Genomic DNA, 46,446 nt, shown 5'->3' on the forward strand with positions numbered 1-46,446 from the left:
ATGTTGATCCCGTTGACATGCCTGCCCGGTTTTTGCCGGGGAAATACCGGGAAATATCCGGCGTATGCGGGATATCGTCATGCTATCTCTCTATATAGTGAAAATTTCATTAATTTGAGGTTCAATAGGGTCGTTTTCACGTTTTCATTGCGTTTGTAGCGAAAAAAGAGAAAAATAATCGAATTTGTATTCTGCGCTGCCCATCCTCAGGCTGCGGTCCCCGCAAGGGTGCCGTTCCCCTTCATCTGGAGCCAGTAGCCCCGGCCTGGGAAGAGGGCGTGATCGGCCGCGACAGCGGGCTCGTACGCCTGCCGCAGGGCGTCGTAGCCGGCGCACGTCTCCCACTGCCCTGAGGCCGAGACGAGGGCGAGGCCCGCGGGCGTCGCCTCCGTGTCCGCGAACCCGACGATGTTCCAGCCCTTCGAGAGCACCTTCGCCGGCGGGGCATGGAGGGGATTGGTGTCGAAGGCGAGGGGCACGGCCGTCGCCTCCGCCGCATAGACGAGCACGCCGGTGAGGGGATCGATACGGTCGGCCGCACTCATGGGCCGCCAGAGCTGCGTCGTCCCGTCGAAGATGTAGAGGGAGTGACCGGCCGAGTTCACGCCCGCGAAGATCAGGGCCGTGTCATTCCCCGGCGCAAGCCTCTTCGGGACAGAGACAAAGTTCCAGCCGGGTGCGAGTTCGATCACGCCCTCCCTGAAGGCCGGGCCCTCGCCTGCCGAGAGGACGTAGAGCTGCTTCTTCATCACGTTGTTCTCGCGTTCCCTCTCACCGGACGGGCCCTCGACCACGGCCTCGAAAGTGTGCATCCCGGCCGTCGCCGCCTTCCAGGTGAAGGCGAAGGTCGCCGTCTCTGCGGCAGGAAGACCCGCGGCCGCCTGCTTCCCGATCGCGGCGCCGTCCGCGGTGAGGTTCACCGCAAAGGCCCCGGCATCAGTCCCGCCTATGTTTGCGACCGTCACCATCACCGTGGCGTTATCTCCCGCCACCGCCGGGCTTTCAAACCTGATCGTCCGGGGCACAAGGTCGGGCCCGCCCGCCCCGCCGATCACCACGGGGTCGAAGACCTCGCCGGGCTGGTAGACCTTTACGACCTCCCTGTTGTTCTTGGAGACATCGGCCACAGGCACGAACTCCAGCGTCACCGTCGCGTTCGCCGGGTCCACATGCACCCTCTCGTAGCCAAGGACATACTCCCTGCCCACCTGGTAGCAGGGGTCCTTCTCCTCCTCCAGGGGGTACTGCAGGCCGCCGCCTGTCGCCGCGATGATGTACTGCGTGCCGTTGGCCATGTGACGCTGGTACGAGTGGACGTGGCCGCTGAAGATCACGTCCGTCCCCTTCGCCTCAAAGGCCTCGCGCCAGCCTGCGTCGGCCCAGGCGCCCGTGTGGTGGCCGCCCGAGTTGTACGGCGGGTGGTGGAAGGCCGCGACCGTCCAGCGTGCGTCGTCTGCCGCCAGGTCGTCCCTGAGCCAGGCCGTCTGCCCGGCCATCTCGCTGCCCTTCATGCTCGTGGAGTCCAGCACCACCACATGGAGGTCGCCGCAGTCGAAGGAGTACCACGGTGGCAGGGCGAAGACCTCGCGGGCGAGGTCCTTGTACTTCTCCTCGTGGTTGCCGAGAGCCGTGTACAGCGTGGTGTTCGCAAGCATCGTCCGCGCCGAGGCGAAGAACCTGTCCCACTCGGTGGCGTCCTGCGCCTGACTGACCGTGTCGCCTGTGTGGAGGATGAAGACGGCGTCGCCCTCCTCCTCCGCGATCCGGTCGGCAACAAGTTTGTGCCTCTCCAGCTGCGTGTAATACGGGACCTGCTCCTGCGAGTCGCCGTACACGATGAAGGTGAAGGGCTCTCCCGCCGCGGGGAAGGTCTGGAAGGTGAAGTCCTGCGTCATGTTCCGCCCGGCCGTCACCCTGTAGTGGTAGGTCGTCCCCGGTTCGAGGCCGGTGAGGGCGACATGGTGGAGAGAGGTCTCCCGGTCGTCGTCGGCGCTCAGGGTGTAGGTCCCCTCCGCGTACGCCGTCTCCGGGGCATACTCCACCCTGCCTGTCGTCGGCACGTCCGTCTTCCAGCTGATCGTCGTCCCTGTCCCGGTGGTGCCGGTGATGTACGGCCCGTGGACGATCTCCTGCATCGGCGGGAGGACTTCGTAGTTTTCGAGCGGTGCGATCAGGGGATAGAAGTCGTGGTCATCGGCCGAGGCGTCGTAGGGGGTGTCGCCGACGCCGTCGCCGTCCGCATCGACGCCCGTGTAGTCGAAGTAGTAGTTGCCGAGGTAGCCGGTGTGGGTGGTGCCGTTGTAGATGTAGTCGACCTCCTCAGGCGTGCGGACGGTGTTCTTCGCCGACTCCGTGCTCTCCCAGCTTTTATACTTCACTCCAGGCTTTCCGCTCTTCTCCAGCAGGTCGTTGAGGTAGAAGGCGTTCCCGCCGGAACCTGTCTTTATGCCCCAGGAGTCGGTGCGCACGCAGGTGTTGTTGGTGATGGTGCTGTTCGTCGTGGTGATCGCCATCCCGAGGTAGGCGTCCGATACAATGTTGTCGCGGAGCAGGTTGTGCTCGCCGGAAAGAGATATGGCAGCGTACCCTCCGGAGACCGTGTTCCCGGAGACGGTCGAGTTCCGGATCCCGACACTGATCCCGGTGCCTGAGTAGGACGAGACTGTGTTCTTCTCGATGGTGACGTTCTGGGACGAGGAGATGGTGAGGCCCTGGTAGGCTCTCTTCACGTTCTTCAGGGTGTTCTGCACGATTCTCGCATTGTCCGCGCCGCTCAGGACGATGCCGTAGGCGCCATCTGTCGTGATGGTACAGTCCCGGATCACCGGGCCCTCTGAGGCGGAGAGAACAATCTCCTGCCATGCATTCCTCTCTACCGTGCACCCCTTGATGACAGTCCCGGCCGACGCCGTGCCCGTGATCCCCGTCCTGTGGTTTGCGTCCACCGTGACTCCGGCGAGAGAGGTGCCGGCCGAGGCGTTCAGGAAGACGCCGTTGTAGTTCTCCGTCGCCCTGACCCCCTGGAAGGTGCAGCCGTCGGCATGGTCCACCACAATCCCTGCCGTGCCCTCGATGATCCCTCCCTTCACCGTCAGTCCTTCGACAGTCACGTTCTCCGCGGTCACCGTCACCGGCGCTCTCTTGCTATCGGGCGTGGCAACGACCGTCGTCGCGGCCCCGTTCTCGGACCTGAGCACGATCCTCCGGTCCACCAGCACGTTCTCGGTGTACGTCCCGTCCCTCACCACGACCGTGTCGCCCGGGTTGCAGGCATAGACGGCCGCCTGGACGGAGGTGAAGTCCGCGGTGCCGTCGTCGTCCACGTACCACGTCTTCGGCTCGGGCGGGAGCGGGACCACGCTCGCCGTGGCCGTCCCGCGGACCCCGCCGGCAGAGGCGGTGATGGTCGTCGTCCCCTCGGCCAGGGGCGTGAAGACGCCGTCGGCGATCGTCCCGACAGTGGTGTTGGAACTCGACCAGGAGACCGCGAGATCCTTCATCTCACGCCCATTCTGGTCGCGGACAAGGGCCGTGAAGACCTGCGTCCCGTCGAGGGTCACCGTCGCCACGGGCGGGAGGACCTCCAGGATCGTCGCCACAGGGCGCTCCTGCGTCATGATGAACATATGCCGCGTCGCCGTCGCCGTGCCGTCCGCGGCGGTCACGGTCAGGCTCACGTCGAAGAACCCGGCCTTCGTGTAGGTGTGGGTCGGGTTCTGCACGTCCGCGGTCGCGTTGTCGCCGAAGTCCCAGTGCCAGGCCGTCGGCGAGGAGGCCGTCGTCGCCCCGGTGAACTGCACTGTCAGGGGAAGATAGCCGGAGGTCTGGTTCGCCGCGATGGTGACCGGGAAGAGGGGTGCGGGCTCATGGCTCCTGATCTCGATTTTCTTCACGTACTTCTGGCACTGTGACTTCGAGCACGGAAATTCCTCATAAAAGGTCCAGTACTCCTCGTCTATGAAGCGGCGCATATCGTCGTTCCCGAAGACGTACTGCCCATCTGCGTTCGGGGTGGTTGCAAAGAAGAAAGTGCGCATCCCTGTGTCGTAGTCGGGGACATAACCTTTGTCCGGCCGCCACCAGGTCAGGACCAGAGGCCCCTGTTCAGGGTTGCCGCCGTGAGCGGTGTCGGTGTAATAGACATTCTTGTACGTGTAGTTCGCCTCTCCGTAGTTGTCGTTCGGGTAGACGCAGATGATATCATCAGGCCCCATCCCGCCGACAAGGTCGCAGAGGTCGCGGACGTCGGTGCCACGCATGGCATGGTAGTCCACGATGTTCTCCTTTTCTTCAGGGTCCCAGAGATTGTTCAGGTCAGACGTTATTCCCTGCATATAATAATGCGTCACGCCGTCCCCGACCACCGGGAGGTTCGCCTCCATCCAGCGGTAGTCCACCGTCCTCTCGTCAAGGACCGTCATCCCGTCCGCGGCCAGTTTGACAACCGTCACTTCGGTCGTCTGTTTCCCGGCCGAGACCGGCGCCACCAGGAGGCCGAGGAGGAGCAGCGCGATGCATGCGACCGCCGCCCATTTCATCCGTGTTTCCGGAATAAAAGGGAAAAATGATTCGTAATGCTGATTGTTTGGTATTTTCATCCGCTCTCATCCTTTTTTTCTGCAAATATTCCCTCTCTGGCCGCTTTATAAATCTCTTTTGATTGATCGATTAATTATGTTAAACTGTCTGTATTAATGGTCGGTCGTTCCTGGGGGTGATGATATGGGGTAAAAAAGGGTTTCAGGCGCTTATGCGGGATTATTCTCCAGGAAAGTCACACCCGCGACGGAAGATCCGGGAAACATCCTGCTATCAATAAGATATACGGGCGAAAATCGACATGTCCTGCGTAATGGAGGGGTATTGTGGATGCGCAGGCAAAACGGCGGCCCTTACCATGCCCCCCGGCGTGAACCGGGGAGAAAAGTCCGCCACAGCCCCCATCCGTACCCTTATCTTTCCCCCCTGCCACCTCTCCCCATGGACCCCGTCATCGCCTCCATCCGCACAGAGTTGCAGGCCCATGCAGACCCTGATATCCAGAAGACCTCCCGGCGGTTCTTCAAGGAAGAGATCGTCTGCTACGGCATGAAGACCGCGGCCGTCATCGCCCTCGCAAAAAAGTACTGGCGAGAGGTCAAAGGCCGGGACAAACAGGAAATCTTCGCCCTCTGCGAGGAACTCTATCGCTCCGGGTATATGGAGGAGGCATTCATCGTCTCGGCGTGGACGCCCCTCCTGAAAGACCGGTACGAGCGCGAGGACATCGCCGTCTTCAGGCACTGGATCGAGACCTACATCTCCAGCTGGGCGGCGTGCGACGGCTTCTGCAACCACACGGTGGGCACGTTCATCGACCTCTATCCAGAGCACGTCAGGGAACTCAAACTCTGGACGCAGTCAGGGAACAGGTGGATGCGGAGGGCCGCGGCCGTCTCCCTGATCATCCCCGCGAAACGCGGCAGGTTCCTCGACGACGCCCTCGAGATCGCCGACCTCCTCCTCACGGACCAGGACGACCTGGTGCAGAAAGGGTACGGCTGGCTCCTCAAGGAGGCGAGCAGGCAGCACACCGACGAGGTCTTCGCGTACGTCATGCGCAATAAGAAGGCAATGCCCCGGACGGCGCTGCGGTACGCGATCGAACTGATGCCAAAGGGCCTGAAGACCGGGGCGATGAAGAAGAACTGGTGAGTCTGTGGCGATAGACGCGGGTGGACGGTCGAGGGCCATGCCTCCCCCTCCCCTCGAAGACTTCGTCTTCTCGAACTCCCTTCGGTCGTCCCTCGACAAACTGCGTGTGGCCTGTGGCACGTCATAGAGGTGCACGATCAAAGGGACTCAGGCATACCCCATGAGTTATGGTCTCCCATCCCAGGGCCTATCCTGATTTTGGGGTCCGGGGGGCCCTGCCCCCCGGGTTCAGATCAGGGGATGGCGGTCATGAGAGTGGTGCAGGATTCGATTGCCTTTACACCGGAAAAATCCTGAATCCTGTTCTGATGTCCTGCTGCATGCCTCCCTCGAAACTGAAGATTTCGCTGTGCGAGCGATAGGAGTTCGAGACACAGGAGATTTCCTGAGAAGCACATCTTTGATCTGCCATGAAACGAAGCCTTCGCTGCCGGGACAAAGAGTGATAGCACCAGTCCCGCACCGCAGAAAAAAAAGAGAAAAAGATTATTCGATCACAATCGCCGGCTTGAAGGGGAGGGCGGCGTCGGCCTTCGCCTCGCCGCTACCCTCTGCGGCGAGGATCTGCACCGGCACGCCGAACTCCCTCTCCAGGAACTCCTTCGCCGACGTGAAGACCGTCATCTCGTCGATACCGGTCTGTGCAATGCTCCGGACCAGTTCGGGCGGGACGCGGTGGATGAACTTCGTCACCTGCTTCGCCGTGTTCACCGCCTCCTTGCCGTGGGCCCGGAGGCCCGCGTCGGCCATCACGATCTTCACCGCGTCCGTCCTGTCATCGGCCGCGGCGACCATTGAAAAGATCTTCTCCTTCCAGGCCGGGGCGACATAGAGGTTGATCGCCTTCGGCTGGATCTGGATCAACTTCGTGATCGACTCCACGTCCTCGACAGTCCGTGCGAGGAGTTCCTCGGCAAGTTCGGCCTTCTCATCGACCTTCGCCGGGTCCGCCACCGGCCAGGGTGCGAAGGCCACCGCGCCCTCGTTGCCCATGACGTGCCAGAGTTCCTCGCAGGTGTACGGCACGATCGGGGCGAGCAACCGCACCCAGACCGAGCAGAGTTCCTTCATTGCCGCGGAACCCGGTGCGATCGTCGGCAGGCGCCTGCGGTACCACTTCAGGTCTGCCTCGATCCCGAAGAACGCCTCCTGGAGGGCCTGCCGCGTCTGGAAGTTCAGCATTGCCGTGGTGGTGTTCTCGATCCTGTGCTGCAGCCTGGACATGAGCCAGCCGTCGATCTCGCGGCCGTCATTCTCCTCGACCGCGATACCCTCGGAGACCGTGTTCCAGAACCGCTCGATCTGCTTCTTTGCGCCGATCACCAGTTCGTTCCGCCAGTCGAAGTCCTGCCACGGCTCGGCCGAACCGATCAGGAACATCCGCACCGTGTCAGGCCCGAACTCGTTCAGGGCGTCCTCCAGCAGGACGACGTTCCCCTTTGACGAGGACATCTTCGCCCCGTTCAGCAGGCCCATGCCGAAGATGACCATGCCCTGCGGCTGTTTGTCCGCCGGCATCACCGCACGGTGGTGGAAGAGCTGGAAGGTGAGGTGGTTCGATATGAGGTCCTTTGCCGAGAACCGGTAGTCATACGGGTACCAGTACAGGAACTCTGCCCTGATCGCGTCGAGCGTCTCCTTCGGCACCGTCGTCGGGTTGCCCGTGCCGTAGACGATATACTCGAAGACCTCGGGCGTGAGCTTCTCCGGCTCGATCTTCTTCACGTGGTGGGCAATGGTGTAGAAAGCCATGTAGATCGTCGAGTCGGAAAGAGGCTCGATGATCCAGTTCCTGTCCCACGGGAGTTTCGTGCCGAGACCGACCCGCCGCGTGCAGGCCCAGTCCTTCAGCCAGTCCACCGTCCGGTGGAACTCGGCGCGGACCTCGTCGGGCACGATCTTCATCTCGTCAAGCTGCTCGTGCACCTCGGCCTTCCAGGCCGGGTCGGAGTACTGGAGGAACCACTGGTCGTGGAGGATCTTCACGTACACCCGGCCGCCGCACCGGCAGATCACCTGGCGGGTATCGAAGTCGAACATCTCCTTCGAGCCGAACTGATCGACCATGATCGCGGCCACATCGTCGCGGGCCTGCTTCACCGGCTTGCCCGCCTGGTCACCGCAGTTTGCGAGGAGAGTACCGCGGAGCACCTCGGCGGAGTAGACCTCGCGGGTCACCTCGTCCATCCGCGGGTCGAGCTGGTGCCTGATCCCGGCCTTCTCGATGGCGTCCTTTGCCGGAAGTTTGCCGTACCCCTCGGTCCTGATGATCGCCACCGGCGTGATCTCGGTAAAGCGCCCCTCCTCCTGGAGGTCGCGCAGCGCGATATAGTCGAAAGGAGCGTGGGCCGGCACAGACATCACGAGACCAGAACCCATGTCCGGGTCCACGAAGTCCGCCGGAAGCACCGGCACCGCCCCGCAGAGCGGGTGCGACGCCTTCGTCCCGACGATCTCTGTCCCCTTCACCTCGCCGGTGATCTCGACAGTGTGGTCCTGGAGTTCGAGTTTGTAGGCCGCCTCGCGGGAGAGCACCCACGCCTCGCCGTCCACCGTCGCCCGCACATAGGTGACCCCCGGGTTTGCCCAGAGGTTCGTCACGCCATAGACCGTCTCAGGCCGCAGGGTTGCGCACGGGATCTTCGCGCCCTGCCACTCGAAGACGACAAGGGTGAACTTCATGATCTCGGCCTTGTCGCCCTCCAGGAGGTCGTGGTCGCCGACCGGGTTGTCGCACGACGGGCAGTACTTCACCGGGTGGACACCCTTCACCACATGCTCCCCCTCACGGAGGTGCTTGTACTGCCACTCGATGTACTTCGAGTACTGCGGGTCCACCGTGATGAACCGGCGGCGCCAGTCAATGGACAGACCGCACCGGCGCATCAGCCTCTCGTATTCCCCGGCGAAATACCGGACGATCGTCATGGGGTCGTCGAAGTGGTCGAGGACGTCCTGCGGCACCCGGTAGAGGTCGCGGTAGATCCTGACAGTCGAGGGGTCGCCTTTCGCGATCCGGCGCGAGATCCCGATCACCGGCGTGCCCGTGACATGGAAGCCCATCGGGAAGAGGACATTTTTGCCCTGCATCCTCCAGAAGCGTGCGACCACGTCGGGCACGATATACGTCCGCCCGTGCCCCACGTGCATGGCGCCGCTCGGGTACGGGAAGGCGACGTTCAGGTAGAACTTTTCCTTGTCATCCGGGTTGGCCTCGAATGTTGCCGGCCACACGTCCCGGTACTTCTCTTCCAGTTTCTGAATATCCCATTCAGCCACGTATGTCACTCCCACGTTACTCTGTCTTATACAGGTCTCAGTCTGATGGCCTCACGGTCGTTGTACCTGCGGATCAGTTCCTGTGCAATGCTGCTGCTCTTTGCGAGATCGATCTCGCCCTTCTCGTTCACAGTTGCAGTAAAGAGGTACTCTTTCCCGGCAAAAACATCAACGATGGCCTCCCTGAACTCCGGGGCGATCAGGGTCAGGTGCTTCTTCTCGACGCGGAGGCGCAGGCCCTCGCTTGCGGGCATCTCCTCGACCGTCTCCTTCACCTCGGTAGGCGGGAGTTCAGAACGCGGTCTGATATCGATCCCGATCCCGATCTTGTTCACGATCCCGGCGATGTTCTTGCCGCCCCTCCCGATTGCGGCGGGGACGTCCTTGTCCTCGATATAGGCGACCGCCTTCGTGTCGCTCTTCATGAAGACGTCGACCGGTCCTGCGGTGAAACGGCCGAGTTCACGCTGGACCTCCTTTTCGGTGACCTCCCAGGCCGTCTCTTTCTCCTCGACCTCGGGGACCGTCTCTTCGACAACAGGCTCCGGAGCCTTTTTCTCCTCGACCTCCTTCACCGGCGCCCTCTCTTCGGCGACGGCCTCGATCGGCATCACGATCGTCTCGCCCTCGTACTTGAAGATCTCGAAGGCGGTCCTGCCGGTCACCGCGTCGCGCACCGTCGTCACCGGCCTGATGTGCAGACCGGGGTCCATGCCTTCAGGGACCTTGATCGAGAAATCGACGTCGTAAACTTTTTTGATCTCGCCTTTGTCCACGTAGATGATCGTCTTTATGATCTGGGGCAGGATACTCGATTCGATCCTCTCGAAGAAACGCTGGACCGCGTCTTTCACTTCCATTGCATGGATCACGCCGACCATCCCGACGCCGGCGAGACGCATGTCCGCAAAGACACGGAAGTCCTCGTTCTTCCGCAGTTCGTCAAAGATCACGTAGTCAGGCCGCACGAGCAGGAGCACTTCGGCAGTGTTCTCCATGCTCCCTTCGAGAGCGGTGTACTGGGTGATGTTGTCCGGCACCTGGAGATCGCGCGGTGCCTCCATTGTTTTGACGATGAAATCGTTCTCCGCGAGGAACGTAGCGATGCTCTGGGCGAGTGTGCTCTTCCCGGCACCGGGCGGACCGGCAATGAGAACACCCTGGCGGACGTCTGTGATCCGCTCCTTAATCAGGTCGGCCATGGCGTACCTCTCGAGAGCCACGTCCCTGATCGGCCTGACCGCCGTGATCTCCATCCCGTCGGCGAAAGGCCTGCGGGCGATCGCGATCCTGATCGACCCGATCTGCACGACGGTGATACCGCGCCTCTCGATCTCGATGAAGCCGTCCGGGTCGCGCTTCGCCCGTTCCAGAACCTCCTGCGCCATCGTACGGAGTTCATACTCCGTCATGGGGTTCTCGCGGAGCTGCACCAGCCGCATCTTCTGCATCGTCCCCTTCTTCGCCACCGGCGGGACGCGTTCTTTGAGGTGGACGGCGATCGTCTCCTCGTCGAAGTACTGGTCGAGCATGAGAGGGGTACACTCCCCGACCTGAGGCTTCATGTACTGGACGTCGATCCCCTTTGCCTTTGCGACCTCTGACTGGACAACGTCGCTCGTGACAAACCTGGCGTCATATTCAATGGCGACGTTCCTGATCAGGGCATCGATCTCACCGCCGCTTGCGAGTTTGACCTGGTTGAGGCTCGGGCGTTCGCCAACATATCGGAGTTCTATAGTCCCCTCGCCTGCCATCCTGGAGAGGTTCTGCAGTTCAGTCAGTCCGGAGAAACCGATCTCGCGGCCCTGGTTTGCCTGGGCCTCGAGTTCTGCTACGACCGCTTCCGGAACGATTATTGTCGATCCCCTATATTCACCAGTTTTTATCATCTGGGTGATGCGTCCGTCTATGACGACACTCGTATCAGGTACTATTTTCATAAAAAATTCACCATATTCTACGTGTCTTTATCCTTTATTAGCATATACATCTGCAGGATCGAAGAGCGGTGCGGTGATCTCCCTCCCCTCGATCGTGCGGTAAAAGCAGGAATAGTGCCCGGTATGGCAGGCGGCACCCTTCTGCCGCACGAGGTACAGGAGAGTATCGGCGTCGCAGTCGACCCGCACCTCCACGACCTCCTGCACGTTCCCGCTCTCCTCCCCCTTCTTCCAGATCTTCTGCCTGCTGCGCGACCAGTAGTGGGCAAACCCCGTCTCTCCTGTCAGCCTCACCGCCTCCTCATTTGCCCAGGCGAGCATCAGCACCTCGTGCGTCTCGACGTCCTGCACGACGACCGGGACAAGGCCGTTTGTGTAGCTCAGTTCCATCATCAGACTCCTGCAAGTACCCGTATGATCATAAAGAGCAGGTCGCCGATAAAAAGTGCCGTGACGAAACCGGCGGTGATCGGGATAATGAAGGGGACCGCATAACTGATCCAGACCTTCCCCGCCTTCCTGTACAGGGCGAGTTCCCGCGCGTATCTCTCAGGGTGTTCGCGGAGGTCTTTTGTGTACATCCGCCTCTCGCCGCCCCGCACAGTCCTTTTCAGGGACTCGCGGAGTTTGAGGAAGCGGCGTGTGACCGTCCCGTCCTCCTCTTCCGTGATCTCCTCCATCACGAATCCGAAGTGTTTCCTGATCTCCGCACCCTCCACCGGATACCCGAAGAACATGTACGGGAAGGGCGCCCTGTTCCCCCGGACAATATTGTACACGCAGAGGGCGAGGGGCGCCACGAGGTTGAGGAGGAGTGCGTCCGTGATCACCGAGAAGGGGAAGAAACCCATGGGCGGGACGCCGAGGATGGGTTCGACAGGGAAGGCCGGGATGCAGAGGCAGAGAAAGATCAGGGCCCAGGCGTCGGCGCCGCCGAAGAGGTGGAGCATGCCGAAGGTGTAGAAGACGGCGGCGAAGACCAGGGAGAGCGCGAAGAAGTACAGCGCCGTGCCGGCAAGACCGCCGGTGACGAGACCGGCATAAAATATGGCGGCACAGGGCCCTGCCACCACAAGCATCGGGTACCATGTGCGGAAGGGTACCCGCCGCTCACGGTGGTCGAGAACAGACGCATAGAAGAGCGTTGCACCCACTGCAAGAGATGCGATGACCAGAGGAAGAATCATGACACCTATTTCTTATATTTTCATCCCTTTTTAAGGATAACTATTTTCAATACATTTTAATACTGTGAGATAGGAGAATTGTATCATTCTCCGTTTGAATCCGGTGGTGTGTGTGATAGAGATAACTGTCGATTCAACGGCCTGCAAAGGATGCGGTCTTTGTGTGAAGGACTGCCCGATGCGGGTCTACGAACTCAAGGACGGAAAAAGTGTACCTATCCGTCCTGAAAACTGTATGGGCTGTCTCTCCTGCCATGAGATCTGCCCTGCCCAGGCGCTGGAACACCGGGGTGTCTACCCCTCGAAACGCCACTACGTCGATATCCGTGTCTGCGAGATGCTCAACCGGGTGATCTGATGGTCGATACCACTGCGAATGAGATGAACAAACAGTTCCAGGCAGGTGCGGTCTTCAGGGCCGAGGACGTCCCTCTCCCCTGCTCGCCGAACCCGAAGGAACTCGAGCCGACCCTCCACGGCGTCATGCACATGAACGGCATGATCATCAAGTCCCTCGAAGAGATCGCGGGCCGCGGTGCGAATGCCGTCACCTACCGCGCCGGCAAGAAGTTCGGCCACGAGACAGCGAAGTACTTCAGGAAGATCGATGACGTCGAGGAGGCCCTGCGCGAACTCTCGTACATCCTCCACGGACAGTATACCTTCGAACTCTGGAAACCCGAGGACAAGGAGGACTACGTTGTCACCGAGAACGGCGAGACCTTCATCTTCCTGGTCTTCCACGACTGCATCGTCAGGCAGACCCTCCGCCGCAACGGCATGGACCAGGGCGGCCCCCTCTGCCAGACCCTGTACGGCTATGTCGTCGGTGCGATCGAGGAGATCACCGGGAAGCGGGCGAAACTTGAGATCGTCCACACCGGTCCGAACGCCTGCCTGAAGAAACTGATCCTGAAGTGATGATGGTTATGAAGATAGCAATCGAAGAACTGGCCGGGTGCTCGGGCTGCACCATCTCCGTCCTCGACCTCCACGAGGCCCTCCTCGACCTCGTCGCTCAGGCCGACATCGTCTATTCCCCCGTGATCATGGACGCAAAGGAGCCCCCTGAAGGCATCGACATCGCCTTCGTCACCGGGGCGGTGAGAAACGAGGAGAACGAGGCGCGCCTGAGACTCCTCAGAAAGCGGGCAAAGACCCTCGTCGCCTTCGGCACCTGCGCCTGCTACGGCGGGGTCTCAGGCCTCTCCATGCTTGGCAAACAGGAAGACCTTTTTGAGTGCGTCTACCACGGCGTCGAGACCGCGGCCGCGGGGAACGTCGTCCCCACCGATGTCCCGCCCTTCCTGTACCGGGCCTTCGCCGTCGGCGACCTTGTGAAGGTGGACTACTATATCACCGGGTGTCCGCCGAAGGAGGCGTTCCTGAGAGAGATCCTGCCGGCCCTCGTGACCGGGAACAAGATCGCCCTCTCCAAGAAATCGGTCTGCTCCGAGTGCGACCGGAAGATGGGCGACGTCAAGGACTGGCACCTGAAGAGGCGCTATGAAGGTACTCCCGACCGCGAGCACTGCCTCCTCACCCAGGGTTACCTCTGCCTCGGATCGGTCACCTTCGGCCGGTGCCACGCCTCCTGCCCGCACAACAACGTCCCCTGTCACGGCTGCAACGGCCCCTCCCTCGACATACTCAGGGAACCATGCCGTGACATCTACAATATGATGGTGAAGAGGATCGTCGACCTCACCGACCTCCCGGAGAAGGAGGTGGAGAAGGAGATCTACGACGTGGCCCACACCATGTACCCCTTCACCATCGGGAGCCTGATCATGGAAGACAAAGAGATCTCAAAGATTCGCGACCTCGTGAAGGGGGCAGGGAATTGACGCGCCTGACAATATCCCCGGTGACCAGGGTCGAAGGACACGCTGAGGTGCGGATCGAACTCGACGAGAAGGGCGAGGTCCAGAACGCCCACTTCAACGTCGTCGAACTCCGCGGCTTCGAGAAGTTCCTGATCGGTGCGGCCGTCGAGGAGGCCCCTCGTATCACCCCGCGGATCTGCGGCATCTGCCCCACCTCCCACCACTTGGCGGCGGCGATGGCAACCGACCAGATCTTCGGCGCCGAACTGCCTGCCACCGCGAAAAAACTCAGGGAACTCCTGATGGCCGGGCAGTACATCCACTCGCATGCCCTCCACTTCTTCATGCTCGCCGCCCCCGACTTCCTCCTCGGCGACGCCCCGGCAGAGGAGAGGAACGTCATCGGGCTTGCGAAGAAGGCGCCGGAGATCGCAAAGAAGGCGATCGAGGTGAGAAAACTCGGCCAGAGGATCACGGAAGCCGTCGGCGGCAAACCGATCCACCCGAGCAATGCGATCCCCGGCGGCATGTCCCGCCCCCTCTCCGAAGACCAGCGCCAGACACTCCTTACCTCTGCGAAGGCTGGCCTTGCCGTCGCCGAAGAGGGGTGGGAGACAGCCCGGGGGATCATGGACGGCGTCGACCTCTCCCTCGGTGCAGTCGAGACGGCTTTCATGGGCCTCTCTGATAACGGCGTCCACAGCGTTATCGGGGGCGAGGTCAGGGTCATCGGGAGAGATGGTTCCCCCGCGGGATCGTTCACCGGTGCGGACTACGCCCGGCAGATCCAGGAGTACTCGGAGGACTGGTCGTACCTGAAGTTCTGCCGCCTTGCGAACGGCGACCCCTACCGGGTCGGCCCCCTTGCGAGGCTGAACATCGTGCAGTCCATGGGCACGCCGAAGGCCGACGCCGCCCTGGCCCAGTTCCGTGAGACCTTCGGCGCCTGCACCCAGACGACCCTTGCCTACAACATCGCGCGCTACGTCGAGTTCCTCGGCGCCTGCGAGAAGGCCGTCGCCCTCCTCGAAGACCGCGCCATCACCGGCACCGACGTCAGGACGCCGGTCACCGGCGTTGCGGCGAAGCGGGGCGTCGGGATCGTCGAGGCCCCGCGCGGCACCCTCATCCACGACTACACCGTGGACGACCAGGGCATGATCGAGAAGTGTAACCTCATCGTCGCCACCTGCCAGAACAACTACGCGATGGACCGGGGCATCGAGGACGCTGCACGCAAGGTGATCGTCAACGGTGAACTGACCGAAGCGGCATCGAACAGGATCGAAACCGTCATCCGTGCCTATGATCCATGCATCTCCTGTGCAACTCATGCTATAGGCCGGATGCCGATGCGTATCAGGGTGGTGCGGAGGTCGGGCAGTGGCCAGGAGATCATTCAGGAGAAGGAAGTGAATTGAAATGGAGATGCTCAAACAGATCTTGACGGAGTTTCTCAGGCTTGACGGTGTGACTGCGGCTGTCGTCGTCGGCAGGGACGGGTTTGTGATCGAAGACGCGATCTCGGGGGATATCGACACCGATGCCCTCGGTGCCATGGCATCGACGGGCATGGGTACCTCTGAGGCGATGGGTTCCGAACTCGGGAAGGGAAACCTCAACCAGATGCTTGTCGAACTGGAGAACGGCCCCATCCTCCTCTCGCCTCTCTCCGATGACGAACTCATCGCCATCGTCGCCGGTGGCGGTGCCAACATCGGCAGGATCCGCTACGAACTGAAGAAGAATAAGGAACGGATCGTCGCAGCACTGTAGAGTACGTATCATGATGTTGCCTGATGGGAAGACCTTCGGGAGCATGTCGGCCCCCCTCACCGAGGTGCTGCCATTCACCGAAGCGTTCTACGCCATTGTGCGGGTACGCACAGACAACGGCGAGGGCTTCGTCCTCTCGGATAAGGGAAGAGCGGTCGCTGCCTGGTGGCGGGATGGGACGAAGGAATTGAGGGGCGAGTTTGCTCTCGCCCGCCTCCTTGCCGAAGCGTCTCTCCCGTGCAATCTCAGCAGGTACGGGGATGAAGAGTATGCCCTCGCTCTGGAAAGGTGCCGGGATGCGGGATACCTTACCGGATGGGAGAGCCCTGACAGGGAGGAGGCGGCCCCCGCGAGTACGTACTCCGAACCCGCGGCCCCTGCTCCTGCAGAGCCTGCGGTGCCAGAACTGACAGAGGAGTCCCTCCAGCTTATCCATTCCCAGCCGGGGGTCGTCGCCGTATCGGCGTTCTACGAGGGTTTTGCCGTCCAGTCTGTCGGTGCGACCGACTTCGAACGTATCGCCGCCATCTCCGAGGACCTCCTCAGGGCCGGCCTGAAGATCGCAAGTGATATGGATATGGGTGGCCTTGAAGAGATCATCCTGGAGACGCCGGGCGGAAAACTGATCATCGCCCCCTTCGGTGACCTCTCCCTCTGCGTCCTCACCGCCGCCAATGCCAACCTGGGCCTTGTGCGGGTCGCCCTGCGGAGCATCAGGTGGAGGGGATAAGACCATGCGTCTGCCGCGCTCGGGGTCTCCCTCTGTCACCCGTGCCCTGCCCCTCGGGGCCCTCATCACCGGGTGCCGGACGGAGAACTTCACCGGTGCCGTCACCTGTATGCTGCGCGGCTCGCCGGCTTCTCTCCTCTTCAGGGACGGTGTGCCTGTCTGTGCAGAGTATGGCAGGGTCACGGGCGTCCGGGCGCTGGAGGAGATGGAGAAGGTGGGGGACGTCGTCACCGCGGAGATCTCTCTCTACTCCGGGGGGGAGGTCGAGGTCGCTCTCCTGTTCAACGACGCATCGAAGGTGACGACCGGGCCGTGCGAAGGCCGGCCGGCGACCACCACGATCCATGCGGTCAGGGTCGGCCAGAGGAGCCGGCCGGCTGTGGTAAAGGTGGTCAGGACTGTGGAGACCGGTGGCGATGCCCCGGTTTCGCCCCCCGTACCGACCGCCGGGGAGAAGAAGAATGTCCTCAACCCTGAGTCGGTGAAGGCTTTGAAAAAGATGCAGAAGAGTTTCATGACAGACGCATCCGATCTTCTCAAAGAGATGCATATGGAGCACCTCATTGTCAGGCCTGAAAAACGCTCGGAACGGTGACGGATCCGAGTTATCCTGAATGTATCCTTATTTGACAATTTAAACGTCGCTATGACCACGCGACAAATTCGGTATATTTAATTACCATCTTTCACAATCTTTGGAGTAGAAGGTGTCGGATTGATCAGGGCATTTACGATTGCATCAGGGAAAGGAGGGACGGGGAAGACAACGGTAACCGTCAACCTCGGCACCTCTCTTGCCCAGCTCGGGAAAGAGACCTACATTCTTGATGCTGATATCGGTATGGCAAACCTGGGCCTTGTGCTCGGGCTTGAAGACGCCCCTGTCACCCTCCACGAGGTGCTGGCCGGGAAGGCGAAGGTCGATGACGCGATCTATGAAGGACCGAACGGTGTCAAGGTTGTGCCGAGCGGGATATCCCTCCAGGGCTTCCAGAACGCCGACCCCGACCGCCTGCGTGACGTGATGAGGGACCTTGTCGACCGTTGTGACTATCTCCTTGTCGATGCCGCCGCTGGCATCAGCAAGGACGGCGTTGTCGCCCTCGCCATCTCTGACGAGGTCATCCTTGTGGTGAACCCCGAACTCTCCTCCATGGCCGACGCCCTCAAGACGAAGATCCTCACCGAGATGGTGGGCGGCGAGGTCTACGGGGCGATCATCAACCGGTCGGGAATGGAGAATACAGAGATCAGGAGGCACTCGGTCGAGGACGTGCTCGGTGTCCGGGTCATCGACATGATCCCCGAAGACCCGAATGTCCGCAGGTCGGCGGCGTACAAGACGCCGGTCGTGATCAAGTACCCGGCCTCCGAGGCTTCCCGCGCTTTCAGGAGGATCGCCGCCGATATCGCCGGCGTCCACTATGAGGAGGAGACCGAGGAGAGCAAACAGCACTTCATCGACCGCCTGGCCCACACTCTCTTCGGGGGGGCACAGTAACATCTCATCACTTTGTGTGAGAGGTTCAGGTCCGGACACTGACATGCCGCTGGCGAGAAGAAAAACACAGGACCCGGCACCACTGCGGGGGGACGACCGATGAAGATCATGGACATCATCAACGAGATCCTCGGTCACTCACGCTATCTGGGATCATTTCCGTACTGTGAGATGGTCCAGACGGCCAAATCGGAGGAAGGGGCCATGGGTGTCTTTGTAGATGGTTCCCTGAACTCTGTTGTCTTTTTTTCCTGCGGCGAACCCACAGGGGCGATCTATGAGGACGAGGCTGGGGCGCTCTACGGAGACGCCGCCGCGCTGAAGATCCAGGACATGGGTGAATATGACCTGTATGCCACGGAGAAAAATGTTGTCGATATGATCGTGGCACGGTGCCGGGTATTTAACAGGAGTTACTTCCCGTGCCAGCTCACGGCCGACCTCCCCGAGATTGGGGGCGTGCGCAGGACTCCCGGCATCCTCTCGATCGTGGTCGAGAGAGAGAGTTGCCCCCAGTCGGGGATGCGTGTCTCGATCCGGAAAGGCCGGCACGTGTTGCTGACCGACACGACAACCGGTGACGGCAGGGCCTCATTCCGCCTCCTCAACGGGCGATATGATATTGTTGTCATCGATAGGGCACAGGAGGCCTACACCTTCATGGTGGACTTTCACGGGTCCCGCAGCGAACTGGTCATAGAACTGGAGGGGATGATGGATGGATAAAGGCAAAAACGCACAGCACCGCCTGCATGATATTATGGAACGTATCCGGGGAATGAAAACCGATACCGACGCCGTTCATCCTGCAGGGGAAGAGGAAAAGAATGTCGAAGACGAGACTCTCACCTCTCTCAGGTCGATGGTGGAGGGGAAGAAAGACCTGGACATCCATTCCATGATCCGCGATGTCAGGAGTATGCGGGAGGTGTCGGGTGAAATCCCGGAAGAAACCCACGTCCAGACACCACCTGCGGCGAAGTACGCTCCTGCGGAAGACATCCCCGCTGCCCCTCCTGTTCCTGCGGAGGAGATCGCACCGGCACCCGAGGACAACAGTCCGGCGCCTGCGGCCGATGATACTGCTGTCGACCTCGATAAACTCCAGGACATGCTCGATTCCATCTTCGATAAGGAGGTCGCTGCGGCGTCACCCGCGGCAACCCCGGTCGCCGGTTCCGTCCCGTCCCCTGATCCCGCCCCCCAACCCGTCCCGTCCGCCGGTCCCGCCGCCCCGAAGAAGACAAGGTGGTCGGAAGGTGCCATTCCCGAGGTAGGGGGGGACGACACCGCCGTCGCTGCCGGGATCACCGATGCCGAGGATATCGATGCCCTTTCAGAACTGATCCTCCCGAAGGCCGCGACTTTCGATGTCGAAGAACTCACGCTCGATCAGGCCTCCCACGATGCCCCCCTTGGCATGGGGTCTCTCCCCCCCGAGATCGACACCCTCTGGAAGGAGGCGTTCCCGACGATCACGGAAGAGGCGCGGAGTGTGGTGATCGGGAAGGACACGGAGAAAAAAGGTGGTATCTTCGGGAAGATCAACCTCTTTACCAACAAACTGACCCGGAAAGTGGAGGAGTACAACCCCCGCGTCCACGGTCCTCTCGTCGACCTCGCCTTCACTCCCGAACCTGGCGTCGAGGAGATCGAACTCTACCCGGTCAACGAACCCTACGCCTACATCAGGATCATCTACGACAACACCTCGCATGAATACACCTACGAGGTCCTCGAACCTGTCCTCTCCAGCGCCGAGCAGGAACTCCTCCGCGAGATCAAGGGCCGTCTCTTCGAACAACTCGACGTCAACACGAAGGACATCTCCCGGGAAGGTGCGAGGAAGGTCCTCCGCGACCTCTCCGACACGATCATTCTGGACTACGGCATCAACCTGACGCCTGTCACCCGCGAGAAGATCTTCTACCACATCGAACGCGACTTCCTGGGCGACGGCCTGATCGACGCCATCATGCACGACAAGTTCATCGAGGATATCTCGTGCGACGGCCTGGACAACCCGATCTTCGTCTTCCACGGCGGCTACGAGTCGATCAAGACGAACATGATGTACACCGACGCCGTCGAACTCGACTCCTTCGTCACCAAACTTGCCCAGAGGGCCGGGAAATACATCTCCATCGCCGAACCCATGCTTGATGCGACGATGACCGATGGTTCCCGTATCCAGATGACCCTCGGCAAGGAGGTCACGGCCCACGGGTCGACCTTCACCATCAGGAAGTTCAAGGACGAACCCATCACCCCGACCGACCTCATCGAGTGGGGCACATTCTCGCCCCTCTCCGTCGCCTTCCTCTGGCTTGCGGTCGAGGCCGGGAACTCGGCGATCTTTGCAGGCGGCACGGCGTCGGGGAAGACCACCGCCCTCAACGCCATCTCCCTCTTCATCCCACCCCTGGCGAAGATCGTCTCCCTGGAAGATACGCGTGAACTGAAACTCCCGCACCCCAACTGGATCCCGTCTGTGACCCGCGATTCCTTCGACACCGGCGGCAAGGGTGCGATCGACATGTACGAACTCCTGCGTGCGGCGCTGCGGCAGCGGCCCGAGTACATCTGTGTCGGCGAGGTCCGTGGCAAGGAAGCCCAGACGCTCTTCCAGGCAATGTCCACCGGCCACGTCACCTATGCGACCATGCACGCCGACTCGGTGGCAAGCGTCGTCCACCGTCTTGAAAACCCGCCCCTGGACGTCCCGCGGAACATGCTCAACGCCCTGAACCTCGTCTGCATCCAGGTGCAGGCCAGGGTCGGCGGGCAGCGTATCCGCCGGAACAAACAGATCATCGAGATCCTGGACATCGACCCGAGGACAAACGAACTGATCACGAACGAAGTCTTCTCCTGGCACCAGGCGACTGACGAGATCAGGTACTCGGGCAAGTCGTACGTCCTTGAGACGATCATGGAAACCCGGGGGTGGAGCGAGGCGCGGATGCGCGAGGAACTCAAGAGACGTCAGGAGATCCTGGAATGGATGCGGAGACAGAAGATCCGGCACTTCAGGGACGTCTCGAAGATGCTTATCTCGTATTTCCGTGACCCTGACGCGGTCATGGAGATCGTCAGGCACGACCTCTACGGAGAAGGTGCATCGCAATGAATGGTTTTGAACGCTTTAGTTTCAACCTGCTCGGACAGCGGATGAAGGAGAAACGGGGAGAGTATGTAGAGTTGAGGAGCGACCTGATGCAGGCGCGCCTCATGACGCCGTTCGAGGCCTACCTCTCGACGGCTTATGTGGCGTCGATTGCGGCGGGTCTCGGGATGGCGGTGCTCCTTGGTGCGATCACCTTCTTCCTGAACATCCCTTCGATGATCACCTACAAGGGGGCGTTGCCCTCCTTCTTCTACGAATTTTCAGACTACCGTCTCTTCATCGGGACGATGGTCGTCGTCGTCCTCTCCCTCCTCATCTTCGGCGGGTTCACCTACTTCGCCTTCATGCTCTACCCGAAGGTCGTGGCCGGGAACAGGCGGCGGAACATCGACGCCACTCTCCCCTATGCGATCAACTACGTGACGGCAATGTCCACGGCCGGCATCACACCGGCCGAGGTCTTCCGTCTCCTGGGCCAGAGCCCGATCTACGGGGAGACCGCCGTCGAGGCGCGGTATATCTCCCGTGAGATCGACATGTTCGGCAAAGACCTCATCGAGGCGATGCGGATTGCCTCGACCTTCACGCCGAGTCTGAGGATGAAGGAATTTTTCCAGGGTGCGATGGCGACGATCGCCTCGGGTGCGAACCTCACCGAGTACTTCAGGAACAAGGCCGTCCAGTACAGCAACGAGAACCACCTGCAACAGAAGACATTCCTTGAGACCCTCGGCCTCATCGCCGAGAGTTACGTGACGGCCATGGTCGCCGGCACCCTCTTCCTGATCATCCTCCAGTCGATCATGTCGATCATCGGCGGCGACTCGAACCCGATCTTCCTGATGATCATCATCTATCTCATGGTGCCGTTCGGGAGTATCATGTTCATCATCCTGATCAGTTCCATGACCCCGGAGGTGTGAAAATGGGATTCAAAACACTCTTTGACGATATCTTCAACCGCGGGGGCGCCAGCAATCCCGGAGCGAAGGCGTCGGACCTGGAGACGTACGAGGGCCAGAGTATGGAGATCGTCGAGAAGATCGAGTACCAGAGGAAGATGCGGGTGGGCTTCGGGCGGTTCATGAAGCACCCTGTGCAGGTGCTCACCGAGACACCGCTCAACAGTCTCATCGCGACGGTACCCCTCTCTTTCCTCTTCTTTATCGTCGGGTTCTCCCTGATCATCGTCAACTACGGGTGGTCGGCCCTCTTCAACACCACTCTCATCGACGACGTCATCGTCTTTTCCGTCCTGATCCCGGTGGTCCCGCTTGCCGTCCTGGACTTCAGGGACGGGAAGCGGGTGAAGAACCTTGAAGAGGCGCTCCCGAACTTTTTCCGGGACGTTGCCGGCATGAACGACGCAGGTATGACCCTGCCGAACGCCATCCACATCGTCTCCGCAGGCGAGTATGGTGCCCTCACGCCGTACATCAGGAAACTTGACGTGGACATGTCCTGGAACATCCCCTTCGTCGAGGCAATCTATAACTTCGGCCAGCGGCTCGGCACGCCCCTTGCCGAGCGTTCCGTCGACCTGATCGCAAAGGCGAGCAAGGCAGGCGGCGACATCTCCGAGGTGTTGCGGGCGGCGGCACGGGACAGTTACGAGTTCATCAACCTGAAGACGGAGCGGGCGAGCAACATGATCATCTACGAGGTGATCATCCTTATCGCCTTCTTTGTCTTCCTCTTCGTCATCGTGGTCCTGGAGTCCACCTTCCTCTCGACAATGGCCGAGGCCGGCGCCGCTGCGTCGGCGTCCGGTGCCGGGAGCCAGTTCATGGGCAATGTCGATATGGACCTCTACAAGAGGATCTTCTCCCACTCGGCGATGGTCATGGGGTTCTTCTCCGGCCTCGTCGCCGGGCAGATGGGTGAGGGACGGGCGACGGCGGGTCTCAAGTTCTCCGCCATCATGCTCATCATCGCCTGGGCCCTCTTCAGGTTCGCGGTCTGAAGACCGCTTCATTTTTTTCGCGCGACCTTGCCTGCCACTCGCCGGGCGGACTCCATTGGCCTCACACTGTGCGGTTCTTCAGAAGCGTGAATGGACGGGGGACGTCGTTTGTCTGCTCCCCCAAGGGTGGGACGGGAAGACCGGGGAATTGTAAGTACACCGAAAAAAAGTATATAAAAGGCCAGGGGTTAATTGATCTGTTCCAATTTATACCCCTTCTTGGCCAGCAATTCCTTGACCCTTTCCTTGTGGTTACCCTGAAGCTCGATGGACGTGTCCTTGACAGTCCCGCCGCAGGCAAGTTTAGCTTTGAGGAATTTGGTGAGGTCTGCAAGGTCGATGTCGTAGGGATCGAGCCCCTCAATGATGGTGACTTCTTTCCCGTATCGACGTTTATTGATCTTGACCTGAATCCTCTGCTGTTCCTTTGCGACCTCCTCACAGATACACAGTTCCTTTGGTAGTCCGCATTTGGGACATATCCCACCATTCATTAGTTATACCTTCAAGTTCTCGTTATATATTCCTTGGCATGAATATCCTTTCCATCCACCGAATATGTATTTTGAGGGTGACTATTCCCTCTCTCCGCCACCTCCTGATCGCACCCGTTATCCACTCCGACAGCAAACCAGAGATCAATGTCCTTGATGGTCCTCGGGACCGCCTCCCATGTCGGCAAGAGCACGATCGTCTCCGGGCTCTGCCGGGCTTTCAGGAACCGCCAGATCACGAACGCTCCCTTCAAGTCCCAGAACATGAGCCTCAACTCCTGGGTGACGGCCGACGGCGCCGAGATCGGGATCGCCCAGGCCGAGCAGGCGCGGGCGGCGGGTGTCGAACCCACGGCGGATATGAACCCCGTCCTCCTCAAGCCGAAGGGGGACATGGTCTCGCAGGTCGTCCTCTTCGGGCAACCGTATAAGGACGTGCGGATCGGGGAGTACTACCAGGAGACCGACGACCTGCTGGAGAGAGCGGTCGGTGCGTTCAGGAGGCTGGAAGAGCGTTACGGCACCGTCGTCGTCGAGGGTGCGGGTGGTGCGGCCGAGGTGAACCTCTACGACCGCGACATCGCCAATATACGCCTCGCCCGGGCCCTCCGCCTCCCTATCCTCCTCGTCGCCGACATCGAGAGGGGCGGGGTCTTTGCCCAGGCCTTCGGCACCATCTCACTCCTCCCCGAGGACGTCAGGCCCCTCGTCGCCGGGGTCATCGTCAACAAGTTCAGGGGAGACCTCTCGCTCTTCGACAGCGGGGTGAAGGCGCTGGAAGACCTCTGCGGTGTCCCGGTCCTCGGCGTCGTTCCGTACGCCGAGACGGGCATTGCCTCCGAGGACTCCCTCTCCATCGGGGACAAGCAGGCACGGGAGAGTCCCATCAGGATCGCCGTCATCAGGCTCCCCCACATCTCGAACTTCACCGACTTTGAACTCCTCGAACGCCATGCTGCGGTCACCTACGTAAAGCCCGGCGACCCCCTTGCGGGCTACGACTGCATCATCCTCCCCGGCACCAAGAACACCATCGACGACCTTGCCGCCCTCCGTGTATCGGGGACGGCCGACGAGATCTGCCGCATGCGGGAGGCGGGCGTGCCTGTCATCGGGATCTGCGGCGGCTACCAGATGCTCGGGACAGACCTCGTCGATGCCGGTTATGAGTCGGGCAAACCTGTCGAGGCCGAGGGCCTCGGCCTCCTCGACCTTGCGACCACCTTCACCGCTTACAGGAAGACGACCCGCCAGGTGCGGACCCGTGCCGCCCCGGTCCCGCCGATCCTCTCCCGGTTCGGTGAGGTGGAAGGCTACGAGATCCACATGGGCGAAAGCCTGAGGGGTGGGTGCAGGGAGGCCTTCGACGGCGACGGTGCGGTGAGCGACGACGGCCTCGTATTCGGGACCTACCTCCACGGCATCTTCACCCGTCCGGCGGCCGCCGTCGCACTCCTCTCCTATCTTGCCGAAAGAAAAGGGCTCGACCCTGCGGGTATGGGCGCCTTCAGGGACCCGTACGACGAACTCGCCGCACTCCTCGAAGAGCACCTGAACATGGAGGCGATTGTCGGCCTTGCTCTCGGGAGGGTGCGATGATTTATGTCGGGAGGGTGCGTACCTGTGTCGGGAAAAGATCTGTGGAGTGAGAGAGCATGGTGATGCGGTGTTCCTTTACCCTTGACCCGGAGATGCTCGACAGCATCGACGCCTTTGCGAAAAAGCAGTCGATCGAGCGGAACGAGGCGATCCTCGAACTGATCGAGACGGGGTTTGCAGGCCTTGAGAGCGGCAAAGAGATCGAGATCAAGAAACAGCGGGCATTCGAGGAATACGCCCTGATCAGGCGCGAGATCGACGAACTCAAGGAACTCGTCCAGAATATGCGCGACGAACTGCGGTTGATCCACCACACCCTCGAGGTCGACTACAGCAAGGAGGCCCGCGGCGTCCCGTACCAGACGAGGAACATCTGGGACTACCTGATGAGAAAAAAAGATTAACTGATGACCGTCGTGATGCTCCGAAAGCCTTCGCCGCCGCCGTCGTCGCACTCCACGGCGCTCACCCGTTCCAGTCTCACCCCGTCGGTCGCCCTCTTCAGCATGCAGTAGGCGCGGGCCGGGGAGGTCACCCACCGCCCGCCCTCGCAGAAGCGGACTGAATGGACGCAGAACCGGCAGTTGTCCAGGATCCGCGCCGCCCCTGCCTGGCAGGGGACCGCCCCCCCTTTCCCGACCTTCAGAACCCGCATTTCACTCCTCCCGGTACCACACGGCCGTGTAACCGGCGTCAGCGAGGGTCCGGTCGGCGTCGGCGTGCCAGTCGTCCCCCTCACCGCCTGCACGGGGGACGACCTCTCTCTCCCAGAGGGCCTTCAGAACGGGATCGTCTGTCCTGAGGTCGAGTCTCCCCTTCAGTTCGCCGACGACTTCGCCGTGGGCGAGCACCCGCATCCTGCAGCAGGCGAAGTTCCGGCAGAATGACGGGCGTGAGGCGTGGACCGTGCAGACGTATGTCCCCTTCTCCGCCCGCAGGAAGGGGCAGGCGGCGGTTTTGGTCCACTGGACCGACGGGCGCCTGAAGGCCGGGAGGTAGCGGTCCTCTACCTTCGCCGTGAATGCCTCGCCGGTGACCGTGACGGTGCACCTGAACTCCTGCGGCCCTGTCTGCCGCTGGACCTTTACAGAGCGGCCGAAACCCATGCAGCACCTGCCGCAGAGGGTGCAGGCGAAGGGCGCTTCTCTCATACCTCATACTCTTCCCGACGGCCGATATCATTTTCCATTCCAGTAAGTTCAAATGGTTTTTCGCGCCATCCTTCTTCACTATGAAGGTCTGCATCATGTGCGGGGGCGAAGGGACCCGCCTCCGCCCGCTCACCTTTGAGCGGCCCAAACCCTGCATTCCGATCGTGAACCGACCCTCGATCACCCATCTCGTCACCCACCTCGCCGACCTCGGTTTCACCGAGATGGTCCTCACCCTGGGATACAAGGGGGACGACATCGAAGAGGCCCTCGGAGACGGTTCGCTCTTCGGCGCCGAGATCACCTATGTCCACGAGGACATCAAACTCGGGACGGCCGGGAGCGTCAAGAACGCCCAGCAGTTCCTGGACGGCGCCCCCTTCCTGGTGGTCGGCGGCGACCATGTGGCAGACCTCAACCTGCTGGAGTTCTACCGGGAGCACCTGAGACGCGACGCCGTCGCCACTATCGGCCTCATCTCCATCGACGACCCCTCGGAGTACGGCATCGCCGAGATCGACGTGAACTACTGCATCAAGCGCTTCAAGGAGAAGCCCGGCCCCGGCGAGATCTTCTCAAACCTCGCCTCGACAGGGATGTACGTCTGCAGCCCGGAGATCTTCGACTATATCCCGGCGGGCGAGAAGGTGGACTTCGCACGGAACGTCTTCCCCCGCCTCCTCGACGAAGGGAAGACCATCCGCGCCTGGCTCGCCCGCGGCAACTGGAGCGACGTGGGCAGTCCACGGTCCCTGCGGCAGGCCGAACGCTGGAAGTTGCAGGAGATCACGACGACGAACATCTCCGGCGACCTCCATGTGAAGGGTGCGAAGATCGTCGGCCCTGTCTCCCTCGGCGGGTCCCTCTCTCTCGGGAACAACTCCCAGATCATCGGACCGGTCTCGATCGGGCGGGGGACGACCATCGAGAGCAATGTCCTCATCGGCCCGTACACGAGCATCGGGGAGGACTGCGTGATCAAGAGCAACGCAAAGATCTTCTCTGCCTCCATCTACAACCAGGTGGTCATCGGCACGGGCACGACCGTTTCCGGTGCGATCATCGACAACGACACGATCATCGGTGACGGGTGCTCCATCGAGAACGATACGGTCATCGGCCCGCGGGTCGTCATCCAGAACAGGGTGACCATCCACTCAGGGACCCGCCTCTGGCCCGAGGTGATCGTCCCCGACGGGACGGTCGTCAAGGAGCACGTCCTCAACGACAAATACGATGTGCGTTACGAGGGGTCGTAAGGACCTCACTTTTTTAGGGCTGCGGGCGGCAGTCCTTTGGTTGAGACTATAGGAGAAGGCAGTGGATTGGTTTCCCGCGCTCTCCCATCCCCTACCCTATCCTGATGGCAGGGGGTCCGGGGGTGAAACCCCCGGGGCAGTCATAAGAGTTTTGCAGGATCTGATTCCCTCCACCTGATGAAAATCCTGTTTTGAGGGAAAGGCGGCTGATCGGTGTCCCCGATGGAGGTTATGGGGTCAAGGAGGATCTGTCGACCCGAGAATGAGGGTTTCTCCAGAACCTGAAAAAAAGAATTCCGCGGGTCCTATCCGGACGCCCCTCTAACTCTGCCTGACCAGGCGGTGGGTGACGGCGACGAGGGGGTGGCGGGCGTAGTCCATGACCTTGATGTCGTCGAGGTTCCTGAGGTTCTGGGCGTGGGCGGTCCTCTCCATCCCGAGTTCAAAATTCTCGGCGACATTGATGATATAGGCGTCAAGGGTCTTGTATCCAAGCCTCTTTGCGGCGATTGCACGGTGGTGGCCGTCGACGAGGATGTAGCGCCCCGGCCTCTTCACCACGATCAGGGGTTCGGCCAGTCCCTTCTTGATCTCGTAGATCCTCCCCTCCAGTTCGTCCTCGTAGATCTTCGCCTGGGTGGGGAGCAACTGGTCGATGGGCACGAAACCCCGCGAGAGAGTGGGTTCGATGCTGTGGAGACGCCTGAGCGTGTCCATAAAATTGTAGACTTTCTCCGGGGAGACGTGCTCGATCTGTGACCTGACCACGTCGGCATTCGAGATGATCCCGATGAGGTGGTTGTTCTCGTCCACCACCGGGAGTTTCTGGATCCCTGACCTGAAGATCACGCGGGCGGCGTCGTTGACACTCATCTCCGGGTCGGCAACGATGAGGTGACGACTCATGACCCGCTCGACCGGCGTTCCGGGGTGGATCGTCAGGAGGTCGCGTGCGGAGATATAGCCCACGACCTCTTTTTTATCGTTGACGACCGGGAAACCGTCGTGTCTGGTCTTCTGGATCTTGTCGATGACGTCCTTGGCCGTTTCGTTGGCGCCGACAGTGACGACATCGTAGGTCATGTAGTCCTTGACCCGCTTCTTATCCATTAACATCTCTTGTAACCAAGGCTACATCAAGGATTCGGTGATATATAGCGTTTGTGGAAAAAAAGGTGAGAATCGGCGGTTACTCGATCGGGATGAGCGTACCCCTCTCGATCTCCTCTTTTTTGAAGTGGACCTCGAGGACGCCGTTCTTGAAGGTGGCGCTCGCTCCCTCTTCTTTGACCTCGGCCGGGAGAGAGATCACTCTCTTCATAGTCCCGTAGTAGCGTTCCCGCATGGCATATCCTTCCTTCCCGCCCTCTCTCTCTTCTTTCTGGACTGCTGAGATCTCGAGGAGCTTCGGGTTGATGAGCCGCAGCGAGATGTTATCCTTATCGGCGCCCGGCAGGTCTGCGACGACGATGACCTCGTCGTCATGCGCATAGACGTCCACTCTCGGCCCTTCTCCCCTGAGCATGGGGAAGGTGCGACCCGGTGCCGACTCGGCGAGGAGGGACTGGAAGCGGCCCTCCATCTCGGCCCGCATCTCGTTCATCATCTCGTCGAAATCTCTCCAGAATGAATAAACTCCACGTCTTGGTGCCATATTTTTCTTCTCCTTACACCCTGCGCATGGTGCTAACCTTTTGTAAGCGCTCATACTATATACGTGTTGCCCAATGCACGGACAGCGTCCTTTATGGGCTGGTGATGCGATTGAGTACATAATGGTCAGCAAACCAAAGACGCGCACCCCGGAAGAGAAAGGTTCCGGGAAGAGAACGAAGACGCAGATCGCGATGCTGGTCTTCGGTGTGCTCTTTGCCTTCCTCATGGTGGCTTCGTATGCCGTGCCGGCAATGAGCGCGTTCAAGAGCGTAAAGCCCGGTGACTCTGTCCTGGTCGACGTCACCATCCGCGATGACGCGGGCATTCCGGTCCTCACGACGAGCCAGCAGATCCAGGCCGACGAGTATGCGAAGAATCGGGCCGTTTTCTGGACCCCCTCGATGAGCCTGATCGCCGGTGCTGAGTCCTCGGACGACACCTTCATCCACCCGGTGCAGGCGAGCATTTACAACTCGGTGCAGGGCGACTTCGGCCTCCTCCCCTGGGAGATGACCGCCCTCACCGATGGCGTCCTCGGCATGCGTGAGATGGAGACGAAGAAGGTCCCGCTCAACACTGAAGTCTCGGCCATCACCGTCGGGGCGGACGAGTCGGATCGCCTGGGCCTGAACTTCACCCAGGTCAATGTCGGCGACCGTTTCATCAGGCAGATGACGATCACGAAGAACGCAACGGTCTTCACCGACCCGGCCTCCTCGATCTCATACTTCCGGATCGGGAAGGTCACCCAGAAAAACAGTGAAAATCTGACTGTTGACTTCACCTACGGCACTGCCGACGTGACCGTCAGGTCGATCACCTCGGCGTGATCCCGGTGGGTATTTATACCCACACTCTCTTTTTCTGCCCATGACGCTGAGGATCCTCTGCTATTTCCAGGAGGGGTGCATGGGGTGCATGGAGCAGGAACCGATCAACCGCGAGGTCGAGCGGACCTTCGGGGTGACGGTCGAGGAACGCGACGCCATGAAACATCCCGAGGATATCCGGAGATACGCCCTGACCGTGACCCCCACCGTCCTCGTCCTCGTGGACGGCGAGGTCAAAGAGCGTTTCGAGGGGGTCGCCCACACCGAGACCCTCGGTGCGGCGATCGAGAAATACCGGTGAGGGCGGGGCCCCGCCCCCATTTTTTCCGGGGAAAAAAGACGTGATGGGTGCGGGGGTCTTCACACCCTGTACGCATAGATACGCTTGATCTTTTTTGCAACCGTCTTCCAGCCTTCCTTTCTGAGGATAGGGCCGTCGCGGAGTTTAATGTGGGAGACGCGGAAGGTCACCTTGCCGATGGTGTAGACCTCGTTGACGGCGAAGAACTCCTCGCCGTCGCACTTTTTGTAGAGGGGGAGGGTCTTTGCCCTGTCGTGGACTGACACCCTGACCACCACCTCCTCGATCACACGCGTCCAGAGGGCGGTGATCTCCGGCGCCTTCGCCGTTACGACTCTCTTCGGGCCCACCTCGATCGCCGTCACTTCGACCGAGACACCTTCGTCGCCGCACTCGGCGACAAGATAGTCGCCAACAGAACAGACGTCCTCTTCGAGGAGTTCGACGGTGCCGACCTCTGACTCCTTCTCGCGGCTCACGATCGCCTTCACCGGGATGATCGTCTCTGTTGGTTTCGGAACATGATGGACGGCCCCGCAGATGGTGCAGCGCACCAGGAGGTCGCCCGCCTCCTTGAGGAGGTCGTGATCGGTCTCGTCCTCGCACTGCGGACAATGGGTGGTGATGTACATTTCAATAGAATGAGGGCACACCATTATTAAAAGATGAAGGCGCAGGACACAATCCACTGTTTTGGGCATGCCAATGTGCAGGCCCTCCACCGCACCACCTTCGAGGTGACGAAGGAGGCCGACCTTTCGCCGGCCGGCGACTGTATCATCGGCGTCTCGGCAGACAAGGGCGCCGCAGACCTCGACCCCGCCCTGAAGACCCTTCTCGCCGACGACCGCGCCGAGGTGACCACCCGCCTCCGTGCCGGCGGTATCGAGGTCGTCGTCAGGTCGCACGGCAGCGCCGCCCTCACCCTCAACCACCCGACCGACCTTGTCTGGCGGCGGAGCACCTTTGCCTGCGGGAGGACCGTGACTGTCGGGTCGGACACCGTGGCCAGGACGATCGACCGGCGCCTCGTCGCCGCACTTGCCGACGGCGCCGACCTCATCGTTGAGATCGAGGCGTCCGTCCCGGAGTAGGGCGACGGAGAACAACTGATACCGAACTCTATCTGTTCTGCTATCAGAGGATAGGAGGGATGGCAGCATCCTCTCCAAACACAGAGTTTACCCGCTTGAGATTCAATCCTGAGCGGGGGTCCGGGGGGAACAAGCGTAGCGAGTTCGAGAAGACTGTTAGGTCTTCGCTGGTAGTCCCCCGGAGGAGAATGCCGATCCACTGCCTTCCCCATGATGTCCGCCGGGGGATCTATCGAAGATCAAAGATCTTCTCTAACTCCCTCCGGTCGTCCCCCACTTGCGATTGGTCCCGGGAAGAGCGAACAGGAGATCCTGCCTCCAGGCCCAAGCACACTAGAAAAGGATATTTTCAGCGTCGATTTCTCGTTACACTCCAAGGGATACCCTCTACCCCTGCGTCACTTCCGTGATCTTCATCTCGGCCTCCTCGAGGAGGCGCTCGCAGCGGCGGATCAAATCCTCCCCGCGCTCGTACAGGGCGATGCTCTCCTCGAGACCCGTCGAGGTGTCCTCGATCTTTTTTATCGTCTCTTTCAGTTCGTTCAGGAGTTCTTCATATGTCTCTGTCATGTCTCACACGCTCCGCAACAACCGTGCATTCACCGTCGGCAAACCGCAGGTCGAGGCGGTCGCCCGCTGCAATAGACCCCGCCGAGCGCACCACCTCCCCGCCCCTCCTCACCAGCACATAACCCCGGCGCACCGGCGCAAGAGGGTCTGACGCCGCGAGACGGGCCGCAAGTCCGGCAAGGGCGAGGCGCTCTTGTGCTGTCCTCCCCCCATAGCCCCGCCTCATCCTCTCCTCGAGGTCGGCGAGGCGCTGCCTCTCCTCTTCGACCCGCCGCCCGACCCTCTCCGGCCTGAACCGGAAGGAGAGGGCGTCGAGGTCGCCCCGGCACCTCTCGACCCTGCCGAGGACGGCGTCCTGCAACCTCCGCCTCTCCCCCTCCAGACCGGCACGGAGGTCGGCGCGGTCGGGCACCGCCAGTTCTGCGGCGGCCGAGGGCGTCGGTGCCCGCAGGTCGGCCGCGAGGTCGGCAAGAGTCACGTCCACCTCGTGGCCCACCGCACTGATCACCGGCGTCGTGCACGCCGCGATCGCCCGTACCACCTCCGGCCTGTTGAAGGGGAAGAGGTCCTCGAAACTCCCCCCGCCCCGTGCCACGATGAGCACGTCGGCCAGACCGTCGGCACGCCTGATCGCCTCCGCGATCTCGAGGTGGGCCGTCTCCCCCTGCACCGCCGTCGGCGAGAGGAGAATTTCCACCGGGTACCGCCGGGAGAGGACATTCTCGATATCGTGGAGGACCGCGCCCGACGGCGAGGTGACGACGGCGACCCGCCGGGGAAAGGGCGGGACTCCCCTCTTCCGCCCCGCCGCAAAGAGACCTTCGGCCGCCAGGTCCCTCTTCCAGCGCTCGACAAGGAGGTGCTTCTCGCCCTCTCCCGCGAGGCGCATGTCCTCGACATAGAACTGGTACTTCCCCTGCGGCTCGTACAGTCCCACGTGCCCGTAGGCGATGACGTCCATCCCGTTCCCCGGTTCGAAGGCGAGCGCCCGCGCACTCCCCCGGAACATCACCGCGTTGATGACCGCACTCCTCCCCCCTCTCGCCTCGGAGAGCGAAAAATAGCGGTGGCCCGAGGAGGCATGGGTGTAGTTCGTCACCTCGCCCCGCACCCAGCACCCTGCCAGTGCCGGGAGATCGAGGGCGTCCCTGATGATCGCCGTGACCTCCAGGACGCCCCGCACCCCGTCAAGCCCAGGATCCATTGTTTTTATCGTGGGCCGACGACCTATAAGAACCTGCCATGGCACGTCTCGCCACATCAAGCATGTTCTTTCACGAATACCCCCTCGACGAGATCTTCGCCTCGGTCGAGGAGGCAGGCCTCGGCGGCATCGAGTTCTGGGTCGAGACCCCGCACTTCTGGCTGCGCGGCCTCCCCTTCGCCGACCTCGACGCCGCTGTCAGGGCACACCCGGCCCTCGCCCCCATCACCTTCCACGCCCCTGTCCTCGACCTCAACCCCTGCTCCATCAACCCCCGTGTTGCCGCCGCCTCCCGGCAGTATGCCGTCGAAGCCGTCGACCTCGCCGCCGCCGTCGGCGCGGAGGTGGTCACCGTCCACCCCGGTCGCAGGACCGCAAAGAGGCGCCCGAGCGCCTACGACTACGAACACTTCAGGACCTACCTTGCGCTCCTGCGGGACGCCGCAGAAAGGACCGGCGTGAGGGTCGCCGTTGAGAACATGGAACTGACCGTCAACTCTCTCCTCAGCACCCCCGCCGCGGTGCGTGAGGTCCTCGACGCCAACCCCTGGCTCTCCTTCACCCTCGACGTCTCCCACGCCATGGCCGCCTCGCCCGGCGACGTCGGGCAGTACATCGACCTCTGCGCGGACCGGATCGCCAACGTCCACCTGAGCATTTTCGACGGCGGAAAGATGCACCTCCCCGTCACCGGGAACAGGTACGCGAGTGAGGTCGTCCGGGCGCTTGCCGCCGCCGGTTACGACGGTTCTCTCACCCTCGAGATCGAAGACAGGAATTTTTTGCATCCTCTCTCCATCGAGGAGAAGATCACTGTTTTGCGGCAGGAGAGGGAGTTCCTTGAAGACTGTCTCCCCTGAACGCTGGTTTTAAGACCTCACAGTACATAGTGCACTATTGTACTACATTTATGAACGATAGTTGGATAATGAGCCGTACACCGGCGTGGCAGCGATGACACCCGATGAAATTCTCTTGATCGGCTTATTCATCGCATGTCTCGTCCTCTCGGGTTTTTTCTCCAGTTCTGAAGTCGCCCTGATATCGATCACGCGGGCAAAGGTCCGCACCCTCGTTAACGAGGGTAAAAAAGGCTCCGACGCACTCGCACGCCTGAAGGAATACCCCGACCACATCCTGGTCACCATCCTCATCGGTAACAACGTCGTCAACATTGCCGCCGCCTCCCTTGCGACGGCTTTTGCCATCGACCACTTCGGGAACGCCGGCGTCGGCATCGCCACCGGCGTCGTCGTCATCCTCACGCTCATCTTCGGCGAGATCGGGCCGAAGACCTATGCGACGAGGTACACCGAGAGACTGGCCCTCTTTTCCGCTCCGATTATCCTTGTCCTTGTGAAACTCCTCTACCCTGTCCTCTGGTTCTACGACACGTTGACCGCGCGCATCTCCCCTGGTGCGGGCCTCGCCGAACCGTCTGTCACCGAGGAGGAGATCAAGGAATGGATCGACGTCGGCGAGGAAGAGGGGATGATCGAGGAGGAGGAGAGGCAGATGCTCTACTCCGTCTTCAAGTTCGGAGACACGACCGCTCGCGAGATCATGACCCCCCGCCTGGACGTCGTGATGATCGAGGACACCAGTACGCTCGACAACGCGATCACCCTCTTCAACGAGACCGGCCTCTCCCGTCTCCCGGTGTACCACGACAAGGTCGACAACGTCGTCGGCATCCTCAACATCAAGGACGTCTTCGCCGCCGAGTTCTCCAAAAAGGAAATCGTTACGATCAGGGAACTGATGCACGAGGCCCACTTCGTCCCGGAGAGCAAGATGATCGACGAACTCCTCAAGGAGATGCAGGTCAAGAAGGTCCACATGGCCATTGTCCTGGACGAATACGGCGGCTTTGCCGGCGTCGTCACTATCGAGGACATCCTGGAGGAACTTGTCGGCGAGATCCTGGACGAGTTCGACGAAGAGGAACCCTCTGTCCAGAAACTCGGCGAGGGCGTTTATATGGTGGACGCGCAGGTCTGGGTCGAACACCTCAACGAGGAACTCGGCACAAAACTCCCAACCGGCGAGGGCTATGAGACCGTCGGCGGCCTCCTCTTCACCATCCTCGGCCACATCCCCCTCCGCGGCGAGGTCGTGAAACTGGAGGGCGGGATCACCCTTGCGGTGATGCAGATGCGGGGACGCCGGATCGTGAAGGTCAAACTGATCCTCCCGCCTCCTGTAAAGGAGGACGAAGAGGCACGGTGAGTGAAGGGGGACTACCCCTTCCCCGCTCAGGACAGGGACGGCATGGTTATTTCCCTTCCCGGGATTGCCTGCCTGTCTTCCCGGTCCACCAACTCCCGCTCCCACAAGTTAATACCTCCCCACGCCGACATGTGAGCATGAAGCGCATTGCAGTGCTGGCATCTGGAAGAGGCTCCAACTTCCAGGCCGTCATCGACGCGGTCAGTGCCGGTACGATCAGGGCCAGGTGCGTCAGGTTGATCACCGACAAACCCGGCGCCTACGCGATCACCCGCGCAGAACAGGTCGGCATCCCGGTAACAGTCCTCGACTACGCCTCGTACCCCTCGAAACAGGCCTACGAGGCCGACCTCCTTGCGGCGATGCGGGACTGCCGCGCCGACCTCTTCGTGCTTGCCGGGTATATGCGCATCGTCGGCGACGCCATCGTGGAGGCCTTTGCCGGTCGGATGATCAACATCCACCCGGCCCTCCTCCCCAGTTTCACCGGCCTCCACGCGCAGAGACAGGCGATCGAGTACGGCGTGAAAGTCTCCGGGTGCACCGTCCACTTCGTCGATACCGGGCTTGACAGCGGTCCGATCATCGTTCAGGCCTGCGTCCCCGTCGTCGACGGTGACGACGAGGACACCCTGGCCGACCGTATCCTGACCGAAGAACACCGCATTCTCCCCCGCGCCGTCGCTCTCTTCTGTGATGACCGTCTCCAGGTCGAAGGACGACACGTGAGAATCCTGCCCCCGCCCAAGGCTCTTTGAGTCTGGGCGATCAATCTGATTTTATACGATGGCCATGCGCTGGAAATCCCATACCCCCGGCACGAAACGGATTGCAGAGGAACGGATCGCCCGCCTCTTCGCCCTTGCCGGCGAAGCCTTCGGCGCCGACCCCGCCCGTGCAGACCGATACGTGGCACTCGCCCGCCAGATCGCCATGCGCCAGCGCATCCCGGTCCCGCGTGACCTGCGGCACCGCTTCTGCAGGCGTTGCTGCTCGTACCTCGTCCCCGGCGCCAATGCGAGGGTGCGGGTGCAGCATGGGAAGGTGATCGTCACCTGCCTCGTGTGCGGCCATCAGAAAAGATATCCGGTGGTGAAGAGACATCGACAAGAATGAATTGTTCCAGGACCTCAAGCCGACCGTCTGGATCGGCAAGAGCGGGTATTCAGAGACCCTCATCGAGGAGATCAGGCTCCAGGTGAAGGTGCGGAAGTACGTCAAGATCAAGTGGCTCCGCAGCACCGACGTGGACCCCGAGGAGATCGCACGCCTTGCGAAGGCCGACCTCGTGGGCGTGCGCGGGCGGACGATGGTGCTTGCAGAACGGGGCCGCGGCGGGAGTCAGGGACGCTGATCCGGTCCCCCCTCTTCTCCCTGGTTTTCGGTCTGATTACCGGGAAACTCCGGGGATTTCCTGCTCGAAATATATAAAAACATCCATGGCAAATAGATAAAGACTGGTAACATCGATCGTTACAGTGAGGTTAACCAATGACAACTGTATATGACATCCCGGCTGAGATGCTCATCACGCAGGTTGCTCGCGATCTTAAGGAGCTCCCTGCCATCCAGCCACCCGAGTGGGCGGCAGTCGTCAAGACCGGGGTCCACAAGGAGATGCCTCCCGAGGACACCGAATGGTGGTACGCGAGGACCGCATCTGTTCTTCGCCGGATCTACATCGACGGTCCGGTCGGCGTTGAGAGACTGAGAAGCGCATATGGTGGGAAAAAGAACCTTGGCTCGAACCCGAACCATTTCCGGAAGGGCAGCGGTTCTATCCTGAGAAAGGCAATCCAGCAGCTCGAAGCGGCTGGCTTTGTTGAGAAGGTCGCCGGCGGCCGGCAGGTGTCGGCAAAGGGCCGCGCCTTTATGGACGGCGCTGCGCACGGTCTCCGCGCTGCAGCGACTGAAGCTGCGCCTGAACTGGCGCACTACTGATGCGGTGAGGGATACTGATGGGTGACGATGAACTCTCTGAGATCAGACGCAAGAGAATGGAGCAGCTCCAGCGGCAGGCCACCGAACAGCAGGCCATGCAGGAGGATCTGGAGCGGCAGAAGAGAGCTGAATCAGAGATGCAGCTTGCGCTCATGCAGATCCTGGAACCCGAGGCACGGGAACGGCTGAACACGATCAAACTCACGAAACCCGAGTTTGCCCGTGCTGTGGAGCAGCAACTTGTGATGCTCGCCCAGAGCGGCCGGATCAGGCAGAAGATCACGGACGAGCAACTCAAGGCGCTGCTGATGCAGGTCGCCCCGCCGAAAAAAGAGTTTCGCATCACACGAAAATAGATGAAAGCCGGTCTTCTCTTCAGCGGAGGAAAGGACAGTTCCCTTGCAGCTCTGATGCTTGCACGGGACTACGAGGTCGAACTCAATACCTTTGTCTTCGACCCCGAGCGTGAGCTGCCGTCGGTCGAGGCTGCGGCCCGTGCGCTCGGTCTTCCCTGGCACAAAAGGTCGTTCGGTCTCGAATATCTCGACGAGGCGGCGCATATGGTGCTCGCCTCGGGCTACCCGAACGACGCCATCACCGCCGTGCACCGGCGGGCCGTCGAGGCCCTGGCACAGGAGTACGAGGTGGTCGGAGACGGCACGCGGCTCAACGACCGTGTGCCGATGCTGACGAAGAGCGATGTGCTCCGCATCGCAGACCGGTACGGATGTTCTTATGTCCGACCCCTCCTCGGATATGGGAAGGCCGAGGTGCAGCGCCTTGCCGGGCGATACCTTATCTTTGCGAACGGCGAGACGGGCACCCTCGGAAACGGGGACTACGAGTACGAGATCAGGGCCGCCATCGAGCGCATGGGACACCACTGTGAAGGGCTCTTCCCTCCGCACCATGGTCAGTCCCTTGTCGTTGGTGCGACCGGCACCTGAGAGATGGTGAAAATACCATGAGCAAGGTAACAAAGGGCCGGAAGATCCGGCTGGCTAAGGCGTGCATGCAGAACCGGAGGGTTCCTGCATGGGTAATGGTTCGGACGAAGCGCCAGGTGACAACTCACCCGAAGAGGCGCATGTGGAGAAGAAGCACGCTGAAGGTGTAGAGTCATGGTCGAAGTCTTAAAGGAACAGGTCTATGTTATCCCTCTCCGCAACACCAGGCGCGCTCCCCGGTGGAGACGCTGCAATGCCGCGGTGAAGGACATCAGGGCGTACCTGGCCCGTCACATGAAGAGCGAGAACGTCAAGCTTGACAGCAGCATCAACGAGAAGATCTGGGAGCACGGCAGCCAGAAGCCTCCGGTACAGATCCGTATCCGTGCCATGAAGTTCGAGGACGGCCAGGTCCAGGCTGAACTCGCTGCTGAGGAGTGAAATGCAGAGAACGATCGCCTTTGCCGCAGATCCCCATATCGGTGTCTTTGCGCGGGCCTTTGAGGAGTTCGCCGTCGTCTCGCCGACCGCACCCGACGCCTTCGTGGCGGCGGTCGCCGAGGCGCTCGACGTCGAGGTGGTCAGGACAACCATCCAGGGGTCCTCGATCATCGGTTCACTCCTTGCCGGCAACTCGAATGGCATGGTTGTCAGCGGGCTTGCGACCGAGGACGAACTCGCCGTCCTGAAAGAGTACGGTGAGGTCATGACCCTCGGTACCTCGATGAATGCAGCCGGGAACGTTATCCTCGCGAACGACCAGTTTGCGGCGGTGCACCCCGAGATGCCGATCGAGGTGGCTGAGGCGGTCGGGACGTTCCTCGGCGTGCCTGTCAGACGTCTTACCTTCGGCGGGATCAAGACCGTCGGGATGGCGGCAGTTGCCACGAACAAAGGTGTTCTCATCCATCCGCGGAGCAGCGATGCAGAGGTCGCCCGTCTTGCCGAATGTGCGGAAGGGCTCCAGATCGGGGCCGGGACCGTCAACATGGGCGGGGGCCTCGTGGGGACCGGTGTCCTTGCGAACAGCAAGGGGTATATCGCCGGTCTTGAGACCACCGGTTTCGAGCTTGGAAGAATAGAGGAAGTTTTTGGCTTTCTGGAGTGATTGTTATGGCTATGCAGAAGTTTGAAGTCACAGGTGCCTGCCAGATCGGCGACTCCTGGCAGCCCTTCACGAAGGTGGTCTCGGCCCCGAATGAGGATGTTGCCCGGAAATACATTTATGCCGAGATCGGGAGCAGACACCACCTGAAGAGAAATTATATCTCAATCAAGGGCGTTACGGTAGTAGGTGAGTAAAAATATGGATGAGGCCGACCCGCGGGAGCTGCAGTCGCTCCAGTATTACCTAAACGAGTACGGACAGCAGGCAGAGGTCTTTGCCCACCAGCTGCAGGTGCTGGACCAGCAGAGACTCGAGTCCCTCGCAGCGGTCGAGACCCTCCAGTCCCTGAGCAGTGCAGAAGACGGTACGGTTCTTCTCCCTCTTGGCGGCGGTGTCAGCGTCAGGGTGCAGGTACCTGACCCGGAGAACGTGCTCGTCGCCATCGGGGCAGGGGTGACGGTCGGGCGGAGTGCCGCCGAGGCCGTATCCTATCTCGAAGACCGGGCCCGCGAACTCGAAGCCTCTGAAAAGAAACTTTCCGAGACGATCGAAAAGGTCCGGGCACAGATGAACGAGATCGCCGCCCGCCTTGACGCCGCCTACCGCCAGCAGCAGCAAACGGCTCCGGGCAGGTAATCCCCATGTTTGAGGGCCTCAGGAACAAGCTACAGAGTATCAGGGAGAAGTTCGGGACCTCCATCAGGGATGCGGCCGGTTCTGACGTGCGGGAAGTGGAAAAGCCGGTCGAAGCACCGTCCCCGGCGCCGCAGCCCGAAACCGTATCCGCGCCTGTTTTGCCGGAAGCGCCGAAAGTCGCCCCGGCCGAGCCTGAAAGGGTTGTCCCTGCCCCTGTCAAGACTGTTCCGGTCGAGCCGAAGAAACCGGAAGGGATCTTCTCGCGTGTCAGGTCCTTTGTGATCGAGCGCGAACTCGTCATCTCCGAGAAGGACATCGAGGAACCCCTGACCGACCTTGAGATGGTGCTCCTTGAGAACGACGTCGCCCTCGAGGTCTCGGACGCGATCCTGGCGTATATGCGCGAGGACCTCGTCGGGAAACACCGGAAGATCGGTTCCTCCGTGGACGATATCGTCAGTACGGCCCTGCGTGGGGCGCTCCTCAAGGTGCTCGGCGACGGTTTCGACCTCCCTGCCTACATCGACAGCCACGAGAGACCGGTGAAGATCCTGGTGACCGGCGTGAACGGCACCGGCAAGACGACGTCGATCGCCAAGATGGCCCATTACCTGATGGGCCAGGGCTATTCCGTCGTCCTCGGTGCCGGCGACACCTTCAGGGCCGGTGCGATCGAGCAGATCGAGGAGCACGGCCGGAGGCTGGACGTCAAGGTGATCCACCACCAGGAAGGTTCAGACCCTGCGGCCGTCCTCTTCGATACGGTGGACTACGCAAAGGCCCACGGTATCGACGTGGTCCTTGCCGACACCGCCGGCCGGTTCCACAACAGGAAGAACCTGATGAACCAGCTCGACAAGATCCGCCGGGTGGTGAAGCCCGACCTCGTCGTCTACGTTGATGAGGCGGTCGCCGGGAACGACGCCGTCGTCCGGGCGAAGGACTTCAACGACCTTGTCGGGACCGACGCCGTGATGCTCACGAAGGCCGACATGGACCCGCGGGGCGGTGCGGCGATCTCGATCGCCCAGACGATCGGGAAACCGATCCTCTTCCTGGGCACCGGTCAGGCCTACGATGACATCGTGCCCTTCAGGCCCGAGGCCGTCGTGGACGAACTCCTTGGAGTGGAAAAATAATGTTAGACTCGCTCAGTTCATCCCTGAAAGACGCGTTGAAGAAGATCGCGGGCAAGACAGTCGTCGACCGTGCGGCAGTGGAGGAGCTGGTGCGCAGTCTCCAGCGCGCCCTGTTGCAGGCCGACGTCAACGTCAAACTCGTGATGCAACTCTCCCAGTCGATCAAGAGGCGTGCCCTCGAAGAAGAGCCGCCGAAAGGGATGAACGTGCGCGAGCACGTCCTGCGGATCGTCTACCAGGAACTGGTCGGGCTGATGGGCGGGGCCGGGAAGGTGGAACTCGCGCCGCAGACGATCCTGATGGCCGGCTTGCAGGGGAGCGGCAAGACCACGACGACCGCGAAACTCGCTCGCTACTTCCAGAGGAAGGGCCTGAAGGTCGGGCTCATCTGCGCCGACACTTTCAGGCCGGGCGCCTACAGCCAGCTCGCCACCCTTGCGAAGAAGATCAATGTCCCGATCTTCGGCGACCCGAACGAGAAGGACGCCCTGAAGATCGTCCGCGAGGGCATGAAGCACTTTGCCGGGGCGCAGGTCCGGATCATCGACACCCAGGGGCGCCACGCCCTTGAAGACGAACTGATCGAGGAGATCGTCAACATCAACGAGATCGCGCGGCCCGACCACCGCTGGCTCGTCATCGACGCCGCCCTCGGGCAGCAGGCGTCCGAGCAGGCGCGCCGTTTCAACGATGCGATCGGGATCGACGGCGTCCTGCTCACGAAGATGGACGGCACGGCCAAAGGCGGCGGCGCCCTCTCCGCGGTCTCGGAGACGAAGAGCGGCATCGTCTTCGTCGGCGCCGGCGAGACGATCGAAGACCTTGAACGTTTCGAGCCCGATGGTTTCATCTCCCGTCTCCTCGGCATGGGCGACCTGAAGGCCCTCGCCGAAAAGGCCGAGGAAGTGATAGCCGACGGCGATATGGACGTCAACGCCATCATGCGGGGCAAGTTCACCCTGCGGGACATGTACAAACAACTTGAGGCGGTGAACAAGATGGGGCCCCTCAAGCAGGTGATGTCCATGCTCCCTCTCGGCGGCCTCCAGATCCCGGACGACGCCTACGACGTCACCTCGACCAAGATGGATCGGTACAAGGTGATCATGGACTCCATGACGAACGCCGAACTCGACGACCCCCAGGTTATCTCGGGGTCGCACGTGCAGCGGATCTCCCGCGGCGCCGGCGTCTCGCCCGACGATGTCCGTGAACTCCTGAAATATTACCGGACCATGCAGAGGGCGCTGAAGGGGATGCGGGGGAGCAAGTTCTCCATGCAGCGCATGATGAAGCGCTTCGGGAAGATGCAGTAGATGAGACGCTTTGTGGTGGTCGGTCACCTTGCGAGCACCGACCCTGACTTTTCCCTGAACGACCTGCCGGGCGCCGGGAGGATGGACGAACTCTGCCGGTGCGTTGCGGCGTCTCTCTGCCTCTCCCACGGGATGAGGAAGGACGCCGAGTGCTGGCTTCTCCTCCTCGGCGGACCGAAGGCACCAAAGACGGTCAGGTTCTCGGGCGACGGCATGAGAAACCTCAGCCCCGACGAGAGAAACATCGCCGGACTCGTGAAAAAGGCCCTCGCCCTCCCCTGCGGCACGGTCTTCAGGGAGTCGAGTCCGGGGGTCTCGGTGCGGAAGGGGGGACTTGCCGAAGTGCTTGCCGGGTGCGGGTGCGCGGTGCTCGACGAGCACGGGGAGGACGTGCGGAAGGTGTCGGCCCTTCCGGACACTGTTCTCCTCTCCGACCACCTGAACTTTACCGACGACGAACAGGAGGCGATCGCGGGGTTGCCGGCCTACTCCCTCGGCCCCGCCGTCCTCCATGCTGACCAGGCGATTGTGGTCCTGCAGAACGAACAGGACAGGAGAGAGAGCGGATGGATCTGATCGAGACGGTCGGGGCGATCCTTGAGTATGGCCCGATCTGTGACCACTGCCTCGGGCGTTTCTTCGGGAAACGCTCGTTCGGGTTGTCCAATGATGAACGGGGGCGTGCCCTGCGGACGGCATATGCCCTGGAGAAGAACGAGCCTTTTACCGGTGAACCCGACGAGTGCTGGGTCTGCGGAAGGCTTTTCGACAACGTCGACCTCTGGGCCGGACGGGCTGCGGAGGCCGTGGGGGGGATCGAGCACACGACCTTCCTTGTGGGGACGCGTGTGCCCCCTCTCATGGCCGAGAGCGAGGAGATGGTCTGGAGCGACCTCTCCCTCGCCGACCCCGAACCCCTGAAGTCAGAGGCGAACCGCGAGGTCGGCAAGGCGGTCTCTGCACTGAACGGGAAAGTCGTGGACTTCAAGCGCCCCGACGTCGTCGCCATCCTGAACCTTGCGGAGGACAGGGTGGAGGTCGAGATCAACCCGGTCTACTTCCGGGGGCGGTACTTCAAGTACGAGCGGGGTATCCCGCAGACGCACTGGGACTGCCGGGTCTGCGGCGGCAAGGGGTGCGAGAGGTGCCACTTCACCGGGAAGATGTACGCCGACTCTGTCGAGGAACTCATCGGGAAGAAAGCGGTTGAGGCTTTCGACGCCGAGAACGCTGTCCTCCACGGTGCCGGGCGGGAAGACATCGACGCCCGCATGATCGGGAGCGGTCGGCCTTTCGTGATGGAAATGATGAACCCGAAGAAGAGGGACGTGGACCTCGCCGACCTCGAAGCCACGATCAATCAGTATGCCGAAGGACGCGTCGGAGTGAAACTTACCGGGTGGAGTTCTCACTCCGAAGTGGAAACCCTTAAATCGAACAAAGCGCATAAAAAATACAGGATTCTCGTTGAGGTCAGTGGAGAGATCTCCATCGACGAACTCAGATCCGCACTTGCCCGGCTGAAAGGGGCAGTGGTCCACCAGCGCACCCCACAAAGGGTTGCACACCGGAGAGCCGACCGGATCCGGGATCGCCAGGTGATCGATATCCAGTCACCCGGGATGCAGGACGACAAATTCGTTATCGAGGTTGTCGGCGAGGCCGGACTCTATATCAAAGAACTGGTCTCGGGCGACAATGGCCGGACGAATCCGAGTCTTGCCGGGATCCTGGGCAAAGACGCTCATGTCACCAGCCTCGATGTAGTGCTGGTGGAAGAACCAGAGAGTGGTGAATGCAATGGCACATCATAACGGTCCAAGGAAGAAGACACGGTATAAGTTTAAGAAGGATCTCAGGCGCCGTGGTCTGGTCCCTCTCACGGCAGTGATCCAGAAGTTCGAGATCGGGCAGAAGGTCCATATCGTCTGCGAACCGAGCGTCCAGAAAGGGATGCCTCACCGCAGGTTCCACGGGAAGACCGGCACCGTCGTCGGTCAGCGTGGCCGTGCGTGGCTTGTCGAGATCCCGGATGGAAACGCGACGAAGATTGTAATTTCGAGACCACAACATCTAAAGCCTCAGAGGCTATAAATCTGCACGAGTGATTGGCATGAAGGTAAAAGGAGTTATCAGCGAAGAGCGGATTACGCTCCCTGAGATGAGGGATCAACTCGCTCAGGTGGAAGCACAGCGCCGTGAGGCCGGGCAGGAGATGTCCTATGAACTCCGCCAGAGCATTGAACATGCCAATCACCTTTCCAAGACGACAGTGGAACAGTCCCATGCCCTGGTGGACTCCCTTCTCACCCTTGAGAAAATGAAACCCGACATCGCCTACCGTATCGCCAGCATCATGCCCCAGTCCAGGGACGAGTTGCGGGCGATCTACGCCAAGGAGCGCTACACGCTCTCCGGCGAGGAACTTGATGCTATTTTAGAGATGGTGATCACCCACCTCTGAGGGTTTTCTATGAAGGCTGAGAAAAAGGAGATCTACGCGGTAGTTGTGGACGTACTTCTTCAGGGACGTGCTGACGACCCGAAACCTGTCTTCAAGCGCGAACCGATCGTGCAGGCGGTCGGGACAGACCAGTTCAAACTCCTTGAACTGATCCCGAAAAAGGACGCCGATATCCAGATCCATGATACGGTCTATATCGGGGACGAGGCGCGGGATAAGGTCGAGCGGGTGAAGCGTCGGGTCGGATACAATGATCTGACGAACACAGGGAGGCTTGAACTTCCCTTTGCCATCGAGTCGATCGTGAAGGCGAACGAGGTCCGCTTCGTTGCGTTCTTCAATACGGCCGTCCCCATCACGCCGAAGCTCCACATGTTCCACCTGCTGCCGGGCGTCGGGAAGAAGTTGATGTGGGAACTGATCCAGGAGAGGGAGAAGAAGCCTTTCGAGAGTTTCGAGGACATTTCTCTGCGGATCAAGTCCCTGCCGAACCCGGTGAAACTGATCGTCGGACGGGTGCTCGAGGAACTCGAGGACCCTGAGGTGAAGTACCGTCTGTTTACGGCAAAATGAAGGCACGGCACGACCAGCATTTCCTCACCGACCCGCGGGCTGTCAGGCGGATCGTCGCTCTCGCCCCTGTTTCAGGACGGCGGGTGCTCGAGATCGGGCCTGGCGAGGGGGTGCTGACTGCCGAACTTCTTTCGGCGGGGGCGAGGGTCGTTGCAATAGAACTCGACGGCGCTCTGGTCGAGGATCTGTCCTCTCGTTTTGCCCCGGAGATGGCGTCGGGCCGGTTTGAACTGGTCCATGGCGACGCTGTGAAGGTGCCGTATCCTTCTTTCGATATTGTCGTTGCGAATCTTCCCTATTCTGCGTCGTCGCCGATCACGTTCCGTCTCCTTGAGGCGGGTTTCGAGTCTGCGGTGCTGATGTACCAGCGTGAGTTTGCGGAGAGGATGGCGGCGAGGGTCGGGACGCCGGAGTGCGGGCGTCTCTCGGTGATGGTCCAGACCTACGCCGACGTGGAACTCTGTTTCAACCTCCGGCCGGGGGCTTTCTCCCCGCCGCCGAAGGTCGCTTCGACGGTGGTCCGCCTCACGCCGCACGATCCGCCGTACTTTATTGCGGACCGCGGGGTGTATGCGGACGTGGTGCGGGAACTTTTCTCCCACCGGCGAAAGACGGTGCGGAATGGTCTTCGCGGGGCGCGGGCATCCCTCGGGAAGGAGAACGTGGAGAGGGCGGTCCGCGAACTCCCGGAGGAGATCCTCTCGATGCGGCCGGAGGAACTTTCCCTGATGCTCTTTGCGATGATCGCAAACCTCTGCGTGCCTGAAGAGTGAGTCGTTAGCCGGGGACGGGCCCGGACTCCGGTGTCGTCCTGTGATCCGCCTCCCTGCTCGCGGTTCCGAGTGCCTCCGCGGCGGCGGGGGTGAGGAGGTACTTCGTCTTTTTTCCGTCGCGGTACGATTCGACGAC

Annotated in this window: 53 protein-coding genes; 40 read left to right on the forward strand and 13 right to left on the reverse strand. The window is 61.1% G+C overall.

The annotated features are described in order from the left end of the window. Window positions 1-206: 206 nt before the first annotated feature. Window positions 207-4,538, reverse strand: a complete 4,332-nt coding sequence (locus Q0520_RS04770) for a NosD domain-containing protein (RefSeq protein ID WP_298667196.1) — start codon at window positions 4,536-4,538, stop codon at window positions 207-209. A 442-nt stretch (window positions 4,539-4,980) separates the two neighbouring features. Here Q0520_RS04770 and Q0520_RS04775 point away from each other — a divergent pair, with 442 nt between their 5' ends. Then, on the forward strand, window positions 4,981-5,694 hold the full coding sequence (locus Q0520_RS04775) for a DNA alkylation repair protein (protein ID WP_298667197.1): 714 nt from the start codon (window positions 4,981-4,983) through the stop codon (window positions 5,692-5,694). A gap of 486 nt (window positions 5,695-6,180) precedes the next feature. Here the strand turns inward: Q0520_RS04775 and leuS are convergent, their stop codons facing one another. Genes leuS through Q0520_RS04795 form a run of 4 tightly spaced genes read right to left on the reverse strand, consistent with a single transcriptional unit; the run spans window position 6,181 to window position 12,103 of the window. Beyond that, window positions 6,181-8,973 (reverse strand): leucine--tRNA ligase, encoded by a 2,793-nt coding sequence (leuS, locus tag Q0520_RS04780; RefSeq protein ID WP_298667198.1) that lies wholly within the window; start codon window positions 8,971-8,973, stop codon window positions 6,181-6,183. 26 nt (window positions 8,974-8,999) lie between these two features. Beyond that, entirely contained in the window at window positions 9,000-10,916 is a 1,917-nt protein-coding gene (locus tag Q0520_RS04785; protein ID WP_298667199.1) for a PINc/VapC family ATPase, read from the reverse strand. Between the two features lie 27 nt (window positions 10,917-10,943). Beyond that, window positions 10,944-11,306, reverse strand: a complete 363-nt coding sequence (hisI, locus tag Q0520_RS04790) for a phosphoribosyl-AMP cyclohydrolase (protein ID WP_298667279.1) — start codon at window positions 11,304-11,306, stop codon at window positions 10,944-10,946. A gap of 2 nt (window positions 11,307-11,308) precedes the next feature. After that, window positions 11,309-12,103, reverse strand: coding sequence for an A24 family peptidase C-terminal domain-containing protein (locus Q0520_RS04795; protein WP_298667200.1), 795 nt, complete (start codon window positions 12,101-12,103; stop codon window positions 11,309-11,311). A 112-nt stretch (window positions 12,104-12,215) separates the two neighbouring features. Here Q0520_RS04795 and Q0520_RS04800 point away from each other — a divergent pair, with 112 nt between their 5' ends. From Q0520_RS04800 to Q0520_RS04855, 12 genes are all read left to right on the forward strand, one after another. Continuing rightward, window positions 12,216-12,461: a ferredoxin family protein gene (locus Q0520_RS04800; protein ID WP_298667201.1), complete on the forward strand. Its 246-nt coding sequence runs from the start codon at window positions 12,216-12,218 to the stop codon at window positions 12,459-12,461. Then, window positions 12,461-13,024: a hydrocarbon binding protein (contains V4R domain) gene (locus tag Q0520_RS04805; RefSeq protein WP_298667202.1), complete on the forward strand. Its 564-nt coding sequence runs from the start codon at window positions 12,461-12,463 to the stop codon at window positions 13,022-13,024. Before Q0520_RS04800 ends, Q0520_RS04805 begins: the two co-directional genes overlap by 1 nt. A gap of 8 nt (window positions 13,025-13,032) precedes the next feature. Continuing rightward, window positions 13,033-13,950 (forward strand): F420-nonreducing hydrogenase, encoded by a 918-nt coding sequence (locus Q0520_RS04810; protein ID WP_298667203.1) that lies wholly within the window; start codon window positions 13,033-13,035, stop codon window positions 13,948-13,950. Then, a complete protein-coding gene (locus Q0520_RS04815) occupies window positions 13,947-15,350 on the forward strand; it encodes a Ni/Fe hydrogenase subunit alpha (protein ID WP_298667204.1) in 1,404 nt (467 codons plus the stop codon). Before Q0520_RS04810 ends, Q0520_RS04815 begins: the two co-directional genes overlap by 4 nt. 7 nt (window positions 15,351-15,357) lie before the next feature. Continuing rightward, window positions 15,358-15,705 carry a roadblock/LC7 domain-containing protein gene (locus tag Q0520_RS04820; protein ID WP_298667205.1) on the forward strand — a complete coding sequence of 116 codons (348 nt, stop codon included), beginning with the start codon at window positions 15,358-15,360 and terminating at the stop codon, window positions 15,703-15,705. 10 nt (window positions 15,706-15,715) lie between these two features. Beyond that, entirely contained in the window at window positions 15,716-16,435 is a 720-nt protein-coding gene (locus Q0520_RS04825; protein WP_298667206.1) for a roadblock/LC7 domain-containing protein, read from the forward strand. A gap of 4 nt (window positions 16,436-16,439) precedes the next feature. Next, window positions 16,440-17,030 (forward strand): hypothetical protein, encoded by a 591-nt coding sequence (locus tag Q0520_RS04830; protein WP_298667207.1) that lies wholly within the window; start codon window positions 16,440-16,442, stop codon window positions 17,028-17,030. Window positions 17,031-17,150: 120 nt separating this feature from the next. Continuing rightward, entirely contained in the window at window positions 17,151-17,936 is a 786-nt protein-coding gene (gene minD, locus Q0520_RS04835) for a cell division ATPase MinD (protein ID WP_067049374.1), read from the forward strand. 99 nt (window positions 17,937-18,035) lie between these two features. Continuing rightward, window positions 18,036-18,662, forward strand: coding sequence for a hypothetical protein (locus Q0520_RS04840; RefSeq protein WP_298667211.1), 627 nt, complete (start codon window positions 18,036-18,038; stop codon window positions 18,660-18,662). 52 nt (window positions 18,663-18,714) lie between these two features. Further along, window positions 18,715-21,066, forward strand: a complete 2,352-nt coding sequence (locus Q0520_RS04845; RefSeq protein WP_298667212.1) for an ATPase, T2SS/T4P/T4SS family — start codon at window positions 18,715-18,717, stop codon at window positions 21,064-21,066. Next, a complete protein-coding gene (locus Q0520_RS04850) occupies window positions 21,063-21,986 on the forward strand; it encodes a type II secretion system F family protein (RefSeq protein ID WP_298667213.1) in 924 nt (307 codons plus the stop codon). The genes Q0520_RS04845 and Q0520_RS04850 overlap by 4 nt, the downstream gene beginning before the upstream one ends. A 2-nt stretch (window positions 21,987-21,988) precedes the next feature. After that, window positions 21,989-23,026, forward strand: coding sequence for a type II secretion system F family protein (locus Q0520_RS04855; protein ID WP_298667215.1), 1,038 nt, complete (start codon window positions 21,989-21,991; stop codon window positions 23,024-23,026). 188 nt (window positions 23,027-23,214) lie between these two features. Here Q0520_RS04855 and yciH read toward each other — a convergent pair whose 3' ends face one another. After that, entirely contained in the window at window positions 23,215-23,520 is a 306-nt protein-coding gene (yciH, locus tag Q0520_RS04860; protein WP_298667216.1) for a stress response translation initiation inhibitor YciH, read from the reverse strand. A gap of 147 nt (window positions 23,521-23,667) precedes the next feature. On the opposite strand from yciH, the gene Q0520_RS04865 reads away from it, so the two are divergent. Both Q0520_RS04865 and Q0520_RS04870 read left to right on the forward strand, forming a co-directional pair. Next, entirely contained in the window at window positions 23,668-25,119 is a 1,452-nt protein-coding gene (locus tag Q0520_RS04865) for a cobyric acid synthase (protein ID WP_298667218.1), read from the forward strand. Between the two features lie 56 nt (window positions 25,120-25,175). Continuing rightward, window positions 25,176-25,523: a type II secretion system protein E gene (locus tag Q0520_RS04870; RefSeq protein ID WP_298667220.1), complete on the forward strand. Its 348-nt coding sequence runs from the start codon at window positions 25,176-25,178 to the stop codon at window positions 25,521-25,523. Here Q0520_RS04870 and Q0520_RS04875 read toward each other — a convergent pair. Beyond that, window positions 25,520-25,774 carry a hypothetical protein gene (locus tag Q0520_RS04875; RefSeq protein WP_298667222.1) on the reverse strand — a complete coding sequence of 85 codons (255 nt, stop codon included), beginning with the start codon at window positions 25,772-25,774 and terminating at the stop codon, window positions 25,520-25,522. The two genes, Q0520_RS04870 and Q0520_RS04875, sit on opposite strands and share 4 nt — an antisense overlap. A 1-nt stretch (window position 25,775) precedes the next feature. After that, the gene (locus tag Q0520_RS04880; protein WP_298667225.1) at window positions 25,776-26,270 is read right to left on the reverse strand and encodes a YkgJ family cysteine cluster protein; all 495 of its coding nucleotides are present in this window, start codon (window positions 26,268-26,270) and stop codon (window positions 25,776-25,778) included. A 95-nt stretch (window positions 26,271-26,365) separates the two neighbouring features. Here Q0520_RS04880 and Q0520_RS04885 point away from each other — a divergent pair, with 95 nt between their 5' ends. Then, window positions 26,366-27,529, forward strand: a complete 1,164-nt coding sequence (locus tag Q0520_RS04885) for an NDP-sugar synthase (RefSeq protein ID WP_298667227.1) — start codon at window positions 26,366-26,368, stop codon at window positions 27,527-27,529. Between the two features lie 321 nt (window positions 27,530-27,850). Here the strand turns inward: Q0520_RS04885 and Q0520_RS04890 are convergent, their stop codons facing one another. After that, the gene (locus tag Q0520_RS04890) at window positions 27,851-28,639 is read right to left on the reverse strand and encodes a CBS domain-containing protein (RefSeq protein ID WP_298667281.1); all 789 of its coding nucleotides are present in this window, start codon (window positions 28,637-28,639) and stop codon (window positions 27,851-27,853) included. 79 nt (window positions 28,640-28,718) lie between these two features. Continuing rightward, window positions 28,719-29,183 (reverse strand): Hsp20/alpha crystallin family protein, encoded by a 465-nt coding sequence (locus Q0520_RS04895; protein ID WP_298667229.1) that lies wholly within the window; start codon window positions 29,181-29,183, stop codon window positions 28,719-28,721. 121 nt (window positions 29,184-29,304) lie between these two features. Between Q0520_RS04895 and Q0520_RS04900 the strand changes: the two genes are divergently transcribed. Together Q0520_RS04900 and Q0520_RS04905 are read left to right on the forward strand one after the other, a co-directional pair. Then, on the forward strand, window positions 29,305-30,015 hold the full coding sequence (locus Q0520_RS04900; RefSeq protein WP_298667231.1) for a hypothetical protein: 711 nt from the start codon (window positions 29,305-29,307) through the stop codon (window positions 30,013-30,015). Window positions 30,016-30,055: 40 nt separating this feature from the next. Beyond that, window positions 30,056-30,316: a thioredoxin family protein gene (locus Q0520_RS04905; protein ID WP_298667233.1), complete on the forward strand. Its 261-nt coding sequence runs from the start codon at window positions 30,056-30,058 to the stop codon at window positions 30,314-30,316. 59 nt (window positions 30,317-30,375) lie between these two features. On the opposite strand, the gene Q0520_RS04910 is transcribed toward Q0520_RS04905, so the two are convergent. Next, on the reverse strand, window positions 30,376-30,948 hold the full coding sequence (locus Q0520_RS04910) for an HVO_0476 family zinc finger protein (protein WP_298667235.1): 573 nt from the start codon (window positions 30,946-30,948) through the stop codon (window positions 30,376-30,378). A gap of 33 nt (window positions 30,949-30,981) precedes the next feature. On the opposite strand from Q0520_RS04910, the gene Q0520_RS04915 reads away from it, so the two are divergent. After that, the gene (locus tag Q0520_RS04915) at window positions 30,982-31,410 is read left to right on the forward strand and encodes a DUF371 domain-containing protein (RefSeq protein WP_298667237.1); all 429 of its coding nucleotides are present in this window, start codon (window positions 30,982-30,984) and stop codon (window positions 31,408-31,410) included. A gap of 387 nt (window positions 31,411-31,797) precedes the next feature. Here Q0520_RS04915 and xseB read toward each other — a convergent pair whose 3' ends face one another. Together xseB and xseA are read right to left on the reverse strand one after the other, a co-directional pair. Then, entirely contained in the window at window positions 31,798-31,980 is a 183-nt protein-coding gene (gene xseB, locus Q0520_RS04920) for an exodeoxyribonuclease VII small subunit (RefSeq protein ID WP_298667239.1), read from the reverse strand. After that, complete coding sequence (gene xseA, locus Q0520_RS04925) at window positions 31,964-33,184, reverse strand: exodeoxyribonuclease VII large subunit (RefSeq protein WP_298667240.1); 1,221 nt, start codon at window positions 33,182-33,184, stop codon at window positions 31,964-31,966. Before xseA ends, xseB begins: the two co-directional genes overlap by 17 nt. A 38-nt stretch (window positions 33,185-33,222) precedes the next feature. Between xseA and Q0520_RS04930 the strand changes: the two genes are divergently transcribed. From Q0520_RS04930 to rsmA, 21 genes are all read left to right on the forward strand, one after another. Further along, the gene (locus Q0520_RS04930) at window positions 33,223-34,044 is read left to right on the forward strand and encodes a sugar phosphate isomerase/epimerase (protein WP_298667242.1); all 822 of its coding nucleotides are present in this window, start codon (window positions 33,223-33,225) and stop codon (window positions 34,042-34,044) included. A 94-nt stretch (window positions 34,045-34,138) separates the two neighbouring features. Next, a complete protein-coding gene (locus Q0520_RS04935; protein ID WP_298667283.1) occupies window positions 34,139-35,413 on the forward strand; it encodes a hemolysin family protein in 1,275 nt (424 codons plus the stop codon). A gap of 137 nt (window positions 35,414-35,550) precedes the next feature. Next, window positions 35,551-36,171, forward strand: a complete 621-nt coding sequence (gene purN / locus Q0520_RS04940) for a phosphoribosylglycinamide formyltransferase (protein ID WP_298667244.1) — start codon at window positions 35,551-35,553, stop codon at window positions 36,169-36,171. A 28-nt stretch (window positions 36,172-36,199) separates the two neighbouring features. Next, a complete protein-coding gene (locus Q0520_RS04945; protein WP_342765239.1) occupies window positions 36,200-36,529 on the forward strand; it encodes a ribonuclease P protein component 4 in 330 nt (109 codons plus the stop codon). A 1-nt stretch (window position 36,530) separates the two neighbouring features. Beyond that, window positions 36,531-36,767, forward strand: a complete 237-nt coding sequence (locus Q0520_RS04950) for a YhbY family RNA-binding protein (protein ID WP_298667246.1) — start codon at window positions 36,531-36,533, stop codon at window positions 36,765-36,767. A gap of 137 nt (window positions 36,768-36,904) precedes the next feature. Next, on the forward strand, window positions 36,905-37,354 hold the full coding sequence (locus Q0520_RS04955) for a 30S ribosomal protein S19e (RefSeq protein WP_298667248.1): 450 nt from the start codon (window positions 36,905-36,907) through the stop codon (window positions 37,352-37,354). Between the two features lie 17 nt (window positions 37,355-37,371). Continuing rightward, the gene (locus tag Q0520_RS04960; protein WP_298667250.1) at window positions 37,372-37,710 is read left to right on the forward strand and encodes a DNA-binding protein; all 339 of its coding nucleotides are present in this window, start codon (window positions 37,372-37,374) and stop codon (window positions 37,708-37,710) included. Continuing rightward, window positions 37,711-38,301 carry an alpha hydrolase gene (locus tag Q0520_RS04965; RefSeq protein ID WP_298667252.1) on the forward strand — a complete coding sequence of 197 codons (591 nt, stop codon included), beginning with the start codon at window positions 37,711-37,713 and terminating at the stop codon, window positions 38,299-38,301. Between the two features lie 17 nt (window positions 38,302-38,318). Then, entirely contained in the window at window positions 38,319-38,471 is a 153-nt protein-coding gene (locus tag Q0520_RS04970) for a 50S ribosomal protein L39e (RefSeq protein ID WP_298667254.1), read from the forward strand. 4 nt (window positions 38,472-38,475) lie between these two features. Continuing rightward, on the forward strand, window positions 38,476-38,742 hold the full coding sequence (locus Q0520_RS04975; RefSeq protein WP_298667255.1) for a 50S ribosomal protein L31e: 267 nt from the start codon (window positions 38,476-38,478) through the stop codon (window positions 38,740-38,742). Between the two features lies 1 nt (window position 38,743). Continuing rightward, a complete protein-coding gene (locus Q0520_RS04980) occupies window positions 38,744-39,409 on the forward strand; it encodes a translation initiation factor IF-6 (protein WP_298667257.1) in 666 nt (221 codons plus the stop codon). A gap of 5 nt (window positions 39,410-39,414) precedes the next feature. After that, entirely contained in the window at window positions 39,415-39,603 is a 189-nt protein-coding gene (gene rpl18a, locus Q0520_RS04985; RefSeq protein WP_298667260.1) for a 50S ribosomal protein L18Ae, read from the forward strand. A 4-nt stretch (window positions 39,604-39,607) separates the two neighbouring features. Then, complete coding sequence (pfdA, locus tag Q0520_RS04990; RefSeq protein ID WP_298667262.1) at window positions 39,608-40,045, forward strand: prefoldin subunit alpha; 438 nt, start codon at window positions 39,608-39,610, stop codon at window positions 40,043-40,045. Window positions 40,046-40,050: 5 nt separating this feature from the next. Next, on the forward strand, window positions 40,051-41,184 hold the full coding sequence (gene ftsY, locus Q0520_RS04995) for a signal recognition particle-docking protein FtsY (RefSeq protein WP_298667264.1): 1,134 nt from the start codon (window positions 40,051-40,053) through the stop codon (window positions 41,182-41,184). After that, entirely contained in the window at window positions 41,184-42,500 is a 1,317-nt protein-coding gene (locus Q0520_RS05000) for a signal recognition particle protein Srp54 (protein WP_298667266.1), read from the forward strand. The genes ftsY and Q0520_RS05000 overlap by 1 nt, the downstream gene beginning before the upstream one ends. After that, window positions 42,501-43,076: a tRNA (pseudouridine(54)-N(1))-methyltransferase TrmY gene (gene trmY / locus Q0520_RS05005; RefSeq protein ID WP_298667268.1), complete on the forward strand. Its 576-nt coding sequence runs from the start codon at window positions 42,501-42,503 to the stop codon at window positions 43,074-43,076. Beyond that, on the forward strand, window positions 43,067-44,314 hold the full coding sequence (locus Q0520_RS05010) for a tRNA pseudouridine(54/55) synthase Pus10 (protein WP_298667269.1): 1,248 nt from the start codon (window positions 43,067-43,069) through the stop codon (window positions 44,312-44,314). The genes trmY and Q0520_RS05010 overlap by 10 nt, the downstream gene beginning before the upstream one ends. Then, window positions 44,301-44,594, forward strand: a complete 294-nt coding sequence (locus Q0520_RS05015) for a 50S ribosomal protein L21e (protein WP_298667271.1) — start codon at window positions 44,301-44,303, stop codon at window positions 44,592-44,594. Before Q0520_RS05010 ends, Q0520_RS05015 begins: the two co-directional genes overlap by 14 nt. A gap of 19 nt (window positions 44,595-44,613) precedes the next feature. After that, a complete protein-coding gene (locus Q0520_RS05020) occupies window positions 44,614-44,964 on the forward strand; it encodes an RNA polymerase Rpb4 family protein (RefSeq protein ID WP_298667273.1) in 351 nt (116 codons plus the stop codon). 9 nt (window positions 44,965-44,973) lie between these two features. Continuing rightward, window positions 44,974-45,537 carry a DUF655 domain-containing protein gene (locus Q0520_RS05025; RefSeq protein WP_298667275.1) on the forward strand — a complete coding sequence of 188 codons (564 nt, stop codon included), beginning with the start codon at window positions 44,974-44,976 and terminating at the stop codon, window positions 45,535-45,537. Further along, window positions 45,534-46,310, forward strand: coding sequence for a 16S rRNA (adenine(1518)-N(6)/adenine(1519)-N(6))-dimethyltransferase RsmA (gene rsmA / locus Q0520_RS05030; protein ID WP_298667277.1), 777 nt, complete (start codon window positions 45,534-45,536; stop codon window positions 46,308-46,310). The genes Q0520_RS05025 and rsmA overlap by 4 nt, the downstream gene beginning before the upstream one ends. The last annotated feature ends 136 nt before the right edge of the window (window positions 46,311-46,446 follow it).

Origin of the sequence: uncultured Methanofollis sp. (assembly GCF_937919355.1) — an archaeon.
In the GTDB taxonomy this organism is placed as follows: Archaea; Halobacteriota; Methanomicrobia; order Methanomicrobiales; family Methanofollaceae; genus Methanofollis.

Coding starts and splice junctions, on each gene's coding strand:
- Q0520_RS05020 (WP_298667273.1), top strand. CDS start 44,614: ATGAAGGTAAAAGGAGTTATCAGCGAAGAGCGGATTACGCTCCCTGAG.
- Q0520_RS04955 (WP_298667248.1), top strand. CDS start 36,905: ATGACAACTGTATATGACATCCCGGCTGAGATGCTCATCACGCAGGTT.
- Q0520_RS04865 (WP_298667218.1), top strand. CDS start 23,668: ATGTCCTTGATGGTCCTCGGGACCGCCTCCCATGTCGGCAAGAGCACG.
- Q0520_RS04980 (WP_298667257.1), top strand. CDS start 38,744: ATGCAGAGAACGATCGCCTTTGCCGCAGATCCCCATATCGGTGTCTTT.
- Q0520_RS04870 (WP_298667220.1), top strand. CDS start 25,176: ATGGTGATGCGGTGTTCCTTTACCCTTGACCCGGAGATGCTCGACAGC.
- Q0520_RS04965 (WP_298667252.1), top strand. CDS start 37,711: ATGAAAGCCGGTCTTCTCTTCAGCGGAGGAAAGGACAGTTCCCTTGCA.
- Q0520_RS04810 (WP_298667203.1), top strand. CDS start 13,033: ATGAAGATAGCAATCGAAGAACTGGCCGGGTGCTCGGGCTGCACCATC.
- yciH (WP_298667216.1), bottom strand. CDS start 23,520: ATGAATGGTGGGATATGTCCCAAATGCGGACTACCAAAGGAACTGTGT.
- hisI (WP_298667279.1), bottom strand. CDS start 11,306: ATGGAACTGAGCTACACAAACGGCCTTGTCCCGGTCGTCGTGCAGGAC.
- Q0520_RS04875 (WP_298667222.1), bottom strand. CDS start 25,774: ATGCGGGTTCTGAAGGTCGGGAAAGGGGGGGCGGTCCCCTGCCAGGCA.
- Q0520_RS05025 (WP_298667275.1), top strand. CDS start 44,974: ATGAAGGCTGAGAAAAAGGAGATCTACGCGGTAGTTGTGGACGTACTT.
- Q0520_RS04855 (WP_298667215.1), top strand. CDS start 21,989: ATGGGATTCAAAACACTCTTTGACGATATCTTCAACCGCGGGGGCGCC.
- Q0520_RS04910 (WP_298667235.1), bottom strand. CDS start 30,948: ATGTACATCACCACCCATTGTCCGCAGTGCGAGGACGAGACCGATCAC.
- Q0520_RS04915 (WP_298667237.1), top strand. CDS start 30,982: ATGAAGGCGCAGGACACAATCCACTGTTTTGGGCATGCCAATGTGCAG.
- Q0520_RS04805 (WP_298667202.1), top strand. CDS start 12,461: ATGGTCGATACCACTGCGAATGAGATGAACAAACAGTTCCAGGCAGGT.
- ftsY (WP_298667264.1), top strand. CDS start 40,051: ATGTTTGAGGGCCTCAGGAACAAGCTACAGAGTATCAGGGAGAAGTTC.
- Q0520_RS04930 (WP_298667242.1), top strand. CDS start 33,223: ATGGCACGTCTCGCCACATCAAGCATGTTCTTTCACGAATACCCCCTC.
- Q0520_RS04785 (WP_298667199.1), bottom strand. CDS start 10,916: ATGAAAATAGTACCTGATACGAGTGTCGTCATAGACGGACGCATCACC.
- Q0520_RS04830 (WP_298667207.1), top strand. CDS start 16,440: ATGCGTCTGCCGCGCTCGGGGTCTCCCTCTGTCACCCGTGCCCTGCCC.
- Q0520_RS05000 (WP_298667266.1), top strand. CDS start 41,184: ATGTTAGACTCGCTCAGTTCATCCCTGAAAGACGCGTTGAAGAAGATC.
- Q0520_RS04900 (WP_298667231.1), top strand. CDS start 29,305: ATGGTCAGCAAACCAAAGACGCGCACCCCGGAAGAGAAAGGTTCCGGG.
- purN (WP_298667244.1), top strand. CDS start 35,551: ATGAAGCGCATTGCAGTGCTGGCATCTGGAAGAGGCTCCAACTTCCAG.
- Q0520_RS04935 (WP_298667283.1), top strand. CDS start 34,139: ATGACACCCGATGAAATTCTCTTGATCGGCTTATTCATCGCATGTCTC.
- Q0520_RS04795 (WP_298667200.1), bottom strand. CDS start 12,103: ATGATTCTTCCTCTGGTCATCGCATCTCTTGCAGTGGGTGCAACGCTC.
- rpl18a (WP_298667260.1), top strand. CDS start 39,415: ATGGCTATGCAGAAGTTTGAAGTCACAGGTGCCTGCCAGATCGGCGAC.
- Q0520_RS04890 (WP_298667281.1), bottom strand. CDS start 28,639: ATGGATAAGAAGCGGGTCAAGGACTACATGACCTACGATGTCGTCACT.
- xseB (WP_298667239.1), bottom strand. CDS start 31,980: ATGACAGAGACATATGAAGAACTCCTGAACGAACTGAAAGAGACGATA.
- xseA (WP_298667240.1), bottom strand. CDS start 33,184: ATGGATCCTGGGCTTGACGGGGTGCGGGGCGTCCTGGAGGTCACGGCG.
- Q0520_RS04820 (WP_298667205.1), top strand. CDS start 15,358: ATGCTCAAACAGATCTTGACGGAGTTTCTCAGGCTTGACGGTGTGACT.
- rsmA (WP_298667277.1), top strand. CDS start 45,534: ATGAAGGCACGGCACGACCAGCATTTCCTCACCGACCCGCGGGCTGTC.
- Q0520_RS04945 (WP_342765239.1), top strand. CDS start 36,200: ATGGCCATGCGCTGGAAATCCCATACCCCCGGCACGAAACGGATTGCA.
- Q0520_RS04895 (WP_298667229.1), bottom strand. CDS start 29,183: ATGGCACCAAGACGTGGAGTTTATTCATTCTGGAGAGATTTCGACGAG.
- pfdA (WP_298667262.1), top strand. CDS start 39,608: ATGGATGAGGCCGACCCGCGGGAGCTGCAGTCGCTCCAGTATTACCTA.
- Q0520_RS04975 (WP_298667255.1), top strand. CDS start 38,476: ATGGTCGAAGTCTTAAAGGAACAGGTCTATGTTATCCCTCTCCGCAAC.
- Q0520_RS05010 (WP_298667269.1), top strand. CDS start 43,067: ATGGATCTGATCGAGACGGTCGGGGCGATCCTTGAGTATGGCCCGATC.
- Q0520_RS04880 (WP_298667225.1), bottom strand. CDS start 26,270: ATGAGAGAAGCGCCCTTCGCCTGCACCCTCTGCGGCAGGTGCTGCATG.
- Q0520_RS04770 (WP_298667196.1), bottom strand. CDS start 4,538: ATGAAATGGGCGGCGGTCGCATGCATCGCGCTGCTCCTCCTCGGCCTC.
- Q0520_RS04775 (WP_298667197.1), top strand. CDS start 4,981: ATGGACCCCGTCATCGCCTCCATCCGCACAGAGTTGCAGGCCCATGCA.
- Q0520_RS04825 (WP_298667206.1), top strand. CDS start 15,716: ATGATGTTGCCTGATGGGAAGACCTTCGGGAGCATGTCGGCCCCCCTC.
- Q0520_RS04970 (WP_298667254.1), top strand. CDS start 38,319: ATGAGCAAGGTAACAAAGGGCCGGAAGATCCGGCTGGCTAAGGCGTGC.
- Q0520_RS05015 (WP_298667271.1), top strand. CDS start 44,301: ATGGCACATCATAACGGTCCAAGGAAGAAGACACGGTATAAGTTTAAG.
- Q0520_RS04850 (WP_298667213.1), top strand. CDS start 21,063: ATGAATGGTTTTGAACGCTTTAGTTTCAACCTGCTCGGACAGCGGATG.
- Q0520_RS04840 (WP_298667211.1), top strand. CDS start 18,036: ATGAAGATCATGGACATCATCAACGAGATCCTCGGTCACTCACGCTAT.
- Q0520_RS04845 (WP_298667212.1), top strand. CDS start 18,715: ATGAAAACCGATACCGACGCCGTTCATCCTGCAGGGGAAGAGGAAAAG.
- Q0520_RS04960 (WP_298667250.1), top strand. CDS start 37,372: ATGGGTGACGATGAACTCTCTGAGATCAGACGCAAGAGAATGGAGCAG.
- trmY (WP_298667268.1), top strand. CDS start 42,501: ATGAGACGCTTTGTGGTGGTCGGTCACCTTGCGAGCACCGACCCTGAC.
- Q0520_RS04885 (WP_298667227.1), top strand. CDS start 26,366: ATGTGCGGGGGCGAAGGGACCCGCCTCCGCCCGCTCACCTTTGAGCGG.
- Q0520_RS04905 (WP_298667233.1), top strand. CDS start 30,056: ATGACGCTGAGGATCCTCTGCTATTTCCAGGAGGGGTGCATGGGGTGC.